This is a genomic window from Rhizobiaceae bacterium (assembly GCA_023953835.1).
In the GTDB taxonomy this organism is placed as follows: domain Bacteria; phylum Pseudomonadota; class Alphaproteobacteria; order Rhizobiales; family Rhizobiaceae; genus Mesorhizobium_G.
Genome location: JAMLJB010000001.1, coordinates 1,670,229 through 1,726,121, shown reverse-complemented (window position 1 = coordinate 1,726,121; position 55,893 = coordinate 1,670,229). Strand labels below are relative to the sequence as shown.

Here is a 55,893-nt window from a genome sequence, read left to right as displayed (position 1 = left end):
AGCGGCCATCGCGCGGCGAGCGCGCATCAGCGACGACGATGTGATAGTAGGGGCGCTTCTTTGCGCCTGCACGGGCGAGACGAATTTTCAATGCCATTTCAATTCTCCTGGAATTTGTATCTCTGTGGTTGGTTGGTCGATCTCACTTGTTGACGAGATCGACGTCTTTTCTTCCTTCATTGACCGCCTCGTGATGCCGGATCACATTGGCAATCAGGAAATTCAGGAACTTCTCGACGAAGTCCGGATTGAAGCGCGCGTCCTGCGCGAGCCGCCGCAGGCGCTCGATCTGCTCTGCCTCGCGCACCTTGTCGGCGGGCGGCAGGCCGTGCTGGGCCTTGAGATAGCTCACCGCCTCCGTGCAACGAAAGCGCTCAGCCAGCATATAGACGATGGCTGCGTCGATATTGTCGATGGATGCGCGCAGGTCCCTGAGCAGGACACGCGCGCGTTGAATGTCATCAAGCTCGGCCGTCATTGCCACTCCCTCACTTCTTCTTGCCAAGACCGGGCAGACCGCCCGGCAATCCGCCGGGACCACCTAGGCCGGGCAGCTTCATGCCACCGGGCAAGCCCGGCAGTCCGCCACCCAAACCGGGCAATCCACCCGGCAGACCCTTACCCAACCCCGCCGCCTGCGCCTGCTTCTGCAAGGCTTCGAGCTGCTTCGGGTCCATATTGGAAAGGTCGGGCATGCCACCACCCATGCCCCCAAGGCCCATCCTGGACGCCAGCCCGCCCATCATCTGGCGCATCATGCCACCGCCCTTGCCCTTGCCGCCCATGGCCTTCATCATGTCGGCCATGCCGCGATGCATCTTGAGCAGGCGGTTGATCTCGGCGGCGTCCGTGCCGGAGCCGGCGGCGATGCGCTTTTTGCGGCTGTGCTTGAGGACGTCCGGATTGGCGCGCTCCGCCCGTGTCATGGACGAGATGATCGCAAGCTGGCGCTTGAACATGGAATCGTCCAGCCCCGCCGCCGCCATCTGGTCCTTCATCTTGCCCACACCCGGCATCATGCCCATGATGCCGCCCATGCCGCCAAGCTTCTGCATCTGGCGAAGCTGGTCGGCCAGATCGTCAAGATCGAACTTGCCGGACTGCATCTTCTTTGCCATCGCCGCGGCCTTTTCCGCGTCGATGTGCTCGGCGGCCTTTTCGACCAGCGACACAATATCGCCCATGCCGAGGATGCGATCAGCGATGCGCTTGGGATGAAACTCCTCAAGCCCGTCCATCTTTTCGCCGGTGCCGATCAGCTTGATAGGCTTGCCGGTGACAGCGCGCATCGAAAGTGCTGCGCCGCCGCGACCGTCGCCGTCCATGCGGGTCAGCACGAGGCCGGTGATGCCGACGCGGGAATCGAAGCTGGTCGCGAGGTTCACGGCGTCCTGGCCGGTCAGCGAATCGGCGACAAGCAGGATTTCATGCGGGTTCGAGGCCGTCTTGATGTCGGCCATCTCGATCATGAGCGGCTCGTCGATATGTGTGCGGCCCGCCGTATCGAGGATCACGACATCATGCCCGCCGAGCTTCGCGGCCTGCACTGCGCGCCGGGCGATTTCCACCGGCCCCTGCCCCGCCACGATGGGCAGTGTCGCGACATGCACCTGCTCGCCCAACTGGCGAAGCTGCTCCTGCGCGGCCGGTCGACGGGTGTCGAGCGACGCCATCAGAACCTTCTTGCCCTGCCTTTCGGTCAGCCGCTTGGCGATCTTCGCCGTGGTGGTCGTCTTGCCGGAGCCTTGCAGGCCGACCATCATGAGGACGACCGGCGCGGGCGCGTTGAGATCGATGGTCTCGCCCTCGGAGCCGAGCATCTCGACCAGCTCGTCATGCACTATCTTGACGACCATCTGGCCGGGCTTGATCGATTTCAGCACTTCAGCGCCGACCGCCTTGGAACGGATCCTGTCCACGAAGGAGCGGATCACGTCGATCTGGACGTCGGCCTCGATCAATGCCCGCCGGACCTCGCGCAGCGCCGCCGACACGTCGGCTTCCGACAGCGCGCCGCGCCCGGTCAGGTTATTCAGGATAGAGCCCAGGCGCTCCTGAAGTGATTCAAACATCCAACTATCCTTGTTCTCCGGCACAGGCCCGAGAGGTAGGGTGCCAGCGCCGCCCCGGCAACCGGACGCCAAAGCCAAAAAGCACCCGGGGGCGCATCGCGCTGCCGGGTGTTGGCCTCCGGGATCTGTTTACACCTCAAGGGGTCCCGGTCGGCGGCTCGGAGTGGAACTCGTCGCTGAATTGCGGTCCTTACAGCCCGAAACGGATTGAAAGTCAAGTTCAGGATGGGGACCCGACTTTCAGCGGCGACTGTGAATGCAGAAGCAGAAGCGCGGTCAGGCCAACGCAAACAATGCCCACCGCGCCGAGCGCCAGCGCGAAATCGCTGCTCATGCCGGGATCGTTGACCGGCACCCCCTTGAAAAGGGCAAGCCCTGCAAATTCCTCCTGATGCGCCACCAGCGCGAAGCCGAACAGGTTGTTCCCCATATGAACCCCGAAGGCAGCGCTCAGGTTTCCGGTCAGCCACACCAGGTACATCATGAGCGCCGTAAGCGTTCCGATGCTGACGACGACAAGCAAAAGTTGTGATGTCCGCATATCGGGCGTCAGGTGCAGGGAGACAAAGGCAAGGCTGGGCAGCAAGGCCCAGACCCACGGGCTGCGAAAACGGTTGGCGAGATTGCGCGGCAGGTAGCCCCTGAACAGAAGCTCTTCCGCCGAGGTCTGCACGAAGCACAGAAGAAGTACCGGCAGCAGGAAAACGAGCCACGTCCCAAGTGCGAGTTCGGTGCGCTCAAAGTCGGGCGCAAGCGCATAGATGAGCACCTCCGACAGAATCGACGTCAGCGCCACAGCCGCAAAGCCCTTCGCAAATCCGGTCCCCTGCAAGCGTCCCGAAACACCCAGAACGTTGCCCAACGGTTCGCCATGGATGAAGCGTGTCGCGAACCACACGCCGATCCAGATGCCGATGAAACTGCCGAGCGTCACGAGCGTGCCGAGCTTTGAACTGAAGAACGCCAGCGGATCGACATCTTCGCCGAGCAGCGCCGGAAGCCCGGCAATAAGGGACGTGCCCATCCAGCAGCTGCCAATGACGATAATCCCGAAGAACAGCCGCAGCAGGCTGACCGGTCGTGGCTGGCTGTAACGATAGGTCTCGAAGGCGGGGCTGGTCATGAATGTCGGTCCGATTCGGCGATCACAACCACAGATAGCGCCGTTCGGTTACCGACAGGTCAATTGCGCGTGACGCGTCGCGCCGGCAACACTCGCGGCCATTTGAACGCCGGTTAAAGCCATTTCGTGCAACAAAACACTTGATTACGCCCGATTTGTTGGCTGTAAGCCCTCGACGGCATTGCATGAATATCCGTTCGGCGGCACGTGAAGGAAGGGCCGCAAACAGTTTGTGGACTCGATCTCAGGAGAGACAGAATGGCGGGACGTGCCAGAAGCATGGTGTTGGCTGCGGCTGCGCTTGCGGCGATCAGCGGCAGCGCTGCTGCGGCTGAATGCGGCAAGACCGGTTCGGGCTTCGACACCTGGAAGCAGAGCTTTGCGCAGGAAGCAGCCGCGCAGGGTGTCGGCAAGCGCGGCTTGTCGGCGCTGGCGGGAGCGAGCTACGCAAACGCAACGATCAATGCCGACCGGAACCAGAAAAGCTTCAAGCTCTCCTTCGATGCCTTCATGAAAAAGCGTGGCGCATCGACGATCATCTCCAAGGGCAAGCAGATGAAGCGCTCGAATGCCGCCCTCTTTGCCAATATCGAGCGGCGCTATGGCGTTCCAGCCGGCCCGCTCATCGCGATCTGGGGCATGGAAACCGGCTTCGGCGGCTATATGGGCAAGCAGAACACCATCTCCGCAATTACGACGCTTGCCTATGACTGCCGCCGCCCCGACTACTTCAAGCCGCACGCAATCGCAGCGCTGGTGCTGGTTGATCGCGGAACGCTGACGTCTTCTTCCGTCGGCGCGATGCACGGCGAAGTCGGCCACACCCAGTTCCTGCCGGGAAATGTCTTGCGCTACGGCGTGGACGGCGACGGAAACGGCAGCGTGGACCTGCGCAACAAGGCCGATGCGCTGGCCTCGACCGCAAACTTCCTGCGCGGCCATGGCTGGCAACCGGGCGCGGGCTACCAGCCGGGACAGCCGAACTTTGGCGCAATCCAGGGCTGGAATGCGGCAAGCGTCTACCAGCGCGCAATTGCTGAAATCGGCGCTGCGATCGACGGCGGCTGATTTTTGGCAAGCCGTTAAAAAAGCCCGCCGATTGGCGGGCTTTTTATTTGGGAATTATCCCCTTGAGATAAGTACAGGCTGCCGTTAACGAATTCCGGTCACCCTGTCAAGAAAGCGATGGATTTCAGGGCGCGGGGTTTCTAGAATCGCAACATGGTTATGCCGGCAAAATGGGAGATTCCGTACAATCCACGCGTCATGAGATGGGCGCGGGAGCGGGTGAATATCGCGGTCGAACACGCTGCGCGCCGGATAAATGTCTCCCCAGAGAGAGTTCTGGCCTGGGAGCAGGGCGAAAGGAAGGATGCGCCGACTGTAAGGCAGGCTCGCGAACTTGCCGGCATGTACGGGAGACCATTCCTTGAATTCTTTTCTAAGGACATCCCCCCCGTCCTGCCGCCGGCGCTGGCCCCCGATTTTCGATTTCACAGGGTGGCTCCGTCTCCCACTGAAGCAGCAGCCCTTACCGAGATACAGACATACGCTGAAGAAATTCGGCTGAACGCTATCGATCTGCTTGACCTCATCGGGGAGCGCCCAACCGCCTTTCGGTCCGATCTGTATTGCAGCATTGAGGAAGACGTCGATAAGGCTGCGGCGCGTATCCGAGAGCGGATCGCGTTCCCCGTCGAAATACAAACGCGGATGCGGTCCGGTAAGGAGCGAGACGGTTTTGCTGGTACCCTTCGGCGGAAGCTGGAGGGGCTGGGAATTCTGGTCCTCAAGCAAAGCGGCCTAAGCCGCGTCAGAACAAGGGGCATATGTCTCTACAGCGAGACTTTCCCTATCATCATTTTTGGCAACGAGTCGCCGGGCGGCACGGCATTTACGCTGGCACATGAGTTTGCTCATATCCTGCTAAGACAGAGCGCACTCAGTAGTTACCCGCGCTTTGGAAACGGCACTTCGCTCAAAAAGATAGAGGGATGGTGCAATCGCTTCGCCGCCGCCTTTCTCATGCCCGCAGAGTCGGTTATTTCTTTCATGGGAAGCTTCCCTAAAGGCTCCCGATCGATAGCGGACGGCCATCTGGCATCTGTCGCAGCGCGATATGCCGTCAGCCCACATGCTGCACTCATACGCCTTGTCAATCTGGGGTACGTGCAGCCCGCATTTTACTGGCGCGTCAAGCAGCCCGAATTTGTGAAGGAAGAGGAGAGCTATCAGAGCTTCGGACGGGCCAAATACTACGGTTCTCGCTATCGCAGTTCTAAAGGCGATCTCTACACTGGCCTTGTCCTCGAAGCTTGGAACGCCGGCCGTATCACGAACCATAACGCTGCCGAATTTATGGGGATTCGGAACCTCGACCATCTCAATGACATCCGGTCAAACTGGATGTCGAATGACTGACTACTGCTTGGACACGTCCGGGATCAGCAACCCTTGGGAGGTCCTGCCCGGCGACATCTACGAAGGACTTTGGAACCGGGTCCAAAGTCTCATTGAAGATTCTGTATTTTGCTGCACGCCAGAAATCTACGCGGAAATGCTTTCCATCATGGGAAGCCTTGGTGCCTGCATCAGGAATCATGGCAATTGCCTAATCAGGGAAATAGGCAACGGAAATTGGCCTTGGGAGGCCTACCTGGAACACGTCGAACGAATGAGGGTCGTTCATGAATCCGTGATTTCAGAGTACAACGGGAATCGAAAAGGAACGGTCGGGCTTAACGACATATCCATTATCGCCCTTGCTAAGACGTTGAACCTTCCCGTGGTTAGTATGGAAAAAGCAAACATATACCAGCCGAGCACAAACAAGCGCCGGATCCCCGACGTATGCGCCCTTGAGAAGGTGAAGCACATGGATTTCAATGATCTGCTTCGCGCGAAAGGAATCAAAATATGATCCTCTCTTTGGCGGCGGCAATCCGCGAGGACCGATTGGAAGACTTCATTCGCCAAGCCGAAGTTGCGGGTATCGGTCCGGTGAAGGAAGCCGCCTTTCTTTCGGCGACCTCCAAAGTCATCAAACACGAGCCACGATCAGATCGAACATCGCGTTCTGGATCTCGCGATGGTTCGACCGAAAAGTAAACTCGTCCAGATAGCGTGCATGTGCTTCGACGACACGTGATGTGCGTCGAGCGAACCGACCCGCTTGAACAGAATCCAAAAGCTTTCGATGCGGTTTGTCGAAAACGTCTCCCCAGCGCATAATTCCCTTCTATTTTTTGTCTCGCCGGTTCAGCTCTTCCGGTCGCGCGCCGCAAGAGTGCGCAGCCTGAGCGCATTCAGGCGAATGAACCCCGCTGCATCCTTCTGGTCATATGCCCCGCGATCATCCTCGAACGTGACCAGCGCGTCGCTGTAGAGCGACTTCGGCGAACGGCGGCCCGTCACGATCACATTGCCCTTGTAGAGCTTGAGCCGAACCTCGCCCTCGACATCGTCCTGGCTCCGGTCGATCAGCGCCTGCAACATCTCGCGCTCCGGCGAATACCAAAAGCCGTTATAGATGAGTTCCGCATAGCGCGGCATGAGCTCGTCCTTGAGGTGCGCCGCGCCACGGTCCAGCGTGATCGATTCCATCGCGCGGTGCGCAACGATCAGGATCGTGCCGCCCGGCGTCTCGTAGACACCGCGCGACTTCATGCCGACGAAGCGGTTCTCGACGAGATCGAGCCGCCCGATGCCGTTGTCGCGCCCCAGATCGTTGAGCGCCGCAAACAGCGTCGCCGGGGACATTTCCTTGCCGTTCAGCGCGACAGGATCGCCCTTTTTGAAGGTCAGGGTGATTTCCGTGACCTTGTCCGGTGCATCCATCGGGGAAACAGTGCGCTGGTAGACATACTCCGGCGGCTCCTGCCACGGATCTTCCAGCACCTTTCCCTCAGAGGAGGAGTGCAGGAGATTGGCGTCCACCGAGAATGGCGCTTCGCCCTGCTTGTCCTTTGCAATCGGAATCTGGTGGTCGCGCGCAAACTCGAGCAGGTCGGTGCGGGACTTGAACGACCAGTCACGCCACGGTGCGATGACCTTGATGTCGGGGTTCAGCGCATAGGCCGACAGCTCGAAGCGAACCTGGTCATTGCCCTTGCCGGTCGCGCCATGCGCGATGGCGTCCGCGCCCGTCTCCCGGGCGATTTCGATGAGATGCTTCGAGATGAGCGGGCGGGCAATGGATGTTCCGAGCAGGTAAACCCCTTCATATTGGGCATTGGCGCGGAACATCGGAAAGACGAAATCCCTGATGAACTCCTCGCGCACATCCCTGATGTAGATTTCCTTGATGCCGAGCATCTCGGCCTTCTTGCGGGCAGGCTCAAGCTCGCCGCCCTGACCGAGATCGGCGGTGAAGGTCACCACTTCCGCCCCAAGCTCAGTCTCTAGCCATTTCAAGATAATGGATGTGTCCAGCCCGCCCGAATAGGCAAGCACTACCTTCTTGATGTCCTTCGCCTTCGCCATTCACGACCCCAATCAGCACGCTTCAATTCTTGCCCGCGCTTTAGCGACTTACGCTGGCATGGGCAAGCTGCACCGCATGCTGGACCTGTATTCCGTTGCGCGTGTCCGGTAGGCAGCATGGATGCGGCTGTGGCATAGGAAGCCGACATCTGCCGTGAGCTTTCGAAATGAACTTTGTTCCCGATCTTTCGACCATTCTGCAATTCGCCGTGGCAACGTTCATAATCTCGATCACGCCCGGCCCCGACATGACCCTTTTCGTGGGGCGCGCACTGTCCGAGGGGCGCAGATCGGGCTTCGCCTGCCTGTTCGGCGCGTTGACCGGCATCGTCATCCACACCGCGCTGGTCGCCCTCGGGCTTTCGGCTTTGATCGTTGCCTCGCCGCAGGCGTTCCTCGCGCTCAAGATCGGCGGCGCCGGCTATCTGGTCTGGCTGGCATGGCAGGCTGTCCGGCACGGGTCGGCCTTTTCGCCGGATGCCACGCCGCGACCGCCGCGCTCCGTCTACCGCAACTGGGCGACGGGTCTGGGCATTAATTTGATGAACCCGAAGATCATCCTGTTCTTCATGACGTTCCTGCCGCAATTCGTGTCGGCGCACGATCCGAATGCCCCCGGCAAGCTGTTCTTCCTCGGCATGATGTTCATCTTGCTGTCGCTGCCGGTCACGATTCCCATCGTGATCGCCGCCGACAGGTTTGCCGCGCTGCTGCGCAGGAGCCCGCGCGTGACGCGTATCGTTGATTACCTGTTCGCTGGGGTGTTTTCGGCCTTCGCGCTGAAAATTCTCACCGCGCAGGCGAAATAGAGCGTTTCGCAGTTAGTTTGAAGCATTCTGCCGGCGACGGTTTGCGACAAGGCCAAGGGGTTTGTCGCAGGTCGGGCTGGTGGCCCGGACAAGACAAAGACCGAAGGATTTGGCGCAAACCGGCCCGGCCCTTCGGGTTTGCGTTTGGCGGGCGCCCACTTCGTCATGCCGCTCGACCGGGCAACCAGCCCGTCCTTCGCGCCCTTCCTTGTGGACCGCCGCGCCAAAACGACAAACAGAATGATTCAAACTAACTGTGAAACGCTCTAGCGGGCGCTACCAGTTCTCGCCGTGACCGGCGATCATCATGGCTTCCAGCGCGAGCCGCTCATGCTTTTTAAGACGCTCCGACTCTGATTTGAGCTGGCCGCAGGCCGCAAGAATATCGCGTCCGCGCGGCGTGCGAATCGGTGAGGCATAGCCGGCATTGTTGATATAGTCGGCGAACGTCTCGATGGTCTCCCAATCCGAGCACTGGTAGTTCGAGCCGGGCCACGGATTGAACGGGATCAGATTGATCTTGGCCGGAATGCCTTTCAGCAGCTTGACCAGTGCGCGGGCGTGTTCGAGCGAATCGTTCACGTCCTTCAGCATGACATATTCGAAGGTGATGCGCTTCGCGTTGGACAGGTCGGGATATTTGCGGCACGCATCCATCAATTGCTCGAGCGGATACTTCTTGTTGATCGGCACCAGCAGGTCGCGCAAATCATCGTCGGGTGCATGCAGCGAGATCGCCAGCATGACGCCGATTTCCTCGCCGGTGCGGAAAATCTCCGGCACCACGCCCGATGTCGAAAGCGTGATGCGACGCTTGGAGAGCGACAGCCCGTCGCCGTCGGAGGCAATCAGCAGCGCCTTCTTGACCGCCTCGAAATTGTAGAGCGGCTCGCCCATGCCCATCATCACGATGTTGGACACCTTGCGTCCCTCCGCCGGCACGATTGCGCCATCCGGCGTATCGCGGTCGGGAAAATCGCCCAACCGATCACGCGCAGTGAGCAATTGGGAAAGGATTTCCTCGGCGGTCAGGTTGCGAACAAGCTTCTGCGTGCCGGTATGGCAGAAGGAACAGGTCAAGGTGCAGCCGACCTGGGACGAGATGCACAGCGTGCCACGCCCTTCCTCAGGGATGTAGACGGTTTCGATCTCGACCGGACGCCCCGCCCCGCGCGGCGGGAACCGGAACAGCCATTTCCGCGTGCCATCGTTGGAAATCTGCTCCTCGACGACTTCGGGACGCGCGACGGTGAAATGCTTCGCCAACGTCGCGCGCAAATCCTTCGAGATGTTGAACATGTCGTCGAAGGATGAAACGCCGCGCACATAAAGCCAGTGCCAAAGCTGCTGGACGCGCATGCGCACCTGCCGCTCCGGCACGCCGATGCCCGCCAAGGCCTCGCCCATTTCCTCGCGGGTCAGCCCGACCAGCGACTCCTTGGACGGCACGGTCGCGCGCGCGGCAAGGGATGCGCGCGTTGCGTCGTCTTTGATGTCGAGCGAGATCGTCATGGCAGCCGTGAATATGGGAAACGAAGTTCGATTTGTCGAACGCGGGCGCAAATATCACGGAAATGAGGGCGCGTCACCCTGCGGGAATGACGCGCCTTATCGTCAGATATGGATCGGCTTGAAGAAAGTCGCAAGCGCCGCCTCGCGTACCGCCTCCGACATCGTCGGATGCGCATGGCAGGTGCGCGCCAGATCCTCCGACGAACCGCCGAATTCCATCAGCACGGCGGCCTCATGGATCATCTCGCCTGCGCCGAAGCCCAGAATGTGCACGCCCAGCACGCGATCGGTCTCCTTGTCGGCAAGGATCTTCACGAAGCCGTCCGTATGCAGCATGGCGCGCGCGCGACCGTTCGCCGTGAACGGAAACTTCCCGATCTTGTAAGCCACGCCGTCCGCCTTGAGCTGTTCCTCGGTCTTGCCGACCGATGCGACTTCCGGGCTGGTGTAGACGACGCTCGGGATCACGTCATAGTTCACATGACCCTTCTGGCCGGCCATCATCTCGGCCACTGCAATACCCTCGTCTTCCGCCTTGTGCGCGAGCATCGGGCCGACGATCACGTCGCCAATGGCATAGATGCCCGGTACATTGGTGCGGCAATGGCCATCGGTCTTGACCCGGCCCCGATCCATCGCGATGTCCTGCTCTTCCAGCCCGAGTCCTTCGGTATAGGGCCGCCTGCCCGTCGAGATCAGCACCACATCAGCGTCGATAGTCTCCGCAGCACCGCCCTTGACCGGCTCAAAGGTCACCTTCGCGCCCTTCTTCGCCTTTTCGACGCCCGTGACCTTCGCACCGAGCTTGAACTCGAAACCCTGCTTCGCCAGCATGCGCTGGAATTGCTTCGACACTTCCGCGTCCATGCCACCGAGGATCGAATCCAGATATTCCACCACCGTGACCTTTGCGCCAAGGCGCGACCAGACCGAGCCAAGCTCCAGCCCGATCACCCCGCCGCCGACCACGACGAGCTTTTCCGGGACCTTGTCCAGCGAAATCGCGCCGGTCGAGGACACGATCACCTTTTCGTCAATGTCGACCTGCACGCCGGGAATGCCCGCAACGTCAGAGCCGGTCGCGATGACGATGTTCGTCGTCTCGATTTCCTGCGTCTTGCCGTCGGTGCCGGTAACGCCGACAAGGCCGGGTCCGAGGATCTTGCCCGTGCCGCGAAAGCTGTCGATCTTGTTCTTCTTGAACAGGAATGCCACGCCGCCGACATTTGCATCCACCGTCGCATCCTTGTGCGCCATCATCTTCTTGAGGTTGACCTTCGGCTTGCCGACCTCGATGCCCAATGAATCGAAGGAGTGCTCAGCTTCGGCCAGCATCTCGGAGGCATGAAGCAGCGCCTTGGAGGGAATGCAGCCGATGTTGAGGCAAGTTCCGCCGAAGGTTTCGCGCTTCTCGACGACAGCCACTTTCAGGCCGAGCTGCGCCGCCTTGATGGCGCACACATAGCCTCCCGGGCCGGAACCGATCACAACAACATCATAAGCCATAGTGTACCTTCTTGTTTTTCGACGCGGACCGAACGAGCGGACCGACAATTATTCCTGACAGCCCTTCAACTCGAAAACATCGAAAGGCACTTTGCTGAACCCGCCTTCCCCGAAGGCATTCGACGCGCGCAGGGCCGGACCGAGATCGGCAAAGACCAGTCGCGGTGGCGCGGGCGATCCTTCCGAAGGCAACAACCCGACTTCGCCCTTTTCATCGACGGCATAGACCACGCCCTGCCAGAGCGTGCATGCCGCATATTCTTCCCCGGTAACGTCGCCGTCCGGACAATTCCGCGACACGATCGCGTTGGGTCGTGGCTCCTCGGCGGTCCACATGACGATACCGTCCAGCAGCACCCCCTCTTCCATCACGATCCGGAAGCTGTTGGTGACGACCGCATTCTCACCCGTGGGGTGAAAATCGATTCCCGCCGTGCCGGTCTCCTCGCCATAGACGGCCAGTTCCATCGGGCAAGCCGCCTGAGCCTGCATTGCATGGACATTCATCAAGGCAAAGGCGATGCCGGCTTTCGCAGCAGATGCTCCCACACCATCACCCCAGCAGCCGGAAGAGCATCATCAACAGGCCGACCAGCGCAACGCCCCAGACCAGCGACCGAAGGTACGGAATGCCGAGCGCATAGGCCGGGACGTAGACGACGCGCGCCCAGAACCACAGCGCGGCTCCAATCGCACCGATCCCGCCCGTCTTGCCCGTGACCTGCAACGCCAGCGCCAATGCGATGAACGCGCCATAGGTTTCGAGGAAATTGCGCAGCGCCCGCGTAAGCCGGTCGGTGACGACCGACAGCGGCGCATCGCCATCCCTTGCGCCCACCGTATGAGCAAGACCGCCATCCTTGGTGAGGAAAAGCGCCTGCACGACGATATGCACCACAAGCAGCACCACACTCCACGCAAGATATGTGAGTTCGGTTGACAGCACGCCAGTTTCCATCTTCCCCTCCTCAGGTGTCGATACCGCGCGCTGGACGAACCCGCCTAGAGGTCGAGCACCAGGCGTTCGGGATCCTCAAGGCTCTCCTTCACGCGCACAAGGAATGTTACAGCTTCCTTGCCGTCCACGATACGGTGATCGTAGCTGAGCGCCAGATACATCATGGGCCGAATGACGATCTGGCCGCCGACAACGACCGGGCGCTCCTGAATTTTGTGCATGCCGAGAATGCCGGACTGCGGCGCGTTGAGGATCGGCGTGGACATGAGCGAGCCGTACACACCGCCATTGGAAATGGTGAAGGTGCCGCCCTGCATGTCGGCGATGGAGAGCTTGCCGTCACGCGCGGCGATTCCGAGACGACCGATCTCCTTCTCGATCTCGGCGATTGACATCCGGTCCGCATCCCGCACCACCGGCACGACAAGTCCTTTGTCCGTACCGACCGCGACGCCGATATGCGCATAATTCTTGTAGATGATGTCCGTGCCGTCGATCTCGGCATTCACCGCCGGAACTTCCTTCAAAGCATGCGTCACCGCCTTGGTGAAGAACCCCATGAAGCCGAGCTTTACGCCGTGCTTCTTCTCGAACACATCCTTGTACTTCGAGCGCAGGTCCATGACGGCCTTCATGTCCACCTCGTTGAAGGTGGTGAGCATGGCGGCGGCATTCTGCGCCTCCTTGAGCCGGCGCGCGATGGTCTGGCGCAGTTTCGGCATGCGCACGCGCTCCTCGCGCGCGGCGTCGCTCTCGGACGACGGCGCGCGCACGGCAGCGGGAGCCTCGCTCGGCTGCGAGGGCGCGCCCTTCGCAATGGCGTCGAGCACGTCGCCCTTCAACACCTGCCCGCGCTTGCCCGATCCCTGGACCTGATCCGTCGCAATATTTGCTTCGGCGGCGATCTTGGCGGCTGAAGGAGCAGGAGGCATCTTCTGTTCGATCGGGCTTTCACCGGCGATCTTCGCGGTCTTTTCTTCGGCTTCCTTGACGGTCGCAGCACCCGAAGCGCCAGCGGCCTGCGCCACGGCGTCGGATTTCTTTGCTTCGGCAGGCTTGGCCGCGCCGCCCTTCGCATCGCCTATCGTACCGAGCAATGCGCCGAGGCCAACCGTTTCACCCTCGTTCGCGGCAATCTCGGAAAGCGTTCCGGCTGCAGGCGCGGGCACCTCCACCGTGACCTTGTCCGTTTCAAGCTCGACCAAGGGTTCGTCGGCTGCAATCGCCTCACCCACCTTTTTGAACCACTTGCCGACGGTCGCCTCGCTGACGGATTCGCCGAGGGTCGGAACGCGGATTTCGGTTGCCATTGGGTTTCCTGTCCGTTTTTCGATTTCGTTCTGTTTATTCGCCGAGCGCGTCGTCAAGAAACGCCTGGAGCTGAGCGAGGTGCTTCGACATCAGCCCGGTCGCGGGCGAAGCAGCCGCCGGGCGGCCCGCATATTGCACGCGCTGGTACTTGGCCTCGATATGCGCCAGCACCCACTCGAGGTAGGGATCTATGAACGACCACGCGCCCATGTTCTTCGGCTCTTCCTGGCACCAGTACATCTGCGCACCGCGGAATCGCGAAAGCTCCGTGATCAGTGCTTTGGCAGGGAAGGGATAGAGCTGCTCGACACGCAACAGGTAGACATCGTTGATGCCGCGCTTCTCGCGCTCTTCATAGAGATCGTAATAGACCTTGCCGGTGCAAAGCACGACGCGGCGGATCTTCGAGTCCTTGACCAGCTTGATCTTCTGGCCTGGCAGCATCTGGGCATCGTCCCACAACAGGCGATGGAACGAGCTTTCGCCCGAAAGCTCGGCCAGCGTCGACACGGCACGCTTGTGGCGCAGCAGCGACTTCGGCGTCATCAGGATCAGCGGCTTGCGGAAATCGCGCTTCAACTGACGGCGCAGGATGTGGAAGTAGTTTGCCGGCGTCGAACAATAAGCCACCTGCATGTTGTCTTCCGCGCAAAGTTGCAGGAAGCGTTCCAGCCTCGCGGAAGAGTGCTCCGGTCCCTGCCCTTCATAGCCGTGCGGCAGAAGGCAGACCAGGCCCGACATGCGCAGCCACTTGCGCTCGCCCGATGAGATGAACTGGTCGAACACGACCTGCGCGCCATTGGCGAAATCGCCGAACTGCGCTTCCCAAAGCGTCAGCGCCTTCGGTTCGGCCAGCGAGTAGCCATATTCAAAGCCGAGGACCGCCTCTTCCGAGAGCATCGAGTTGATGACTTCATAGCCCGCCTGCGCCGGGGAGAGGTTGTTCAACGGAATATAGCGGTTCTCGTCGCGCTGGTCGTACAGCACGGAATGACGCTGGGAGAATGTGCCGCGCTCCGAATCCTGACCCGAAAGGCGGATCGGGTTCCCGTCGAGCAGGATCGAGCCGAACGCCAGCGATTCCGCCGTTGCCCAGTCGATACCCTCGCCGGTCTCGATTGCCTGGCGGCGATTGTCGAGGAAGCGCCCAATGGTCTTGTGGACCTCGAAGCCCTTCGGAACTTCGGTCAGCTTCTTGCCGATCTCCTTGAGCGTCTTGACCGGCACCGCCGTCTTGCCGCGCCGCAACTCGTCCTGCTGGTCGGCTGAGCGCAGGCCCGACCACGCACCGTCCAGCCAGTCGGCCTTGTTCGGCTTGTACGCCTGCCCGGCTTCCCACTCGGCTTCCAGATGCGCGCGCCAGTCGGCCTTCATCTTCTCGAATTCGTCGCGCGTGATCAGCCCTTCGCCGATCAGCTTTTCACCGTAGATCTGCACCGTCGTCTTATGGGTGCGGATGGTGCGGTACATGATCGGCTGCGTGAAGGCCGGCTCGTCACCCTCGTTATGACCGAACCGGCGATAGCAGAACATGTCCACGACCACCGGCTTGTGGAACTTCATGCGGAACTCGGTCGCCACCTTCGCGGCATGGACGACGGCTTCCGGATCGTCGCCATTGACGTGGAAAATCGGCGCCTCGATCATCTTGGCGACGTCGCTCGGATAGGGCGACGAACGCGAGAAGCGCGGGTTGGTCGTAAACCCGATCTGGTTGTTGATGATGAAATGCAGCGTGCCCGCGACGCGATGGCCACGCAGGCCCGACAGCCCGAGTATTTCCGAAATGACGCCCTGGCCGGCAAAAGCGGCATCGCCGTGCAGCAGGAGCGGCATCACCTTCGAACGCTCTTCCATCGGCACGATTTCGCCGCGCTCGCGCCCTGCGAGCTGGTCCTGCTTGGCGCGCGCCTTGCCCATCACCACCGGGTCGACGATTTCAAGATGCGACGGGTTTGCGGTCAGCGACAGATGCACCTTGTTGCCGTCGAACTCGCGGTCCGAGGACGCGCCGAGATGGTATTTCACGTCGCCGGAGCCTTCCACCTCATCAGGCGCATAGGAACCGCCCTTGAATTCGTGAAAGATCGCGCGATGCGGCTTGGCCATCACCTGAGACAGGACGTTGAGGCGGCCACGATGCGCCATGCCGAGCACGACCTCCTTGAGGCCGAGCGCTCCGCCGCGCTTGAGTATCTGTTCCAGTGCCGGGATCAGGGACTCCCCGCCATCCAGGCCGAAGCGCTTGGTTCCCTTGTACTTGACGTCGATGAACTGCTCGAAGCCTTCCGCTTCGATGAGCTTCTGGAGAATGGCCCTCTTGCCTTCCTTCGTGAAGCGGATTTCCTTGTCCGCGCCCTCGATGCGCTCCTGAAGCCAGGCCTTTTCCTCGGGGTCGGAAATGTGCATGAATTCCACACCGAGCGTCGAGCAATAGGTGCGGTTCAGGATTTCGAGCATTTCGGGTATGGTCGCGTATTCCAGCCCCAACACGTTGTCGATGAAGATGCGTCGCTTGTAGTCGGCCTCGGTGAAGCCATAGGCGCTGGGCGAAAGCTCGTTGTAGTCCTCGATGGGTTGTGCGATGCCGAGCGGATCGAGCTTGGCGTGGAGATGCCCGCGCATGCGGAAGGCGCGGATCATCATGATCGCGCGCACCGAATCGCGCGTCGCCTGCATGACATCGGCTTCGGAAACCGCTGCGCCGTTGGCCGCGCTCTTCTCGCGAACCTTCTTTTCAATGTGCTTTTCGACAAGGCCCCAATTGCCGTCGAGCGCCGAAACAAGCTCACCATTGGCCAGGAGTGGCCAGCCGGGCTTTGCCCAGGACGCGCCCTCCGCGCTCTTCTTCACATCGGCCGGATTGTCTTTCAGCGCACCGAAGAATTCCTGCCATTCCGGGTCCACGGATGCCGGATCGTCTTCATATGCAGCCTGCAATGCCTCGATATAGTCGGCATTTCCGCCATACAGGAATGAAGTGACGGAAAGCCGGTCGTTGGCCTGATCGTTGCGTGCCATCTTCCCTAACGAAGCGCTTGCTTCGTCTCCTTGATCCTGCGCCCGCGGCAAAGCTGCGGGCGCTATTTCCAAAGGCCGCTTGCGGCCGAATTCTGTCCGCGAACGGACGGTTCCTCACCCTTTGATTGCCTCGACGAGCGTGGTGCCGAGGCGTGCCGGCGACGGCGAAACACGAATGCCCGCCGCCTCCATCGCTGCGATCTTGTCTTCCGCGCCGCCCTTGCCGCCGGAGATCACCGCGCCAGCGTGACCCATCGTGCGTCCGGGAGGAGCGGTGCGACCCGCGATGAAGCCGGCCATCGGCTTCCTGCGCCCGCGCTTTGCTTCGTCGCGCAGGAACTGCGCGGCATCTTCTTCGGCCGAACCGCCGATTTCACCGATCATGATGATTGACTCTGTTGAATCGTCGGCAAGGAACATCTCCAGCACATCGATGAACTCCGTGCCCTTGACGGGATCACCACCGATGCCGACAGCCGTCGTCTGGCCAAGGCCGGCATTCGTGGTCTGAAACACCGCTTCATAGGTAAGTGTTCCAGAACGCGAAACAACACCCACCGAACCCTTGCGGAAGATGTTGCCGGGCATGATGCCGATCTTGCATTCATTCGGCGTCAGGATGCCGGGGCAGTTCGGCCCGAGCAGCCGCGACTTTGAACGATCGAGCCGCGCTTTTACCTTCACCATGTCGAGCACCGGAATGCCCTCCGTGATGCAGACGATGAACGGCACTTCCGCATCGATTGCCTCTATAATGGCCGCGCCCGCGCCTGCCGGGGGAACATAAATCACCGAGGCGTTCGCGCCGGTGGCGTCCTTGGCTTCAGCCACACTCGCATAGATCGGCAGCGATTCACCCTTGGCGCCGGTCCAGGTTTCCCCGCCTTTGCTCGGATGCACGCCGGCGACCATTTTGGTGCCGTGATAGGCGAGCGCCTGTTCGGTATGGAACGTGCCGGTTTTGCCGGTCAGTCCCTGCACGATAACCTTGGTGTTCTTGTCGACGAGAATTGACATGTCGAACGGGACCCCCGTCAGTTTCTTGATTTTTGTTCGGCGCGCAGTTCAACTTCGCGCCATTTGCTGTCCTTGAAACGCACGCCGCGCTCAGCCCTTGACCGCGGCGACGATCTTCTTAGCCGCATCGTCCAGATCATCCGCAGGGGTGACGTTGAGGCCGGATTCGCGGAGGATCTTCTTTCCGAGATCGACGTTGGTTCCTTCGAGACGCACCACGAGCGGCACCTTGAGGCCCACTTCCTTCACTGCCGCGACCACGCCTTCGGCGATGATGTCGCATTTCATGATGCCGCCGAAAATATTGACAAGTATGCCCTTCACCGCCGGATCGGCCGTGATGATCTTGAACGCAGCGGTGACCTTTTCCTTTGACGCGCCGCCGCCGACATCGAGAAAGTTGGCCGGTTCCGCGCCGTAGAGCTTGATGATGTCCATGGTCGCCATGGCAAGGCCCGCTCCGTTCACCATGCAGCCGATGTTTCCATCGAGCGCCACATAGGCGAGATCGTATTTCGACGCCTCGATTTCCTTCGCGTCTTCCTCGCTCGTATCGCGCAGCGCGACGACATCGGGATGACGGAACAATGCGTTGTTGTCGAACGACACTTTGGCGTCCAGAAGCCGGAGGCGTCCGCTCTTCATGACAATCAGCGGGTTTACCTCGAGCAGGCTCATATCGGTGTCGAAAAACGCCTTGTAAAGCGCCGGGAACACCAAGCCGCCGTCCCTGGCCGCATCGCCGGTCAGCTTGAGCGCCTCGTTGAGCTTCTTCACATCGGCTTCGGTGACACCCTTCTCCGGGTCGATATCCACCGTGACGATCTTCTCCGGCGTGTCGTGCGCGACCGTCTCGATGTCCATGCCGCCTTCGGTCGATACGACGAACGCAACGCGCCCGACCGAACGATCAACCAGCAGCGACAGATAGAGTTCGCGATCGATGTCCGCGCCGTCCTCGATATAGAGGCGGTTGACCTGCTTGCCTGCCGGTCCGGTCTGCTTGGTCACGAGCGTGTTGCCGAACATCTCCTTGACGTTCTCAACCACCTCTTCGATCGTCTTGGCGAGCCGCACGCCGCCTTTGGCATCGGGACCGAGTTCCTTGAACTTGCCCTTGCCGCGACCGCCCGCATGGATCTGGCTCTTGACCACGAAAAGCGGCCCGGGCAACGCTTTCGCCGCGGCCTCACCTTCACTTGCCTTGAGGACCGGAACGCCTTCCGCGACGGGAAGTCCGAAGCCCTTGAGAAGCTGCTTTGCCTGATATTCGTGGATGTTCATTCGCTGGCTCCCGAATTGCTCGCTGGGCTTCGGCTTACTTGAGTTGCGGAGCGATGCCTTCGCAGGCTTCGCAAAGTGACTTCACCGCTCCGACCGATTTCTCGAACATGGACTTTTCGTCCTTGTTGAAATCGAGTTCGATGACGCGCTCGACGCCGCCCGCGCCGATCACCACCGGCACGCCGACATACATGTCCTTCACGCCATACTGGCCGCCGAGATAGGCCGCGCAGGGAAGCACGCGCTTCTTGTCCTTGAGATAGCTTTCCGCCATCGCGACGGCGGAAGCGGCAGGCGCGTAATAGGCGGAGCCCGTCTTGAGCAGGCCGACGATCTCGCCGCCGCCCTTACGGGTGCGCTCGACGATGGCGTCGAGCTTTTCCTGCGACGTCCAGCCCATCTTCACCAGATCCGGCAGCGGAATGCCACCGACGGTCGAGTAGCGGACCATGGGCACCATGTCGTCGCCGTGGCCGCCGAGCGTCATCGCCCCCACGTCCTCGATCGACACATTGAACTCCTGCGACAGGAAATAGCGGAAGCGCGCAGAGTCCAGCACGCCGGCCATGCCGACCACATGGGTTTTCGGCAGGCCGGAGAATTTCTGGAGCGCCCAGACCATCGCGTCGAGCGGATTGGTGATGCAGATCACGAAGGCCTTCGGTGCATATTTCCGGATGCCCGCGCCAACCTGCTCCATGACCTTGAGGTTGATGCCGAGCAGGTCGTCACGGCTCATGCCCGGCTTGCGCGGCACGCCCGCGGTCACGATGCACACATCGGCGCCTTCGATCCCGGCATAGTCGTTGACGCCCTGATAGGCTGCATCGAACCCGTCGACGGCCGAGGATTGCGCAATGTCGAGACCCTTGCCCTGCGGCAGGCCCTCCGCAATATCGAACAGGATCACATCGCCGAGTTCCTTGAGCCCGATGAGATGTGCGAGCGTGCCGCCGATCATGCCCGAGCCGATGAGCGCTATCTTCTTACGTGCCATGTGGGGAGAATTTCCTTTGATCTGTTCCTGGCGTCGCGGCCAGCAGCCGCTGCGGGTTAGCCAACATGCGGTCGATGCCGCGTTCGAAATTCGGCGAATGCCATAGACTCACCGGCAAAAAAATTCAAACGATTATTTTGCCTCCAATATTTTCAATCGTTTAGATTGCTTTGGATTTACGTAAACGTCAAAATTTTGCACTTTATGAAGGCAAAAATTAACTCTGGCTCACAATTGCTCGCGTGAAACCGTCACCGGATCGGATGCCGCATGCCCGGTTTTGCGTTGGTCGAAGGCGTCCAGCCATTCCCTGCTTTGCATTTCAATCAGCCGCGAGAGGGTGCGGTCGAACTCGAATGCCTCCGTTGTGCCGGGTCGCCCTGCATAGAGCTTTTCCGGCGCGGCTTCCGCACTCATCACCGCGCGCACCTTGCGGTCGTAGAGCGTGTCCACGAGCAGGATGAAACGCTTGGTGGCATTGCGGCGCGTCGGATCGAGGATCGGCACGCGATCCACGAAAACCGTATCGTAGCGAGCGATGATCGCCAGATATTCCCGCGCCGCCAGCGGCTTTTCACAAAGGTCCTCGAAATTGAATCGCGCGCATGTACCCGCCGCGCGCGGCACATTGACCGTCCGCCCCTTGATCGTCAGGCTCTCCGCCGATTCCGGTGCGCCTTCCGTCATTGCCGCCCATATGTCGTCCATCTGGCTGTCCGTTTCCGGGCCAAGCGGCGTCAGATAGACCGACATGCGGTTGAGCTTTTCCATCCTGTAGTCGGTCGGCCCGTCCAGCGGCACGATCTCCGCATTGCGTGACAGCGTGTCGATGAACGGCAGGAAAAGGCCCCTGTTAAGGCCGTCGCGATACAGGTTCTCCGGCGCGACATTCGAGGTTGCGACCAGCACCACGCCTTCCGAAAACAGGGCCGAAAACAGCCGCGACAATATCATCGCATCCGCTATGTCAGTGACCGAGAATTCATCGAAGCACAGCACCCATGCCTGTTCCGCCAGCGCCCTGGCGACGGGCGGGATCGGGTCGTCCTCCTTGACCGTGCCCTCCTTGCGCGCCAGCCTGTGCCTGGCGATGCGGTCGTGCACATCCGCCATGAAATCGTTGAAATGCACGCGCCGCTTGCGCCGCACCGGCAACAGCTCAAAGAACATGTCCATCAACATGCTCTTGCCGCGCCCGACGCCGCCAAAGATATACAGGCCCTTGACGCGTTCCTTTGTTTCGCGCTTGCGCGCAAACAACCAGCCGAGCGCGCTCGACTTGGTCGCCAGCCGCCGCGCGATGATTGCATCGATCAGCCTGTCCAGCGCACGTGCGACACGCTCCTGCTCCGGATCGCGCTTGACCGTCCCGTTCTCCACGAGATGGCGATACCGTTGAAGAACGGTCTGGTGAGGCTCCAGCCCATCGCGTAGATGCATGGGCCCCGCGCCCTTTGCCGGCCGCTAACGGCTCAGCGTTACCGATTGCCCCCCGGTCGTCTGACCGTCGAAGCGGTTGGTGCCGCTCGAATAGAGTGTGGCGAGCTGGTTCCCGGTTTCGTCATACATGACGACCTGCTTGCCCTGCACATCCCAGCTCCGCATCCGCTGCATGTCGCCGGAGCAGCCGCGCGAACCGCCGCGCGACGCATTGCCGAACTTGGTAAGCGACAGGAACACCTGGCAGCTCGATCCGCCCACGCTGGTGTTCCATGAACCGAGCATGCTGTTCTTCGTGATGTCGGGAGCATTGGCGGGCGGCGTCGCCGGTCCGGCAGTCGCTGCGGCGACCTGCGGGTTCTGCGGCGCTTCGGGGAAAGCACCGGGGGCAGCGGGAGGCGGCAACTGACCGCTGGTTACGGTTCCGGAAGGAGCCGCAGGCAGAGGCTCGGGCTGGCCGCCCATCGAGCCCATCCGGGAACTCTGGCACCCCGCCAGCGAGGTCGAACACACGATGAACGCTATCACTGTCGATTTAGAGAACGTCATTCCAAAACCTCCAACCGCCGCTCTGTTCCGCACGACGTTCCAAAACGAAGAAAGCTCCATGATTTCAACCGTCCATGGTTAAGAAAGCATTTTCAGGGCAAAACTGTTGCAAATATGCCTCGCCACTCACAGCGCCGGAATCGGGGATCGAAACCATGGGTTGCCCCCGCTTTGCCCGACACTGGTAATTGCGCGCCAATTCCGCCATATAGCCCGCAAACAGATGGGATTCTCGCGCGCGATGGCCAAGGTTGCGCAATTCGCCAAGATGAATGGGCTCGGCAACGAAATCATCGTTGCTGACATGCGCGGCCGCGTGGACCGCGTAGCCCCCGAGGCCGCCGTGGCGCTCAACGCCGATCCGGCGACACGATTCGACCAGATCATGGCGATCCACGACGCGCGCACGCCGGGCACCGCCAACTATATCGAAATCATCAACTCCGATGGATCGATGGCGCAGGCCTGCGGCAACGGCATGCGCTGCGTGGTGCAGGCGCTGTCGGCGGAAACGGGCAGGCGCGAATTCACCTTCGAGACAATCGCCGGAATCCTGACCGCTGAGGAACATGGAAACGGGCTGATTTCGGTCGATATGGGCAAGCCGCGCTTCGGCTGGCAGGACATCCCCCTGTCGGAGGAGTTTCGCGACACACGCATGATCGAGTTGCAGATCGGGCCGATCGACGCCCCCGTGCTGCATTCCCCATCAGTGGTCTCGATGGGAAATCCGCACGCGATTTTCTGGGTGGACAAGGAAGTCTGGTCCTATGAGCTGGATCGCTTCGGCCCGATGCTCGAACATCATCCGATCTTCCCCGAACGCGCCAACATCACCATCGCCGAGGTCACCAGCCCGGAAAGCCTGGCGATGCGGACCTGGGAGCGCGGCGCGGGCCTGACGCGCGCCTGCGGCTCCGCCGCCTGCGCCGCCGCCGTTTCGGCGGCCCGCACCGGGCGCACCGGGCGCAATGTGGACATCACCGTGCCCGGCGGCCTGCTGCACATCGAATGGCGCAGTGACGATCACGTGGTCATGACCGGACCTGCCGAATGGGAGTTTTCCGGTACGTTCGATCCCGCTACCGGGGCATGGACCCGGGACAAGGAAAGCGCGGCCTGATGGCGGTCGAGATCGTCACCTTCGGCTGCCGGCTCAACACCTATGAGTCGGAAGTCATGCGGCGTGAGGCGGAGTCTGCCGGTCTGGGCACGCTGCGTGACGGTGCGATCATATTCAACACCTGCGCCGTCACGGCCGAGGCCGTGCGCCAGGCGCGGCAGTCGATCCGCAAGGCGCGCCGCAACAATCCCAGCGCCCGCATCATCGTCACAGGATGCGCCGCGCAGACCGAGCCGGGTAGCTTTGCCGAGATGGCCGAGGTCGATCTTGTGCTTGGCAACGAGGAAAAGCTCAAGGCAAATTCCTATCGCGCCCTGCCGGATTTCGGCGTCAACGACACCGAGAAGGTTCGTGTCAACGACATCATGTCGGTGACCGAAACGGCCTCGCATATGGTGGACGCCATCGAGGGCCGCGCGCGGGCCTTCGTTCAGGTCCAGAACGGCTGCGACCATCGCTGTACCTTCTGCATCATCCCTTACGGCAGGGGTAATTCACGGTCCGTCCCGATGGGCGCGGTGATCGAGCAGATCAAGCGGCTGACGGACAACGGCTATGCCGAGGTGGTTCTGTCCGGCGTCGATCTCACCAGCTACGGCGCGGATCTGCCCGGCGCGCCGCGCCTTGGAAAGCTGGTCACGACCATCCTGCGGCAGGTGCCGGACCTTGCCCGCCTGCGGCTGTCGTCCATCGATTCCATCGAAGCAGATGACCTGCTGATGGAAGCGCTCGCCAGCGAGGCGCGGCTGATGCCGCATTTGCACCTGTCCCTGCAGGCAGGCGACGACATGATTCTCAAGCGGATGAAGCGACGGCACCTGCGCGACGACTCGATCCGCTTCTGCGAGGATGTGCGAAAGCTGCGGCCAGACATCGTTTTCGGTGCGGACATCATCGCGGGCTTTCCGACCGAGACCGAGGCAATGTTCGAAAATTCGCTGCGAATCGTAGAAGAATGCGGCCTCACGCACCTGCATGTCTTTCCGTTCTCCCCGCGCAAGGGAACGCCCGCCGCACGCATGCCACAGTTGGATCGCGCGACGATCAGGGAACGCGCGGCGCGACTGCGCGCAGCCGGAGACGCAGCCTATCTGCGCCATCTGCGCAGCCTTGTGGGCACCGAGCAATCGATCCTGATCGAACGCGACGGCATCGGGCGGACGGCAGGCTTCGCCCTGACCGCAATCGGTTCCGGCGCGCCGGGCGAGATCGTTCCGGCGAGAATCACCAGCCATGATGCCGAGCGGCTGGTTGCAGAACCGGTCGGCGCGATCAGCAGTGCCAGGGCAGCCTGATGGCCGGATTGCTCAAGCGCATATTCTCCTTCGGCAAGAAGGAGGTCGTCGAAACGCCGGTCGAGGACGAGCCGCTCGCCCCGATCAATTGGGAAGCGCTCAAGGACCTCAAGCAGACCGACGAGGCTCCGGCACCGCCGGAACCGCAGCCGGTAGAAACGCCGCCGATTGAGCCGGAGGAGCCAGCGCCCGAACTCGTGTCGGAGCCTGCGGCGCCCATTGTCGAAGAGCCGGTTGCCCCGCCCCCGGTCGAGCCCGACCTGCCGGACGAAGTGCCGGCCGAACCGCTGCCGCCGACGCGACCCGAACCCGAGATCGAGGCCGCGCCGATCCCTGATGTTGAGGAGAGGCAGAAAGCTCCGCCGAAGGCGACACCCAGGCGCGACCCGAAACCCGCAAAAGCCGAGCCGGAGCCTCCCCTTCCGGTGGAGATCGTAGAGGAGCCGGTTGCTCCTCCACCCGTTCCCGAACCGAATGTGCCACCCGTTGTTGGGCCACCCGTTGTCGGGCCGCCCGTCGCCGTGCCGCCGGTCGAGCCGCCTGCCGCAGGCAAGGTCACGGTTGCGAAGAAGGTCGAGGCGAAAGCGGAACCGGCTGCGCCAGCGCCGGTCGCGCGCATCTCATGGTACCAGAGGCTGAGGCAGGGACTTGCCCGCTCCTCTCGCGAGCTTTCGAGCAATATTGCTGGTGTTTTCACCCGGCGCAAACTCGATGAGGACACGCTTCAGGAACTGGAAGACGTGCTGCTGCGCGCCGATCTCGGTCTTGAGACCGCGATGCGCGTGACCGACACGCTCGCATCCGGGCGATATGGCCGCGAGGTGAGCGACGCCGAGGTGCGCGCCGTCATGGCGAGCGAGGTGGAGAAGGTGTTGACGCCCGTCGCACAGGCGCTCGAACTGGACCTGTCGCACAAGCCGCATGTCGTTCTGGTCGTCGGTGTCAACGGGACCGGAAAGACCACGACAATCGGCAAGCTCGCTGCGAAGCTCAGCGCGGGCGGGCTTTCCGTGATGCTCGCCGCCGGTGACACGTTCCGTGCCGCCGCGATCGAGCAGTTGAAAATCTGGGGCGAGCGGACCGGCTCGCCGGTCGTGTCGTCCCGCCTCGGTGCCGACGCGGCGGGACTAGCCTATGACGCCTTTGCGCAGGCAAAGGAGGCCGGTTCCGATGTGCTCATCATCGACACTGCGGGCCGCCTCCAGAACAAGGCCGAACTGATGGCGGAGTTGGAAAAGATCGTGCGCGTGCTCGGCAAGCTCGACCCCGAGGCTCCACACACAGTGCTCCAGACCGTCGACGCGACCACCGGGCAGAACGCGCTCAACCAGGTGGAAATCTTTCGCAATGTCGCAGGTGTGAACGGGCTGGTGATGACAAAGCTCGACGGAACGGCGCGCGGCGGTATTCTTGTCGCCATTGCGGCGAAGCACAAGCTGCCCGTCTATTTCATAGGGGTGGGCGAACAGGTGGACGATCTGGAACCGTTCTCGGCAGGGGATTTTGCCAAGGCGATTGCAGGCGTCGGCTGACAGATGCAGGACAGGAAGCCATGAGCAACCCAATCCTCGAAACCGGTCCTTCGGACGATCGGCAGAAGAAAATCAGTCCCGGCCTGAAGTTCGCGCTTGAAATGGGGCCGTTGCTGATCTTCTTCCTCGCGACCTTCAAGGGGCATTGGCTCGCATCGATGTTTCCGGCGCTCGGCACATTCGGAAAGCCGCTGTTCATCGCGACCGCGCTTTTCATGGCCGCAACCGCCATCTCGCTCGCCCTGTCCTGGGCGATGACCCGATCCCTTCCCATGATGCCGCTGGTGTCGGGCGTCGTGGTGCTTGTCTTCGGCGGGCTTTCCATCTGGCTGCAGAACGACACTTTCATCAAGATGAAGCCGACCATCGTCTATTCACTGTTTGCCGCCATCCTGCTCGGCGGGCTGGCGTTCGGGCGTCCCCTGCTCGGCTACGTGTTCGACCAGGCGTTCCAGCTCGACGATGAAGGCTGGAAGAAGCTCACATTGCGCTGGGGCCTGTTTTTCGTCGGCTGCGCCGTCCTCAATGAGGTCGTCTGGCGAGGTCTCGCCGCCATCTACCCGCCCGACCTGGCGGATGAATATTGGGCAGGCTTCAAATTGTTCGGCTTCACCGCGCTGACCTTCATCTTCGTGTTCTCACAGATGCCGCTCATCATGCGGCACTCGCTGGAACAGAAGGCGGGAAAGTAGCCACTGGTCAATATTTAGGCAGCAAATGCCCAAGCATTGCACAGGCTGCATATCTCGAATGCCGGAAACACCCTAGCTGAAGCGACGGCCAGATTTTATTTAACCGGCATAACAAGAAAGGGGCCGGCGGTGGCCGGCCAAAGCGAAAATGTTCAATCGTATGATCGCCCATTTTGCCGCGGAGCGTAAGGCTGCGGCCAAGAACAAGGAATTCAACGCGCTCGAAAGCCGGTATGTAGACAGCCTGGCAGAGATTTACGCGCGCGTTTACGGACGCTGACACAAAGGTCAAAGTCTAGGGAAAGAACGGCCAGTCCGATATGGGCTGGCCGTTTTCGTTTCCGGCAGATGCACAAATCCGGTGCAACAGCGGGCACATCAAGCCATGCCGACATCGCAATGCTGCATTGCAATAAGGTATTTTGCATCGCACAATAGAACGCCTATATTCACGGTGTTCCAAAGGGGAGGAAACCAGGTAACCCGAAAGGAACCCGAGCAATGTTCAACGGCATTCGAAAAACCTTCATCAAGCGCGCTCGCTATCAGCGCATGGTCAATGAGATCCGCAGCCTGACCGACCGCGACCTCGCCGACTTCAACGGCAATCGCGACGAGATGCTCCGCGCCGCCTATCAGGAAGTGTACGGGCGCTAAGTCCGGGCCGAAAGCGGGGCACGAAATTCGCAAGCCGGGTCTCTCCGAACGGATCGAGACCCTTCCCAAACCGGCTGGGGCGGTGAACGAACCGCCTGAGCCGGTGCGGGGTTTTCAGCCCGGCTGCCCCGCAAGCGCTTTTTCGATTTCAGGCATGAGCGTTTGACGCACGGAGTCCGCCGTGAGCGGTCCGACATGCTTGAAGAGAATCGCGCCGTCCTTGCCGATGACAAATGTTTCCGGCACGCCGTACACGCCCCAATCTATGGCCGCACGGCCTTTTTCATCGACGCCGATTGCACTGAACGGATTGCCAAGTTCGCCAAGGAAACGCCGCGCATTGTCCGGCTGGTCCTTGTAGTTCAGCCCGGCCAGGTCGAAGCGTTTGTTCCCGGAAAGCTGGAGCAACACGGGATGTTCCTCGCGGCACGGCGCGCACCATGACGCAAAGACGTTGACCAGTGTGACCTTTCCGCCGAATCTGGCGGTGTCCAGGCCGGGCACGCCCACGCCTTCCAGAGCCGGCAGGTTGGTCGGCGGCGCCTTCTGGCCAATTAACGCCGAAGGCACGACCGAGACATCCTCGCCCGACATCAACTGCCGAAAGAAAATCGCCGCCAACGCGAGAAACACGAGCAGCGGCAGGATGACGAGCACCATGCGGGGCTTCGCCGACGCGCCCTGACTGCCGGTCACGCGGACGCCTCCTTGTCGGAGCGCCGTCTGTGACCTTTCCTCTCCAGTTCGGCAAGCTCGCGCTTGCGTGCGCGCTGGTCGGCGAGGATGATTCCTGCCAGTCCCGCCAGCACCGCGACCGTCACCCCATAGGCGGCCGCGACATAGAGGTCATGCGCGCTCATCGGCCACCATCCGCGCGCCGCGCGGCAAGCTGGCGCATGGAACGCACGCGCCGCCGCCAGATTTCGGTCCGCATCGCCATCATGTGAAGAGTAAAAAACAGCACGGTGAAACCGAGCGCCATCACCAGAAGCGGCCAGAGCAGGCTTGGGTGAATGGTCGACCCGCCAAGCCGGATGACGCTTGCCGGCTGGTGAAGCGTGTTCCACCAGTCCACCGAGAACTTGATGATCGGGATGTTGATGAAGCCGACCAGCGTCATGATGGCGGCGGCCCGCGCCGCGCGCGACGGATCGTCCATCGCCCGCGTCAGTGCGATAATCCCGAGATAGATGATGAACAGCACGAACACCGAGGTCAGCCGCGCGTCCCACACCCACCATGTGCCCCACATGGGCTTTCCCCAGATCGAGCCGGTGATCAGCGCCAGCGCCGTGAAGGTCGCGCCGATCGGCGCCGCCGACTTGAGCGCGACATCGGCCAGCGGATGCCGCCACACCAGCGTGCCCAGCGCGGAGACAGACATGAGTGTGTAGCACATCATGGACAGCCACGCGAAAGGCACGTGGATATACATGATGCGCACGGTGGTTCCCTGCTGATAGTCCTCCGGCGCGGCGAAACTGAGATAAAGACCGGCGGCAAGCAGGACACCCGAGAGCACCGCCAGCCACGGCACCAGCCTGTCCGTCAGCGCGATGAAGCGCGTCGGATTGGCGAGATCGGATATTTTACGAGCCGAGGCCACCGTTTCAGACATGTTCGCTCATTAAACGCAGCAATTGCGGCGCGCAATTGACCTTTCTGACGCGCTCAATCGCTTGCCCACCTGAGCGCGACCGCCGCCGCCACCGGCCCGACCACGGCAAGGAAGAGCGTGAGCGCCGCCAGCATCAGGAAGGGCGGTAGAAAAGGGTCGGGTTCGGCAACCGCGCCATAGCTTGCCGATACCCCGAAAATCAGCACAGGAACAACGAGCGGCAGGACGAGCACGGAAATCAGAACGCCGCCGCGCGGCAGCGCGACCGCCACCGCTGCGCCCGCCGCGCCGACAAAAGTGATCGCGGGCGTGCCGACCAGCAGCGTGAGCGCCGTCGCGCCGATGCCGATGGCGGGCATGTTCATCAGCAATCCGAGCAGCGGCGCCGCGATCACCAAAGGCAGCACACCCGTCACCCAATGCGCGAAGCATTTCGTCAGTACCGCAAGCACCAGCGAAATTCGGTCCGTGCCCAGAATGAGGAGGTCGAGCGACCCATCCTCGCGGTCCGCCTGGAAAAGCCTGTCCAGCCCGAGCAGGCTTGCCAGCAGCGCGCCGATCCACAGGATCGCTGGACCGATTCGCGACAACAGGTTGAGGTCCGGGCCGACGGCAAAGGGCATGATCGCGACAACCGCGAGAAAGAACAGCACGCCGGTCAGTGCGCCCCCGCCGGCACGCACCCCAAGCCGAACATCGCGCAGGAAAAGCGCTAGCATGATGGGCGAGCTTCCGCATCGTGCGAAATGGCAGAGATAGCAAACCCCTCATCCGGCTGCCGCCACCTTCTCCCACAAGGGGAGAAGGGAGATTTCACCATCGCCACCTCAAATCGCGAACCGCGCAGGACAAACGAAGCGCCGCGGACATTCGCCTTCTCCCCTTGTGGGAGAAGGTGGCGGCAGCCGGATGAGGGGTGTTTTCCTGTCACCAGCATCATCGCCCCATCCTCAATTCCGTCGCATCCTCAACTCCGAGGGGATGATGCGTTGCCGCCAGCAGCATACCGCCATCATCGAGATGCGCGCGCATCAGTGCGGCGAACTGCATCTCCGACGCCTTGTCCAGACCGGAGGTCGGCTCGTCAAGAATCCAGACCGGCCTGTAGGACACCAGGAGCTTCGCAATCGCCGCGCGCCGGCGCTGCCCCGTGGACAGGTAGCCGAAAGGCAGGTGCCCGATTTCGCCCAGCCCTACCATCTCCAGCGATTCCGTGATCTCAAGATGTGGATTGCCGTTGAATTCGCGCCAGAAGCCGAGATTCTCCGAAACGGTGAGCGCCGGTTTCATCGCGTTCTGATGTCCGAGATAGTGGCACGCCAGCCCCGGCTCGGAAAATTCCGCATCGCCTTCAAACCTGATCGCGCCCGCCGCCAGCGGCAGCAGCCCGGCGACCGCGCGCAGCAATGTCGATTTGCCCACGCCGTTCGCGCCGGTGACCACCACGCTTCCGCCGTCGCGCAGCGCGAAGGAAACGCCGTCGAACACGATTTCCCCACCCCGTTCGACGGCCAGATTCTCGGCCTCAAGCAGCATTCCCTCTCCTTCGCCGAAAGTCTCACCGAAATCACGGTGCGATGCAGCAAAATTAGCAAAACACTGTCTAGAACTATTCCGGGAATTTCTCTATATCCGGGATACCAACCCCAGCGGTCGGGGAAGGCAAACGAAATTGCGCCGAACCAACGCACGCGCCGCCTTTAACGGCTCGGGTTGCTTGGGAGCGGACAGCGGAAATGGCCGTACCCGCACCTTTGCGCGTGATTGCATGCCATCGGAGTCCGTTCCCTTTCAGGCTGAACAGACTAAGGATGTATTGCACGTGGCGAAATCTCTCGACAGTTTCAATTGCAAGCGCACGCTCTCGGCTGGCGGTGCCGAATATGCCTATTTCAACCTCATCGAGGCCGAGAAGAACGGCCTCACAGGGGTTTCGCAGCTTCCCTATTCCATGAAGGTGCTGCTGGAGAACCTGCTGCGCAACGAGGACGGTCGTTCCGTCACGAAGGAGTCCATCAAGGCCGTCGCCGACTGGCTGGTGGACAAGGGCAGCGCGGGCGTGGAGATCGCTTATCGTCCGGCGCGCGTGCTGATGCAGGACTTCACCGGCGTGCCCGCCGTGGTGGACCTCGCCGCGATGCGCGACGGCATCAAGGCGCTGGGAGGCGATCCCGAAAAGATCAATCCGCTGGTGCCGGTCGATCTCGTCATCGACCATTCAGTGATCGTGGACGAGTTCGGCACGCCGATGGCGTTTGCCCGCAATGTCGAGCTTGAATATGCGCGCAACGAAGAGCGCTACAAATTCCTGAAATGGGGCCAGCAGGCGTTCCGCAATTTCCGCGTCGTGCCGCCGGGAACCGGCATCTGTCATCAGGTGAACCTCGAATATCTGGCGCAGACGGTCTGGACCAACACCGAAGACGGCGAGACCGTCGCCTATCCAGACACCTGCGTCGGCACCGATTCGCACACCACCATGGTCAACGGCCTCGGCGTTCTCGGCTGGGGCGTGGGCGGCATCGAGGCAGAGGCGGCGATGCTCGGCCAGCCGGTTTCCATGCTTTTGCCGGAGGTGATCGGCTTCCGCCTCACCGGCAAGCTCAAGGAAGGCGTCACCGCAACCGATCTCGTGCTCACCGTGACACAGATGCTGCGCAAGAAGGGCGTCGTCGGCAAGTTTGTCGAGTTCTTCGGTCCCGGCCTGTCCAACATGACACTGGCCGACCGCGCCACCATCGGCAACATGGCGCCGGAATATGGCGCGACCTGCGGCTTCTTCCCCGTCGACACGGAAACTGTGCGCTATCTCAACATGTCGGGCCGCGCCGAAGACCGCATCGCGCTGGTCGAGGCCTATTGCAAGGCGCAGGGCATGTGGCGTGAAGCCGACAGCGCTGATCCGGTGTTCACCGACACGCTCGAACTCGATCTCGGCGAGGTCGTCCCATCGATGGCGGGTCCCAAGCGTCCCGAAGGCCGCGTGCCGCTGGAAGGCATTGCCGATGGCTTCGCCAAGGCGCTCGAAGCGGAGTACAAGAAGACCGTCGACGTCCATAAGCGCTACGCGGTCGAGGGTGAGGATTTTGAGATCGGCCACGGCGACGTGGCGATCGCCGCGATAACCTCCTGCACCAACACATCCAATCCCTCCGTGCTGATCGGCGCGGGACTGCTCGCGCGCAACGCCAACAGGCGCGGCCTGAAACAGAAGCCGTGGGTGAAAACCTCCCTCGCACCGGGATCGCAGGTGGTTGCCGAATATCTGGAAAAATCCGGCCTCCAGAAGGAGCTGGACCAGATCGGCTTCAACCTTGTCGGCTTCGGCTGCACGACCTGCATCGGCAATTCCGGCCCGCTGCCGGAACCGATCTCAAAGACGATCAATGACAAGGGCATCATCGCGGCGGCCGTCCTGTCTGGCAACCGCAACTTCGAGGGTCGCGTATCGCCCGACGTGCAGGCCAACTATCTCGCCTCGCCGCCGCTGGTCGTCGCCCACGCACTTGCCGGTACGGTGACCAAGGACCTCACCACCGAACCCATCGGCGAGGACAAGGACGGCAAGCCGGTCTACCTGCGCGAAATCTGGCCGACTTCCGCCGAAATCCAGGAATTCATCGAGAAGAACGTCACACGCGACCTGTTCGCGCGCAAATATTCCGATGTGTTCAAGGGCGACGAGCACTGGCGCGCGGTCAATGCGCCGACCGGCCAGACCTACGCCTGGGACGATTCCTCGACCTATGTGCAGAACCCGCCCTATTTCGCGGGCATGAAGCCACGAGCGGGCCATGTCGGAGACATCAAGGGAGCGCGTGTGCTTGGTCTGTTCGGTGACAAGATCACCACCGACCACATCTCGCCCGCCGGTTCGATCAAGGCGGCCTCGCCAGCAGGCAAGTACCTGATCGACCACGGCGTCGGCGTCGCCGATTTCAACCAGTACGGCACGCGGCGCGGAAACCATGAGGTGATGATGCGCGGCACGTTCGCCAACATCCGCATCCGCAACCACATGCTGGGCGAAAACGGACGCGAAGGCGGCTACACCATCCACTATCCGTCGAAGGAAGAAATGTCGATCTACGACGCCGCGATGGAATACAAGAAGGAAGGCGTGCCGCTGGTCATCTTCGCCGGCGTCGAATATGGCAACGGGTCCTCACGAGACTGGGCGGCGAAGGGCACGAACCTGCTCGGTGTCCGCGCGGTGATCGCGCAGTCCTTCGAGCGCATCCATCGCTCCAACCTCGTCGGCATGGGCGTCATACCCTTCGTGTTCGAGGAAGGCACGAGCTGGAAGACACTCAACCTCAAGGGTGACGAGATCGTCGAGATCGACGGCATCGAGAACATCAAGCCGCGCCAGAAAATGACGGCGAAGATTACCTATGCCGACGGCACGGTGAAGAACGTGCCGATCCTGTGCCGCATCGATACGCTGGATGAGCTGGACTACTACAAGAACGGCGGCATCCTGCAATATGTGCTGCGCGACCTCGCAGCCTGATTGGCGAAACCATCTGCAACAGCGCTCTTCTCCCCGTGAAGCACGGGGTGAGGAGCGGGTCGCGAAGCGAACGATAAGCCCTTGAATGGGCTTATCGAGCGATGAACGCCCTGAGCCATAGCGAAGGGCCGGCTTATGGCGGCCAGATGAGGAACAGCGCAGCGGGGCTTGATATTTTCACCCCTTCGTGACTTCGCTTTGAAGCCCGGCTCTGGCACATAGCCAGCGGAGGAAATCCGGCGCAGCGACAGGACATGAAAATCACCCAGACTTCACGTACCGTCAGGACTGCGCTGCTTGCCGTCATTGCATGGACGGCGCTTGCCTTGCCTGCATCCGCGAACGACGAAAAGCCGCTTGGCGTGGTTGAGCTTTTCACCAGCCAGGGGTGCAATTCGTGCCCGCCAGCCGATTCCTTTTTCAACGAAATGGTCCAGAAGGGTGAGGTGATCGCACTCGCCTACCACGTCGACTATTGGGACTATCTCGGCTGGAAGGACACGCTCGCCAAGCCTGAAAACACCGAGCGCCAATACGCCTATATGCGCAGCTTCGGCGACCGGTCCATCTACACGCCGCAGCTCATCGTCAACGGGCGGGGCGATTTCAAAGGCGGCGACCGAAAATCGGTAGAAGACGGCCTTGCGCTTTTCGACAAGCAGGGAGAGGGCATGGTGGTGAACCTCACCGTGTCCGAAACGAAGGACAGCATCATTATCAAAGCGGGTTCAACCACGCAGCCTGCCGCCGAGGCGAATTTGATGCTCGTCTATTTCGAGCCACCTCGCGCCATCGACATCGACAGGGGCGAGAATGTCGGGCGCAAGGCCATATATCTCAATGCCGTGACCGGTGTCCGCGCAGCGGGCGTATGGCACGGCAAGGCGACCGAATTCGAGCTTCCGAAAAGTGAGTTTGACAGCAAAGGCGGCTGTGCCGCGCTTTTGCAGGGAGCCACGGAAGACGGCAAGCTCGGGCCTATCGTCGGCGCCGTGCTCATCCGGCATCCCTAGATCTGCAAACTTAATCAACTCTGCGCTCAGCCGGGCGTCCCGCCAAGCAGGCGCGGCGCCGCTGCGAGAAGCTGCTTACCGATTGCGGATCGAGGAGCGGAGATCACCTCCCGCGCCGGTCCAGTTTCCGCGATCCGGCCCGCATCGAGGATCGCAACGCGATGAGCGATGGCCCGGATCATGCCGAGATCGTGCGCGATAAAGAGATAGCTGATACCCTGGGCGCGCTGAACGTCGAGCAGGAGTTCGAGCAGGTCGAGGCGGATCGACGCGTCCACCGCCGACAATGCCTCATCCAGCACGATCAAGGCCGGACGGCTCGCAAGCGCGCGGGCAAGCGCGACGCGCTGGCGCTGTCCGCCGGAAAGTTCGTGAACCGGGCGCGGGAGCAAATCGCGCGCAAGCCCGACCCGCGCCAGCAAGGTTTCAGCCTCCGCAATCCGTTCCGGTCCCGGAACGATATCGAACGCTCTCAGCGGATCGAGCAAAGCTGAAGCAACCGTCGCGCGCGGGTTGAAGGCGGAATTCGTATCCTGAAACACCATCTGTATATGGCGGCGGCGGGACCGCAACGCCTCACCCTTCAAACGGAGCAAATCCTCGCCCATGAAGCCTATGCGACCGCCATCCGGCTCCAGCAAACGCATGACGAGGCGCGCAACGGTCGATTTGCCGCCGCCGGACGGCCCGGCAAGGGCGAGTGTCTCGCCAATGCCTATATCGAACGACACCCCGTCAACTGCGCGAACGCCGCCGAAGCTCTTGTGCAATGCCTCGACGGCGAGCAGCGGCGCGATCATGCGCGTGACCCGTCTCGGTCTGGCAACAAGGACGGACCATCGAGGGCGAGGTGCGACCGGACGAGACCGGCGACATACGGATCGCGCGGGGTCTCGACAATCTCGCGCGACGCACCGCTCTCGACGACGCGCCCGTCGCGCAGCACATAGAGCCGGTCGGCGAGCGTGCTCGCGAGCGCGAGGTCATGGGTGACGAACAGCAGGCTCAGTCTTTCTTCCCTGTTCAGCCGGTTGAGAAGCCCGACGATCCCCGCCTGCACGATGGTGTCCAGCGCGCTGGTCGCTTCGTCGGCGATGAGCAATCCGGGCCGACCGGCGAGCGCGCAGGCAATCGCGACGCGCTGTTTCTGGCCGCCGGAAAGCTGGTGCGGATAGCGCGCTGCCATCAACGCGGCATCGGGAAGCGCAACCCGCGACAGCAGGCCGAGCGCGACGTTTCGGGATTCGTGCCGCGACAGGCCGCGAAGTACGCGCACCACCTCGGCGAGCTGGTCGCCCACCCGAATGAGCGGATCGAGGCTGCCGGTGGGGTCCTGGAACACGTAGCCGATGTCGATCCCGTTTCGTGGTGGCAAATCGGCCTGCTTCCAGAAAATGGAGCCTGCGGTTTGCGCAGTTCGCGGCAGCAGCCTTGCAATGGCCAGCGCCAGCGTGCTCTTGCCGGAACCACTTTCACCAATCAGCCCGACACGTTCGCCGGGTCTGACGTGCAAGGAGACCGCGTCGAGCGCGCGGATCCCGCCGTCATAGGTGACGCTCAGCCCGTCGATCTCGAGCAGCGCCGTCACGCGAAGCTCCGCTTCGTCAGGCGCGCTTTGGCGACGCCCTCGCCAAGCAGGTAGACGCCCAGCACCGTCAGCACCAGCGCGATACCGGGAATGATCGACAGCCAGGACGCACTGCGAAGCACGGTGCGGCCTTCTGCGATCATGCCGCCCCATGTCACGCGGTTGGGGTCGCCAAGCCCGAGAAAAGACAGCGCGGCCTCGATCAGGATCGCGCTTGCGACAATCACCGAGGCCAGCGCCAGAACCGGCGGCAGCGCATTGGGCAATATTTCACCGAAGGCGATTTCGAGAGGCCGCTTGCCCACCACGCGCGCGGCGGCGACATAGTCCTTTTCGCGGATCGAGAGAACCTCGGCGCGGGCGACACGGGCGGGCGCGGGCCACGCGCCGAGCGCGATGGCAAGAATGATCGACGACAGCGAGGGACCGATGACGCTCACCAACGCGAGCGCCAGGACGAATGCCGGGACGGTCTGGAAGGCTTCAGCGGCGCGCATCAGCGCTTCGTCGGCAAGGCGCCCGACGAAGCCCGCCAGCGTGCCGACAACCGTGCCGATGCACAGCGCTGAGAGTGCAGCGGCAAGCCCCACCGCCAGCGAGGTTCGCGCGCCGTGGACAAGTTGCGCAAGCACATCGCGCCCGAGGCGGTCTGTGCCGAGCGGCAGCGCGCCGTCCTGAAACGGCCTCAGCAATGGCTGGCCGACAATCGCCATCGGATCGCGTGCAAACAGGTAGGGCGCAAGCAGGGCGAGCACACACATCGGAACCAGCAGGCACAGACCGGCCCGGGTTTCGGGAGTGGACAGGACGCGTCGCAGGCCGCTCATAGCGTTTCGCCACTCGACCCGATGCGGGGATCGAGCCATACGTAGAGGAGGTCGACCAGCAGGTTGACCGCGATGACGAAGACGGCGCTGATAAGTATAATGCCGAGAAGGAGCGGCGTGTCGCGCTGGGCGACCGCTTCCTGCGTCAGCCGCCCGAGGCCGGGAACGGCGAACACACTTTCGATGACCACCGAGCCGCCGAGCATCACGGCCGCCTGCACGCCGAGCATGGTGACCAGCGGCAGCAGCGCATTGCGGGCGACATGTCGGACGATCCGGGCATGGCCGAAGCCGCGCGCAATCAGCGCGCGCACGAAATCCTCGCGCCATATCTCGGCCATCGCCGCGCGCATGACGCGCATGTAGAGCGCCATATAGACAAGGCCGAGCGAAACCACCGGCAACGCAAGGTGGCGGACAATGTCGAGACCACGCTCAAGGCCCGTGCTGCCGGATGCGATCGTTTCGAAGCCCGACAATGGAAACCAGCGGAGGTTGACGGCAAACACCACGCTCAGCACCAGCCCCAGCCAGAAGCTGGGCATGGCGTAAAGCGCAAGCGAAACGATGGAAAGCGAACGGTCGCGCAGGCTTTCCGGCCTTGCGCCTGCCACGATGCCGAGCAGCGACCCGAGCGCGAAGGAAAGCGCCGTTGCCGACCCCATCAACAGCAGCGTGCGCGGCAGCCTCTCCATGATGACATCCAGAACCGGACGCGAGAAGCTGATCGACCAACCGAGATCGCCATGCGCCAGCCGGGTGAGATAGAGGCCGAAGCGCGCCGCCGCAGACTGGTCCAGCCCCCAAGCCTCGCGCAGTCCGGAGATCATTGCCGCGTCGCCTCCGGTCGATACGACATATGCGTCGACCGCGTCACCGGGCGCGAGTTCGAGCAACAGGAATGTTCCCGCGACGACAATCGCCAGCACCGGGATCGCGCCAAGCACCCTGCGTCCGATCAGGCGGAAGGCGCGGTCCAACGCCTGCTCCCAACCCGATTCTATGTCTGGACCGAAGTATCGGCCCAGTTGGAGACTGCCCAGCGCGGATTGTTGGAAACGTTCTTGACCGACCACCGGCTGACGGTGATGAAGGTCCATTCGACCACATTGATGAACGGCAGATCGTCCACCACCTTGCGCTGAAATTCCTGATAGAGCGCGATACGCGCCTGCTCGTCCAGCGTGACGGCGGCGCGGTCGATCAGATTGTCCAGTTCGGAATTGACGTAGCCACCCTGGTTGGAGAAGGGCACGCCGTCCGGCGTTCCGCTGCGCACGAGAATCGTCGTCGAGATCGCCGGGTCGCCGCGAAAAACCGGAGGCGCTATCGCCAGGTCGAAATCGTGGTCGGTGTAGACCGCTTTCTGGTGCGCCGCCGCATCGTTGCTGACCAGTTGCGCATCGATGCCGATTTCGGCAAGCGCCTGCCGCAGATAATCGCCAAACTGCTTGGTCTCGTTGAAATAGGGCGCGGGCAGCAGCCTCAGGCTGAAACGGCGGCCATTCGTATCGCGCCGATAACCCGCCTCATCCAATAGCGCGTTCGCCCTTGCGACATCGTATGGATAGGACGGCACATCGGAAGTGTAGAACTGCGTGTCGTTGCGGGGCACGGGTCCGGTCGAGGCGGTCGCGTGGCCGAGGAAGATGGTGCGCACGACATAGTCGCGATCGATGGCATGGGCAATCGCGCGCCGCACCTTGAGATCGGCCAGTTCCTTGCGGCGATGGTTGATTTCAACGATGAGCTGGTAGGTCAGCGCCTCGTAGCCGGTGGTGACGACCGCGATGCCCTCGATCTTGGAAATGCGGTCCAGATCGGCCAGCGGCACGGCGGAAAACGCCGCAAGCTGGATTTCGTCGGCCTCGATGGCGTTCGCCGCCGCCGCCCGGTCGGGAAGCACGCGGTAGAGGATTTCATCGAGCTTCGGCTGATCCTTCTGCCAGTAGTTCTCGTTGCGCACGAGCCGGTAATATTCGCCGGGTTTGTGTTCGCCGAACTTGAACGGCCCGGTGCCAATCGGCGCCGCATTGGCGGGATTTTCCGCAATGTCTCCGTTTTCATAGATGTGCTTCGGCACGACGCTCGTAAGCGCCGGCAATGCGTTGCGCACAAGCTGGAAAGGCGTCGGCTTCGAGAAGCGGAAGATCGCCGTGGTTTCATCCGGCGTCTCGACGCTTTCGAGGTCCTTGAACACGATGCGCCCGAGATTCTGGAGCGGCTTCCAGATCTGCATCGCGGAAAAGGCAACATCGGCGGACGTGAAAGGCTTGCCGTCATGCCATGTCACGCCGCCGCGCAGCTTGAAGGTGGCGCTCAATCCGTCGTCCGAACCGGACCAGCTCAGGGCGAGGCGGGGCGCAAGACCGTTCTGCCCGTCATAGGACGCTTCCGCCAGCGGCTCGACAATCTTGCTCGAAACGAAGAACACGCCATTGGACGCCACCATCGCGGGATTGAGGTTGCGCGGTTCGGAATCGGCGGCCACGATCAGGCGGCGCGGCGCGTCCTGCGCGTGCGCCCGGCGAGTGGCGAAGCCCGCGATTGTCGCCAGCGCGGCCCCTTCCAGCAATTGTCGTCTTGTCGTCGAGATCAGCTTCATCCGTCGTCTTTCCCCTCGGTACGGGGCCTGCCGCCAGCGGTCATGCCGCTGCTGCGCACCAAATAGCATTCACTTCAACAGGTGAGAAGAACAAGGTACCGCCTGCACCAAACGTTCCTTCTCCATGTCGGGATCAAAAGTTTCAATGCGACGACTGGTTGCATAGCACAAAATCCGGATTGCGAATCGCGCGCATCCCACCGAATTGCGCGCCTCCTACGGAAAGGTTTTTCCTGCGGCGTCCGCATGGCAGAAAAGATGTGCGGCCTTGCTCTTGCTGCCTTATCGGTGGCAAACGGCTGCAAAGCGGAAAGATGCCCTGAAAATGAACAGACCGGAAAAAAACGTCCTGATGGCCGTCATCGGCGCGGCGCACGGCATCCGTGGCGAGGTGCGGGTCAAGAGCCATATGGAGGACCCGCAGGCGCTGGGCAGATATGGACCCTTGCATGACGCGGCAGGACGCGCATTCGAAATCGAATCCCTTCGCCCGCAGCAGGAGGTCGTCGTCGTGCGTTTCAAAGGCGTCGATAACCGAACCGCGGCGGAGAGCCTGAATGGCACAAAGCTCTTCATCGAGCGCGCGCGGCTGCCGCCGCCCGCCGAGGAAGAATTTTACCACGACGATCTCGTCGGCCTCGAAGTGCGGGACGAAAGCGGAAAGCGCATCGGCAAGGTCACCGCCGTTCAGAATTTCGGTGGCGGCGACGTGCTGGAGCTTTCGGTCGGTGGCCGCAAGGACACGCTCATTCCTTTCACACGTGCCGCCGTGCCGGAGGTTTTCCTGGGCGACGGCTTTATCCGCATCAATTCCGTCGCAGCCGGATTGGTGGAAGCGGACGACGAGCGTGTCGGAGTGCAGCGCCGCAATCGCGGACCGAAGGACGCGGGAGGAAACCGATGAGCCGCTTTCGCGCGACCGTGCTGACGCTCTACCCGGAAATGTTTCCCGGCGCGCTCGGGCTTTCACTCGCGGGCCGCGCCATGCAGGCCGGAAGCTGGTCGCTTGAGGCCCTGCAGATCCGGGAATTTGCCGCCGACAGGCATCGCACCGTCGATGACACACCTGCAGGCGGCGGGGCGGGAATGGTCATGCGCGCCGACATTCTTGCCAAGGCGATCGACCATGCATCTCCTCCCGGAGATTTGAGGCCCCGCCTCCTGATGAGCCCGCGCGGGAAGCCGCTGACGCAGGCAAAGGTTCGCGACCTTGCGAAAGAGGACGGCGTCGTGATCGTCTGCGGACGTTTCGAGGGCGTCGACCAGCGCGTCATCGATGCGCGGCAATTGGAGGAGGTCTCGATCGGAGACTACATTCTTTCCGGCGGCGAGCCTGCAGCCCTCGTCCTGCTCGATGCGATCGTGCGTCTGCTGCCGGGCGTCATGGGCAATGAGGAATCAGGCGTTCAGGAGAGCTTTGAAAACGGACTCCTCGAACATCCGCACTATACGCGGCCCCCCGAATTCGAGGGAACGGCCATTCCCGACGTGCTCATTTCCGGCAATCATGCGCGCATTGCCGAATGGCGGCTCGAACAGGCGCGGCGGCTTACCGAGGAGCGCCGCCCCGACCTCATTCAGCCCGTCACGAAATAGTAGGCCGCCAGCAACACGCCGACGACGATCACGAAGGCGCGAACCACGCTTTGCGGCGCCCGCTTGGCGGCCCACACGCCGGAATAGCCGCCGAGCGCCACCGCGGGGATCATCACAACGGCCTGCGGCCAGGCGACCACGCCGCCCAGCACGAAGACCACGATGGCGATGGCGGCTATGACGATCGAGAGCATGTTCTTCAGCGCATTGAGGCGGTGGTAGTCGCCGCTCTGCGTGAGGCCGAGCGTGGCGAGCATCATCACGCCCATTCCAGCGCCGAAAAACCCGCCATAGATTGCGGTCAGAAACTGAATCAACGCACCTGCGAACGTGCCGCCTGACGGCTTGTCGCCTGCTTTCGGCTTCGGTTTCAGCCAGGGACCGGCGGCAAACAGCGCAGTCGCGGCAATGAGAAGCCACGGCACCATCGCCCTGAACGACGGGTTGTCCAGCGCAAGCAGGATCAGCGCACCGGCTAGCGCACCGGCAGCCGACACGGCGCTCAACAGCAGGCCCTCCCTCCAGAACGTCCTGATGTCGCTCCAATAGGCCAGGGTAGACGTGATATAGCCGGGAAACTGGGTGATCGAGGATGTCGCGTTCGCGACGATAGGCGGCATTCCCGTTATGCTGAGCGCGCCGAAGGTCAGAAATGTCCCGCCCCCGGCAATTGCGTTCACCACGCCGGCGAGATAGGCCGCGACAAAAAGCAGGACTGCGTCTAACAGGATCAAATCGGACTCCCCACAACCATTTCGGCGTCTATAAGCTGGCGCATGTGAGCGCAAGGGCCGGCATGCGACAGCGCCGGGCAGGGCGAATTCACAAAAGTGCCACGCAAGGCGTGACAAATGCCCAAAACTGGTGTATCGCCCCGCCCGAAATCGGGCAAAATGCCCGGTCCCGTCAACTGTGGCGGTGAATTCGCTCCTGCCGGACCATTTCGTGGAAAGGCATAGCCGAACGGTCTGGAACCGGACGGCGAGTGTCGGGCGCTCTGACTGTCGGAAGAACAAGAAGTGGATTATCGAGATGGACATCATCCGTCAGCTTGAGGCCGAGCAGGCCGCCCGCATCGTCGCAAAGCGCACGCTTCCGGAATTTCAGCCGGGCGACACCGTTCGCGTCCAGGTGCGCGTCACCGAAGGAAACCGCACCCGCGTGCAGGCCTATGAAGGCGTCTGCATTGCCCGTTCCGGCTCCGGCATTCATGAGAGCTTCACCGTGCGCAAGATTTCCTATGGTGAAGGCGTCGAGCGCGTTTTCCCGGTCTATTCGCCGCTGGTGGAAGGCGTCGAGATCGTGCGTCGCGGCAAGGTCCGCCGCGCCAAGCTCTACTATCTGCGTGACCGTCGCGGCAAATCGGCCCGCATTTCGGAGAATACCGGCGTCCGCGCCCGCAAGCTGAACGACGCCGAACGCGCTGCCTTCCAGCAGGAGCAGGCGCGGCTTGAAGCCGAGAAGGTCGCTGCCGCCGAAGCGCTCGCCGCCGAAAAGGCCGCACAGGAAGCCGCGGAGAAGAAGGCCGCGGAGGCTACTGCCGCCGCTGAATAGGCACGCAAGGCATAGACAAATCAGGAAGCGGCCTTCGGGCCGCTTTTTTTATGCCCGAACGGCGCTTGACAGATTATCAATCGTATGCGATTAAATCGCTCACGATCTAACAAGGAGACAGATCATGTCAGCACTCTACACCGCGACGGCTCATGTGACTGGTGGGCGCAACGGGCATGGCAGGACCACGGACGGCCTGCTCGATCTCGATCTGGCAGTACCGAAGGAACTCGGCGGCGCAGGCGGCGCGACAAATCCCGAGCAGCTTTTCGCAATCGGCTACGCGGCTTGTTTCGAAGGTGCCTTGCGGCTTGTTGCGCGGCGGCAGAAAGCCTCACTCCAGGACGCAGCAATCAACTCAAGCGTATCGCTTCTTCCGCAGGGGGAAGGTTTCAAACTGGCAGTGGCTCTCGACGTCGAGACAAAGGGCGTCGACCAGGCAACGGCGGAGCAGCTTGTCGCGACTGCCCATCAGGTTTGCCCCTACTCCAATGCCACACGTGGCAACATCGACGTGACGTTCAGCGTCAAGGCGGCCTAGGAGAAGAGGATTGAGGACAGCTTGCGGCGCGCGGAAAGCGTCGCTTCGTCCGTCGGTCCCCAGGCTTCGAACAGCTTGAGCAATTGTGCGCGCGCGCCGTCGTCGTTCCATGTGCGATCAGATCGCACGATAGCGAGCAGATTGTCTGCGGCGGCTTCGCGCTCGCCGCGCGCGTTTTGAACCATGGCAAGGTCGAAACGCGCCTGATGATCCTTCGGATTTTCGGCAAGCTTTTGCTCAAGCAATGCGGAGTCGCCAAGCGATTCGGATTGCTCCGCAAGCGCGACGCGCGCGCGCAATGCCGCGATCGGGGCGGCGTCGGCCTTGTTTGCGGGAACGCTGTCCAGTACCTGTTGGACACCTTCATTGTCGCCTGTTTCGAAAAGGATTTCTCCCAGGCCCGCCAGCGCTTCCACGGAATCCGGCGTCTGCTGCAGGATCATCTGGTAAATCTGCGAAGCGGTTTGCGCATCACCCTCGGCTCGCGCCTGGGTCGCAGCGGCCAGCGCCTCCTCAAGCTCGGCCTTGGCGCTATCACCACCGATCCGCTTGATGAAATCATTGATCTGGCTCTCGGGCACCGCGCCCATGAAGCCATCAACCGGCTGGCCGTTCTTGAAAGCGATCACCGCCGGAATTGACTGGATGCCCAGTTGCCCCGCAACTGACGGATGATCGTCAATGTTCATCTTGACCAGCTTGACCGCACCGCGCGCCGCTAGCACCGCTTTCTCCAGAACGGGGGTGAGCTGCTTGCACGGGCCGCACCACGGCGCCCAGAAATCCACCAGCACCGGCTGCTTGCGCGACTCCTGTATGACGTCGGCGGTAAAACTCGCGGTCGTCGTATCCTTGATGAGCCCCTCGGGGGCAGACGCACCGTTAGACGGAAGGCTCTGGTCGTTGCCCGTGAGCTGGGGCGCGTTCATGGTGTAGCCGCCGCCTGCCCCGTAAAAATTGTCCTGGCCGCTCATCTGACTATGCCTTTCTGCCTTGGGGTGTCCCTGAATGCCGTTTTTTGCTGGTCGGCATGTGGCGATCGCGCCTAAAGTTTCAAGACCTGCGGTTCGTGGCCGGTCGCCTTCACGAAGCGCAGCAGGTCGTCCGCGCGAATCGACGTGGTCGCCGTGTTGACGAGCGGATGCACGTTGACGACCTCGCTTTCGAGCAGGTTCGCCGCAATGATCGGCTTCACCCGGTGCGCCTTGTCGTTGATGAGGCCCATGATCGATACGGAACCGGGGGCGACGCCCAAAAGTTCGAACAGCGCTTCGGGCTTGCCGAACGAAACCTTGCTCGCGCCGCCGATCGACTGGTGGATCGCCTTGAGATCGACGGATGCGGTTTCTTCCACGGTCATGAGAAAGTAGTTGTCCTTCTTGTCCTTGAGGAAGAGGTTCTTTGTGTGCGCGCCCGCGATCTGGCCGCGAAGCTCCTGCGATTCGGAAACGGTGTGCAGTGCCGGATGTTCGAACGTTTTCACCTTGATGCCAAGATCATCGAGAAAAGCGAAGAGCTGGTCGGGCGTTGCAGGCATGTGGGTATCCTTTGCCTGTGGGGGTCTAAGCAAACAGGCAGCAGGAAACAAGGAAAATCAAACCATCGTGCCTTGCTGCGGCATGCCGAAAATATAGCAACATTCCCTGTTGCAATGTCATGGCTCTTCGGCCATATAGGCGCGGCTTGCGGCACCGCCGCACGAGCGGGTGTAGCTCAGGGGTAGAGCACAACCTTGCCAAGGTTGGGGTCGAGCGTTCGAATCGCTTCACCCGCTCCAAATTTTCCTTAGGGAAATCAAGCAATTAAAGCGGCCACCTTCGGGTGGCCGTTTTGCTTTGGATTTCTGGGGCCACGCGGGGGCCACATTCGAACACCGCGAAGGCAGGGGCAACATTCCGGGGCCGCGCCTTTTCAGTCTGCGGACAAGTTGATCGTGGGCGTCAGACGCGTATGGTGCCTCGTGGGTGCCGTTCGCATCTCTGGAGGGGGAGAACATGGCAATAGATTCAATAAATGAAATTCCGTTCTTCTATCATTTCACGGACAGGCGGAACCTACCGATGATCCGCGAAGCTGGCGGACTGTATCCCATTGCACAATTAGAGAAGATGGGTCTCAAGGTGCCCGCTCCGGGCGGAAACGAGTGGAGCCGAGACGCTGACGCCTTCAAGGGAATGGGCAACTATGTCCATCTCTGCTTCCGCAATAATCACCCGATGGAGCATGTAGCTCGCCAGGCGGGGCACATTGGAGACACGGTTTTTCTTCAGATACATCCCTCAGTGCTGCAATTCGAAGGAGTGCGGTTCACCAATGACGTGTCCAACAAAGCTGGCGTCGAGTCTGTGCCGATCGACAAGGCTGGAGGGATGATCGACTATGAGGTGCTTTACACTTGGACGAATTGGTCGGACGCTGACATCAAGCTTAGACTAAAGCAGGCCGAGAAGTACGAGTTGTTAGTGCCCCAATTCATCCCGCTCGCATTGATACGGAATATGCCAGATGGCTGAGAGACCGATCTTTGTTCCTTCATCCGAGGACCGTGGCTACGTGCGGCGTCTGGATTTCGACATTCCATGGGCTGGCGGATTTGCAGAAGTCCAGAAGAAGAAGAACATCCGGTCGCTTCACGACGCGGCGAAGAAGGCGGGATATAGCCCCTTGCTGGAGGTCTCCAGCAAGTCTGATGAGATCGCTGGCCGTCATCTCAGTGCATTCCATTTGCGTGTCATGACTCACGTCGGTGACATGCCGCTGGAGAACGCGTTCCAAGGTAGCAAGGTATTCGAGCACGGCGGTCCCTACACCGATCTTTATGATGTCGATCCGAGAGAGGCGAAGCGCGATCCCCGGCTTCGTGGTTCCGGCGCTTTGATCGGATTTAGGTTTGAGGGCTTCGATTTTCCATTAAATCCCACGACCGTGTTCTACGATTGGCTCTATCTCAACGCGATCTTTCCGCACCGGCTTTGGCTTAAGAATCGGATCGATGGTGAAGTGAAGTATGACGGCTTCACCGATATCTCGTTCAATCCAAGCAAGTCGATCAATTGTCAGGCTAAATCGTGCGCGTTGTTCGTAGTTCTGATGAGAGAGGACAAGCTTGAGCGGTATTTGGAAACTCCGGAGACTTTCATTGCCGCTATGGCTGCGCATTCAAATCCGCCCGTCGAGCATCAGTCACATTTGAAGCAAGCAAGACTTCGCGTGGGTTGAGGCGGATGCGCAACTTCTTCCGCAGATCGGGCAAGGTGACGGCCGCGACGGCACGTAAGGTCACCGGGTTCAGCACACCGTTAGGCGGTATCCAATGGTCCGACCCCGGTCCCGGTGAGGCGGAAATGGTCCGCCGATTCCTCGTGTTTCTCGAAGATCGCCGCGTCCTCTACAACCCGTTCGACATGGAGACGGAATCCGAAGTGGAACATTCCGTCCATAAGATACGGGAGGAAAGCACCAAGACCTTGCAGGCGTTATCCGCCGACGCTTTCGCCGTTACTCCCCTTCGCGCCATCCGCGAGGCTGGACGCCAGTTCCACGACGACCAGCGCGAGCATTATCGCCACTTCGATTACCAGTGGCGCGGCAACCATCCCAGCCCGGCATTCTTCGTCGCCCTAGGAGCCTTTCGCGCCACGGTTGGGCATCAGGTGGCCGTGCTCGCTGGACGCTACGAGATCGACGTGGAAGGGCCGCTGGCGAGCATCGTGCCTAGCTTGGATGAAGGCATCGGCAAGCTGGGCAATGATTCCGACCGGGATGATTGATTTCAATTGCGCAGGACGAAGACGCCGGACTCCAATGCTTGCCCGGTATCCATGATTGCGGAGCCGAGTAGGCGCTGGCGCTGGCCGACTTCGATGGCAGCTTCCTTGGTGGGAAGGGGTTGAGAGCAGAGATCGTCCAGCACGTCCCGAAGCCGCATTGTCGTGGCCGTCAGGTCTTCAAATTCCTCTGCATTGTCGATTTGCATAGTCGGCCTCCAGTGATGCCTAACGCTAGCGGCGGCGCGGACTATCATCCACTGAAATGTTGTCCAGCGATTCTAAGCATGGTGAACCGTCATCGACGCCATAAAAACGCCATGACGCGGGTCTATACTGCCAAATAGATGCTGGCCTAGCCGCGTCCTTTCCCGACATAGTTCCGGTGGAACAAACCCGCGCCCGGTGGGCGTGCGCACGACCTAGTCGCTGGCGCGGTGCGCCTTCTTAAGCCCATCCCTCCCATTCTCATTATCAGCCGCTCGATGCGGCTGGGAAAGACGCATCATGTCTATGGACGTGACCCCTCTCGCTGCCGAGACGCTTGGCATTTTCAACCCGCATCTGGACCCCTCCGGCAACGCATGCCGCGCGCTGCTTCACGCCGACCCGTCTATTCGATCCGCATGGGTCGAGTCTTTGTTCAAATGGTCCTCCGCCTGTCAGGAAGCCGAGCGCATCGCACGTGATCACGGTCGCGGCGTCGGCATCACCATGACCCTTTTCGACATCTGGCCCGGCGAGAACGAAACACGGATCGAATACGAGATTGCCGTGCGCCGACCGGGCGGGGAGTCGTTCAGCCTCAACATGACCGACGACGGCGAGACGTTCGCCGCCGCTATGTTCCTTGCGGGACAGGCTTGGCGGATTGCAGGCTATGTCATTGACGAGATTGAAATCCGCGAACAGGCGGCTGCAACATGACCGAAACCGATTGGCTGGAGTTCATCTCCTACGCGGCCGGGGCGAAGCATCTTGCGGCCGACTATGCGGCCGTGACGAAAGAGACGCCACCGACGACCTTCGACGCCCTTGGCGCGGATGTCTTGAAGGACTCCGACCCCGACCTTCGATCCTACCTCCAGTGGGCGACTGTCTCGCACTGGAGCTCCGCTGGCGTGCCGGTGAAATTCTGGGAAGAAGCACGCGCGCGTTGGCCTAATATTCGGCTACCTAAGTTCCAGATGGACTAGACGCAATATTGTCGAGTTGGAAACGCCGCGTTTCCAACTTTTTGCCGAAAGCGTTCTTAACTTCCGGTGAGCCACACTCGATTAACAATCGACCGGGACGTTGTTTTATGAGAAGAACGTATCGTGGGTCTCCGGTAAGGCAGAAGTGGCCCGTTGCTTCGGCAGCGGGTCACGCTCCACCCACCAGATGAAGTCTGCGACGGGGTCGGCAGCACAGGCATCAAACCGAACCGCGCTGCCTTCCGCACGAGAACCCACAAATCTCCGAAAAAGCAGCGCTCCCTTTGGCTTCGCAAGCGTGGCTTGCGTCGAGCGCCCACGCGCGCCTCGTTTTTGGAGTATTCTCATGTCCGCGCTTTCGCGTTCAAACGATTTCCAGCCTATCCCTTCCGCCGACATTATTGACTTGCGCACCAAGGAGCCTTGGTCGCCGCAGACGGCGTTCGACTGGCATGGTTCGCAGCTTGCGGCGGAGAACGACGCAGACGTGACGCCGGAGCCCGCGCCGGACGAGCCTACTGAATACGTCAACGACGCCGAAATCTGGGGCGAGTGGACGCCCGAAGTCTCCGAGCTTCCTATTGCGATCAGCACCGCAAAGGACCGGAATGTAAAGAAGTGGCACAGCGCAGATGAAGCGCCGTTCGCGGATGTCTTCATCAAGCTGCTTTCGAAGCACGTCGTCGGCAAAAAGGAGGGAACGTGCTTCGTCACCGGTACGCTTGGCGAGGGTGGACTGCGCACAAAGCACAATGTCCTCCGAAACTATATGATGGGTCTGGACATCGATTCCGGGTATCAGATGGAAGACGCCTTTCGTCTTGTTCGCGAAACGGGTCTTACCTGCATTTTTTACACCACGCATTCGCATCTCACGACGCGGGTCGAAATCGCCTATGACAAGTTTTATGCGTGGGCGACGAAGCTTGGCGTCGATCCGGACGCCCCGTCCGACAGTGACGTTCGCCGCTACATGCTGGGGGAAGGCAAATACGTGTCGGCCGTCTGCAATTCGGCGACGTTTGTCGAGAAAGCTCAGGCCAATGGAATGAAGATCGTGGTCGAAACGACCCCTATCCCAAAATTTCGCATGGTCTTCCCGCTCGCCAAGCCCTTCATCTATAAGGCCCAGTTGGGCGCACATAAGGACGTGATCAGCCTCTGGTCTCGGAAGGTTCTCGGTCTCGGTCGCCAGTTTGGTGTGGAGCCGGACAATGCGGCTCGTGATCCGTCCCGCCTGTTTTATTTGCCGCGCCACCGGAAGGGTTCAACCGGCCATCGGATCATGCTGACCATTGGAAAGCTGATCCGGTTCGAGGACATCCCGGAGGGTACCCCGCACGCGAAGCAGAGCAACGACCCATTCGAGAAGGCTGGCGCTGCCATGGGCGCGACCAAGGGTGGCGACGATCGGTTGAAGTCGCCCGAACTTGGTATTGACCTCATGACGTGGGCTGCGCAGCGCGCGCATGGCTTCGACATTGCGCAGGTGTTCAAAGATCACGCCGATGACCGCATTCGCGAAGAGCATTCGGAGAGCAAATATGCGGTTGAATGCCCCTTTGACGAAGGGCATTCCGATCCCGGCAACCCTGACGATCGCGCTTGCTTTGTGGAGTCGGCCGGGCACGCCGAAACCTTCGCTTTCTCATGCCGCCATGAAGGTTGCGCTGGGTATGACCGCCTTCACTTCATGCGGAAGTGCTTAGCGGATAGCTGGTTTCCGGAATCGGTACTGACCGATCCCGACTATTATGTGTGTGAGATTGAGGACGACGCAGGGTCGGAGTCAGCGGGTGATCCATCGGACAAAGCCGCGCCCGGCGTCGGTAAGCCGTGCGTCGATCTTCGCGGGACCGGTTTCAAGTACAACCCGAAGGACGATCCAAACTGGATCGTGACGACCGGGAAGGACGGCGATCCGGTGTGCCAGCCGTTCGAAGTTGTTGAGCATTATGAAGACGCGTTCGGCGATAACGCCACGCTGGTCCTGCGATTTGAGTCCATGGGCCGCACGAAGACGTGCGAGATGAAGCGGAGCGATCCTTGGACCGGCCGTGCCGCAATCGAGAAACTGGCGAACATGAATTTCCGCCTGTCCGGCGACGGCACGGCTGCGCTGGAGCTTCTGCGCAAGCTCCTTCCGCCTGTCACCGGGCGTTGGATGGATCGTCGCGGCTGGCACGATGGCGCGTTCCTGACGGTTGGTGGCGAGACCATCAAGGCCGAAGGTTCGGCCGTGCTGCCCATGCGGATGCTGGACACAACCCGTAAGCCGCTCGCGCCTGCCGGTACGCTTGAGGGCTGGAAGGAGGCGGTTGCCCCCGTCTGGAACGACAATGCATCCGGCCGTGAACACTTCGCCTTGGCCTTGATGATGGGCATGGCCGGGCCGGTGTCGGGCCTGTGCCATCCGGAGGGCTTCCGTATGCTCGCATTTCACGGGCCGTCCTCGCGAGGAAAGAGCCTCGCGTGCAAGCTCATGGCCAGCATTTCAGGACCGGCGCTGTCGGTCTGCTACAAGATTCTGCGCGCAACCGACAACGGCGTTGAGGCCGTTTTGCCGGATGTGTCGCATCATGCGATTGCCCTTGATGAAGGGCAGCATATGAAAGCCGACCATTTGAACAGCCTTGTTTTCATGCTGGAAGCGGGCACCGGGAAGACCACGGCAACCCGCGACCGGGGTGCCAGAGAGGTCAAGAACTTTGGCGGGTTGGCGATGCTGGCGAATGAGAAGCCGCTGGCGCAGAAGCTCAAGGATGCCGATGTAGACGTGTCGCCCGGCTTCGATGCCCGCGTTCTCGATATCAACGTCGCGAGCGTCAAGGATTACCCCAAGGGAGAAGCTACCCCCTTGACGACCAAGCTGTATGGAATCGAGCGCCACAACGGCCACGCGCTGCGCATCGTCGTCAAGGCACTGCTCGGCATGGACCCGGAGCGCATCAAGAAGCAGGTGGAACGTCTGACCACCGCGCTTGTAGGGGCCGATGCTGGCGGTTTGGAGTCGCGGGCGATGGAAACGTTGGCATGGGTCTGGTTCGGCGGCATCTTGGGCAAGAAGCTTGACCTTATCCCGGCTGATTTCAGCATCGGCAAGGTAATGCGCTGGGCACGTCAGAACCGCGTTGCCGACGCGTCCAAGCCTGTTTCCGAGCGTGTCCTGTCCACGTTGCGCACGTCTATCGCCCGTCGTCGTCGCGTCGACCTATACACGTGGGAAAAGTCGGAGTTTGCCAAGGGCTCGGATGACATCGAAGAGGGCTACAAGGGCGCGGCCGGGTACTTCTACAAGGCCCGTAACGGCGAAGAACTGATCATCCTCGCCGATGCCCTTCGCGGTATGGCTGGGAACATCTGTTCCGAGACTGAGATTGCGCAGTACCTTCGTGATGGCGATTTTCTGCGCATGTCGGGAAAAAACCTCTACCACGACACACTGCCCATGCGCGACGGCACGGCGGAGCGGGTGAAGAACTATCGTGTCGTGTCGGCCTTCTATCTGGACGACGGCAAGAATGAGCCCGAGTCGAGCGCAGACGTAGCCGCCTGACGACGGGACTTCGGCTGATTTCTGGACTTGCCCGGCCGATTTCTGGAAAGGCCTCGAATCTTTCCAGAAATTTCAGGCTATTAATATCAATGACTTAGCACTCATTTCTGGAATTTCTGGAATTTCTGGAAAGCTACCACACAGAGAGTGCGTGAGTGGCTGAAACTCGCGCGGGGTGTGTGCCAGCAGCGCCGCAGGCGGTGAATGATGGTTCTGAAAAAAGGTCTCTTTGTTGTACCTTTCCAGAAATTCCAGAAATTCCAGAAATGGTTCTTAACTAGCTGTAATCATTGATGAAAAATTTCTGGAAAGAATCGAGGCCTTTCCAGAAATGTCCAGAAATAGCCTCTGGGCTCAACCCGCAAAACCCGTCACCGACACAGCGCGTCTTACGTCCGTACCACAGTCCTGAGACCGCGTCTGTTGAGAGCAGTCGGTGACTTCGGGGGATAGCAGTGAGAACAGTTGCGAAGAACAATCACAGAACATACAAGCGTAGTCCCGAGTCGTCGGAGACGCCATTGTCGGACTTCATCGAAATCCCAGAAGCGAATCTTCGGAACATTGCCATCTTTCCCGATGAGCCCGATGAAGGGATCATCGAAGAGATAAAGGCTGTTGATTTCCGCTGAGAACTGACCCGGGATTTTCGCCGAGAAGTGACCCGTCTCATGTATGGTTTGGGTCTCAGGATTTGGTCAAGGTGGGCGCTTTCTCCTTCTTTGCGGCGGGTGTCTTTGCCGAGCTGTTCTTGAAGCGGAAGCTGTCGTTTCCGGTCTCCAGGATGTGACAATGATGGGTGAGGCGATCGAGGAGCGCCGTCGTCATCTTGGCATCGCCGAAGACGGTGGCCCATTCACTGAAGCTCAAGTTGGTGGTGATGACGACGCTGGTGCGCTCGTAGAGCGTGCTCAGCAGATGGAACAGCAGCGCTCCACCTGACGCACTGAAGGGCAGGTATCCGAGTTCGTCCAGGATGACGAGATCGGAATGGGCGAGCCGGTTGGCGATCTGGCCGGCCTTTCCCTGGGCCTTCTCCTGCTCAAGGGCGTTGACGAGTTCGACGGTGGAGAAGAAGCGGACACGCTTGCGATGATGCTCGACCGCCTGCACGCCGAGAGCTGTGGCGATGTGGGTCTTTCCGGTGCCTGGACCTCCGACAAGCACGACGTTGTTGGCCTCGTCCATGAACTCACAGCGATGGAGCTGGCGCACGAGGGCCTCGTTGATCTCGCTGCTGGCGAAGTCAAAGCCGGCCAGGTCGCGATAGACAGGGAAGCGGGCTGCCTTGAGCTGATAGGCGGTGGATCTGACCTCCCGTTCTGCCATCTCCGCCTTCAGCAGTTGCGACAGGATCGGGATGGCGGCCTCGAAGGCTGGAGAGGCCTGCTCGGTGAGCTCGGCGACGGCTTGCGCCATGCCATGCATCTTCAGGCTCCTGAGCATAATGACGATGGCGCCGCTGGCGGGATCATGACGCATGGCGCACCTCCCGAGCTTGGCGCAGCGCATCGTAGCGCTCGACATTGGCCTGCGGCTCCTTGGCCAGGCTCAGCGCCTGCGGCGCATCCACGACCGGCGTCGCGATCGGCTTGCCATCGACCAGCCTGTGCAGGAGATTGAGGATGTGGACCTTGGTCGGAACCCCGGCCTCGAGTGCCATCTCCACTGCCGCCAGCACGGCCTGCTCATCATGCTGCAGGACAAGGGCCAGGATCTCGACCATCTCCCGATCGCCGCCGGACTTCCTGAGCAGATGCTGCTGCAGCCGTTTGAAGGCTTCGGGAAGCTCTGTGAAGGGTGCGCCGTTGCGCAGAGCACCTGGCTTGCGCTGGATGACCGCCAGATAGTGACGCCAGTCGTAGACGGTTCGACCGGGACCGTCATGCGACCGTTCGATGATGCGGCGGTGCTCGCAGAGGAGCTGCCCTTCGGCGGCAACCACAATCCGTTCCGGGTAAACCCTTAGGCTCACAGGCCGGTTGGCAAAGGAAGCCGGCACGCTGTAGCGGTTGCGCTCCAGATGGACCAGGCAGGTAGGCGAGACCCGCTTGGTGTATTCGACGAAGCCGTCGAAGGGGCGAGGCATTGGCATCAGGAACTGGGCCTCTTCGGACCGGGCGTCCTCGATCGTTCCGGGTCTGAGGCCATGGGGAATCTGTTGCCACAGCTCCCGGCACCGCTGCTCCAGCCAGTCGTTCAGCGCCTCCAGAGATGGAAAGCGCGGCATCGGCTGCCACAACCGGTGGCGGGCATCCTGGACGTTCTTCTCGACCTGTCCCTTCTCCCAGCCCGAGGCTGGATTGCAGAACTCGGCCTCGAACAGATAGTGGCTGGCCATCGCCGAGAAGCGGGCATTGACCTGGCGATCCTTGCCCCGGCCGATCCTGTCGACCGCAGTGCGCATGTTATCGTAGATCCCGCGCCGCGGCACGCCACCCAGAACCGGGAAGGCGTGGTTGTGTGCATCGAACAGCATCTCGTGCGTCTGAAGGGGATAAGCTCGCACGACAAAGGCACGGCTGTAGCTGAGCTTGAAGTGCGCCACCTGTAGCTTCGTGCGCTCGCCGCCGATGACGGCCCAGTCTTCCGACCAGTCAAACTGGAACGCCTCACCAGGCTCGAACGCCAACGGCACGAAGGTGCCGCGACCGCTCGTTAGCATCTGCCGCTGACGCTCTTCTTTCCAGTCACGCGCAAAGGCGGCGACACGGCCGTAAGAGCCCTCATAGCCGAAGCTCATCAGGTCGGCGTGCAACTGCTTGACCGTGCGCTTCTGCTTGCGCGGCCTGTTTGCTTCCGTCCTCAGCCAGGCAGATAGCCGCTCGGCATAGGCATCGAGCTTGCTCGGCCGCTCCGGCACCCGAAAGCGGGGCTCGACCTCGTCGGATCGCAGGTATTTGCGGATCGTGTTCCGCGACAGTCCCGTGCGCCGCGCAATCTCCCGGATCGAAAGTCCATCCCGCAGATGCCAGCGCCGGATAACGCTCAGTAACGCCATGTCTATCACTCCAAAGTCCCCTGCGATCGTCAAGCAGGGGTGAGTTCAAACATGGGTCACTTCTCGATGGAAAAATCCCGCAATCCCGGGTCAGTTCTCGGCGGAAATCAACAGTCCGATCTCCGCAACGCTCAGGCGACGATCCTTCTTCTTGCTCGATAGTTTCTTGGCCCCCTTTGTCGGATGGTCGGCCAGAAGTCCCTTGTGCTTGACGTGGCCGATCACGGCCTGAAGCGTGCCAACGCACCGGCCTGCGACCCCAGGACCACCGGAAGCTTTGCCACCACGTCCCCCGACACGGGGCTTTGCGGTTTTTCCGTCTCTGACATCGGTCTGCATTTGTTCGACATCGGCGATCGTCAGATGGCGCACCACGCGCTTGCCGAGGAGCGGCTTGATGTGCGTCCTGATACGGCTTTCGTCCATGTCCAGTGATGACGCCTTGATGGGCCGGTTCTTGCGACCAAGGATGTTTCCGGCACGCGCTTCCGTCAGATACCAGTCGCACATCTCGGCCACCGTCATCCCCCTTCGGGCTTGGCGTACCTCGTCGGCTGGATCCTCACCGGCCGCGACCTTTCCGAACTTGACCTTGGCCAGGTCTCGGGCCTGCTCGACGGTCATGATGCCGAAGCGGCCCAGATTGATGCGGCGCTTGATCCCTTCGGAATTGCGGTACTGGACGATGAAAGTCTTGAGGCCTGACTTCAGGACGCGAACCCCGAACCCGCGAATTTCGCTGTCCCAGTAGACGATCTGCGTTTCGGCGGGCGCTGCGAATGCGTCGACGGCCTTCTTTGTCAGTTTCGTTGTCGGCATGTTATTCCTCCTGGAGACACCATCTTTCCCTCTTGGAGACAACGGCTCAAAATCAGGGTAGTGTCTCCAAAATGTCTCCACAAAAGCGCGTTTCGTGGGATAAGGAAGGATACGCCGGCGCAGAGTGATGTCAATAACTAATTGGAAAATAGACGTTTTTCGTAATGTGGCGAATCGTGGCGTAGGCTGCCGATAAAGTTGCCAAGGTTGGGATCGAGGGTTCGAATCCCTTCGCCCGCTCCAGTTTCCCAACCAGTCCAAAGCCGCGTTTTCACGCGGCTTTTGTGTTTTCCGGGCGGTTGAAATCGCAAGTCGCGGA

General features: G+C 61.2%; 55 protein-coding genes, 1 tRNA gene and 1 pseudogene (1 of these 57 cut by a window edge). 23 read left to right on the top strand and 34 right to left on the bottom strand.

All coding sequences use genetic code 11. The annotated features are described in order from the left end of the window. From rpsP to M9924_08035, 4 genes are all read right to left on the bottom strand, one after another. Positions 1-97, bottom strand: partial view of a 30S ribosomal protein S16 gene (gene rpsP / locus M9924_08050; GenBank protein MCO5064356.1) — the start only. Its footprint begins 296 nt before the window's first position; only the first 97 of its 393 coding nucleotides appear in the window; it begins with the start codon at positions 95-97; its stop codon lies off the left edge, out of view. A 45-nt stretch (positions 98-142) separates the two neighbouring features. Beyond that, on the bottom strand, positions 143-478 hold the full coding sequence (locus M9924_08045; GenBank protein ID MCO5064355.1) for a chorismate mutase: 336 nt from the start codon (positions 476-478) through the stop codon (positions 143-145). A gap of 10 nt (positions 479-488) precedes the next feature. Then, entirely contained in the window at positions 489-2,072 is a 1,584-nt protein-coding gene (gene ffh / locus M9924_08040) for a signal recognition particle protein (protein MCO5064354.1), read from the bottom strand. Between the two features lie 220 nt (positions 2,073-2,292). After that, entirely contained in the window at positions 2,293-3,195 is a 903-nt protein-coding gene (locus tag M9924_08035) for a CPBP family intramembrane metalloprotease (protein ID MCO5064353.1), read from the bottom strand. 258 nt (positions 3,196-3,453) lie between these two features. On the opposite strand from M9924_08035, the gene M9924_08030 reads away from it, so the two are divergent. From M9924_08030 to M9924_08015, 4 genes are all read left to right on the top strand, one after another. Then, complete coding sequence (locus tag M9924_08030) at positions 3,454-4,263, top strand: lytic transglycosylase domain-containing protein (GenBank protein ID MCO5064352.1); 810 nt, start codon at positions 3,454-3,456, stop codon at positions 4,261-4,263. Positions 4,264-4,416: 153 nt separating this feature from the next. Further along, entirely contained in the window at positions 4,417-5,616 is a 1,200-nt protein-coding gene (locus tag M9924_08025; GenBank protein MCO5064351.1) for an XRE family transcriptional regulator, read from the top strand. Next, complete coding sequence (locus tag M9924_08020) at positions 5,609-6,115, top strand: DUF4411 family protein (protein ID MCO5064350.1); 507 nt, start codon at positions 5,609-5,611, stop codon at positions 6,113-6,115. The genes M9924_08025 and M9924_08020 overlap by 8 nt, the downstream gene beginning before the upstream one ends. Next, the gene (locus M9924_08015; GenBank protein ID MCO5064349.1) at positions 6,112-6,303 is read left to right on the top strand and encodes a hypothetical protein; all 192 of its coding nucleotides are present in this window, start codon (positions 6,112-6,114) and stop codon (positions 6,301-6,303) included. Before M9924_08020 ends, M9924_08015 begins: the two co-directional genes overlap by 4 nt. On the opposite strand, the pseudogene M9924_08010 reads toward M9924_08015, so the two are convergent. Next, positions 6,236-6,402: pseudogene (locus M9924_08010) on the bottom strand (transposase). The gene M9924_08015 and the pseudogene M9924_08010 overlap by 68 nt on opposite strands. Positions 6,403-6,453: 51 nt before the next feature. Then, the gene (locus M9924_08005; protein ID MCO5064348.1) at positions 6,454-7,677 is read right to left on the bottom strand and encodes an argininosuccinate synthase; all 1,224 of its coding nucleotides are present in this window, start codon (positions 7,675-7,677) and stop codon (positions 6,454-6,456) included. Between the two features lie 167 nt (positions 7,678-7,844). Between M9924_08005 and M9924_08000 the strand changes: the two genes are divergently transcribed. Continuing rightward, positions 7,845-8,486, top strand: coding sequence for a LysE family translocator (locus tag M9924_08000; protein ID MCO5064347.1), 642 nt, complete (start codon positions 7,845-7,847; stop codon positions 8,484-8,486). Between the two features lie 276 nt (positions 8,487-8,762). Here M9924_08000 and rlmN read toward each other — a convergent pair whose 3' ends face one another. The 11 genes from rlmN to M9924_07945 all read right to left on the bottom strand — a co-directional run bounded on the left by rlmN (position 8,763) and on the right by M9924_07945 (position 22,081). Then, entirely contained in the window at positions 8,763-9,998 is a 1,236-nt protein-coding gene (rlmN, locus tag M9924_07995) for a 23S rRNA (adenine(2503)-C(2))-methyltransferase RlmN (protein MCO5064346.1), read from the bottom strand. 102 nt (positions 9,999-10,100) lie between these two features. Then, positions 10,101-11,504, bottom strand: coding sequence for a dihydrolipoyl dehydrogenase (gene lpdA, locus M9924_07990; protein ID MCO5064345.1), 1,404 nt, complete (start codon positions 11,502-11,504; stop codon positions 10,101-10,103). 48 nt (positions 11,505-11,552) lie between these two features. Then, positions 11,553-12,011 (bottom strand): hypothetical protein, encoded by a 459-nt coding sequence (locus M9924_07985; GenBank protein ID MCO5064344.1) that lies wholly within the window; start codon positions 12,009-12,011, stop codon positions 11,553-11,555. 46 nt (positions 12,012-12,057) lie between these two features. Next, entirely contained in the window at positions 12,058-12,462 is a 405-nt protein-coding gene (locus tag M9924_07980) for an MAPEG family protein (GenBank protein ID MCO5064343.1), read from the bottom strand. Between the two features lie 44 nt (positions 12,463-12,506). Further along, positions 12,507-13,772 carry a 2-oxoglutarate dehydrogenase complex dihydrolipoyllysine-residue succinyltransferase gene (gene odhB / locus M9924_07975; protein ID MCO5064342.1) on the bottom strand — a complete coding sequence of 422 codons (1,266 nt, stop codon included), beginning with the start codon at positions 13,770-13,772 and terminating at the stop codon, positions 12,507-12,509. Positions 13,773-13,806: 34 nt separating this feature from the next. Continuing rightward, complete coding sequence (locus tag M9924_07970) at positions 13,807-16,794, bottom strand: 2-oxoglutarate dehydrogenase E1 component (GenBank protein MCO5064341.1); 2,988 nt, start codon at positions 16,792-16,794, stop codon at positions 13,807-13,809. A 114-nt stretch (positions 16,795-16,908) separates the two neighbouring features. Further along, the gene (sucD, locus tag M9924_07965; GenBank protein MCO5064340.1) at positions 16,909-17,811 is read right to left on the bottom strand and encodes a succinate--CoA ligase subunit alpha; all 903 of its coding nucleotides are present in this window, start codon (positions 17,809-17,811) and stop codon (positions 16,909-16,911) included. Positions 17,812-17,901: 90 nt separating this feature from the next. Then, entirely contained in the window at positions 17,902-19,095 is a 1,194-nt protein-coding gene (gene sucC, locus M9924_07960; protein MCO5064339.1) for an ADP-forming succinate--CoA ligase subunit beta, read from the bottom strand. Positions 19,096-19,129: 34 nt separating this feature from the next. Further along, positions 19,130-20,092, bottom strand: a complete 963-nt coding sequence (mdh, locus tag M9924_07955) for a malate dehydrogenase (GenBank protein ID MCO5064338.1) — start codon at positions 20,090-20,092, stop codon at positions 19,130-19,132. Positions 20,093-20,320: 228 nt separating this feature from the next. Then, on the bottom strand, positions 20,321-21,532 hold the full coding sequence (zapE, locus tag M9924_07950; protein ID MCO5064337.1) for a cell division protein ZapE: 1,212 nt from the start codon (positions 21,530-21,532) through the stop codon (positions 20,321-20,323). Positions 21,533-21,556: 24 nt separating this feature from the next. Further along, a complete protein-coding gene (locus tag M9924_07945) occupies positions 21,557-22,081 on the bottom strand; it encodes a protease inhibitor Inh/omp19 family protein (protein ID MCO5064336.1) in 525 nt (174 codons plus the stop codon). A gap of 241 nt (positions 22,082-22,322) precedes the next feature. Here M9924_07945 and dapF point away from each other — a divergent pair, with 241 nt between their 5' ends. From dapF to M9924_07920, 5 genes are all read left to right on the top strand, one after another. Continuing rightward, entirely contained in the window at positions 22,323-23,204 is an 882-nt protein-coding gene (dapF, locus tag M9924_07940; GenBank protein ID MCO5064335.1) for a diaminopimelate epimerase, read from the top strand. Further along, complete coding sequence (mtaB, locus tag M9924_07935) at positions 23,204-24,499, top strand: tRNA (N(6)-L-threonylcarbamoyladenosine(37)-C(2))-methylthiotransferase MtaB (GenBank protein ID MCO5064334.1); 1,296 nt, start codon at positions 23,204-23,206, stop codon at positions 24,497-24,499. Before dapF ends, mtaB begins: the two co-directional genes overlap by 1 nt. Beyond that, on the top strand, positions 24,499-26,031 hold the full coding sequence (gene ftsY / locus M9924_07930; protein ID MCO5064333.1) for a signal recognition particle-docking protein FtsY: 1,533 nt from the start codon (positions 24,499-24,501) through the stop codon (positions 26,029-26,031). The genes mtaB and ftsY overlap by 1 nt, the downstream gene beginning before the upstream one ends. A gap of 20 nt (positions 26,032-26,051) precedes the next feature. Beyond that, the gene (locus M9924_07925; GenBank protein ID MCO5064332.1) at positions 26,052-26,723 is read left to right on the top strand and encodes a septation protein A; all 672 of its coding nucleotides are present in this window, start codon (positions 26,052-26,054) and stop codon (positions 26,721-26,723) included. 501 nt (positions 26,724-27,224) lie between these two features. Further along, positions 27,225-27,380 (top strand): hypothetical protein, encoded by a 156-nt coding sequence (locus tag M9924_07920; protein MCO5064331.1) that lies wholly within the window; start codon positions 27,225-27,227, stop codon positions 27,378-27,380. 114 nt (positions 27,381-27,494) lie between these two features. On the opposite strand, the gene M9924_07915 is transcribed toward M9924_07920, so the two are convergent. The 5 genes from M9924_07915 to ccmA form a co-directional block, all read right to left on the bottom strand. Then, complete coding sequence (locus tag M9924_07915; protein MCO5064330.1) at positions 27,495-28,040, bottom strand: DsbE family thiol:disulfide interchange protein; 546 nt, start codon at positions 28,038-28,040, stop codon at positions 27,495-27,497. 32 nt (positions 28,041-28,072) lie between these two features. Continuing rightward, on the bottom strand, positions 28,073-28,240 hold the full coding sequence (ccmD, locus tag M9924_07910; GenBank protein ID MCO5064329.1) for a heme exporter protein CcmD: 168 nt from the start codon (positions 28,238-28,240) through the stop codon (positions 28,073-28,075). Further along, positions 28,237-28,998 (bottom strand): heme ABC transporter permease, encoded by a 762-nt coding sequence (locus M9924_07905; protein ID MCO5064328.1) that lies wholly within the window; start codon positions 28,996-28,998, stop codon positions 28,237-28,239. The genes ccmD and M9924_07905 overlap by 4 nt, the downstream gene beginning before the upstream one ends. Before the next feature lie 53 nt (positions 28,999-29,051). Further along, positions 29,052-29,717 (bottom strand): heme exporter protein CcmB, encoded by a 666-nt coding sequence (ccmB, locus tag M9924_07900; protein MCO5064327.1) that lies wholly within the window; start codon positions 29,715-29,717, stop codon positions 29,052-29,054. A gap of 217 nt (positions 29,718-29,934) precedes the next feature. Next, positions 29,935-30,534, bottom strand: a complete 600-nt coding sequence (gene ccmA, locus M9924_07895; protein ID MCO5064326.1) for a heme ABC exporter ATP-binding protein CcmA — start codon at positions 30,532-30,534, stop codon at positions 29,935-29,937. Positions 30,535-30,820: 286 nt separating this feature from the next. Here ccmA and acnA point away from each other — a divergent pair, with 286 nt between their 5' ends. Both acnA and M9924_07885 read left to right on the top strand, forming a co-directional pair. Continuing rightward, entirely contained in the window at positions 30,821-33,511 is a 2,691-nt protein-coding gene (gene acnA, locus M9924_07890; protein ID MCO5064325.1) for an aconitate hydratase AcnA, read from the top strand. A gap of 254 nt (positions 33,512-33,765) precedes the next feature. After that, positions 33,766-34,524, top strand: a complete 759-nt coding sequence (locus tag M9924_07885; protein MCO5064324.1) for a DUF1223 domain-containing protein — start codon at positions 33,766-33,768, stop codon at positions 34,522-34,524. A 26-nt stretch (positions 34,525-34,550) separates the two neighbouring features. Here the strand turns inward: M9924_07885 and M9924_07880 are convergent, their stop codons facing one another. Genes M9924_07880 through M9924_07860 form a run of 5 tightly spaced genes read right to left on the bottom strand, consistent with a single transcriptional unit; the run spans position 34,551 to position 39,544 of the window. Next, a complete protein-coding gene (locus M9924_07880) occupies positions 34,551-35,324 on the bottom strand; it encodes an ATP-binding cassette domain-containing protein (protein MCO5064323.1) in 774 nt (257 codons plus the stop codon). Continuing rightward, on the bottom strand, positions 35,321-36,112 hold the full coding sequence (locus M9924_07875; protein MCO5064322.1) for an ABC transporter ATP-binding protein: 792 nt from the start codon (positions 36,110-36,112) through the stop codon (positions 35,321-35,323). The genes M9924_07880 and M9924_07875 overlap by 4 nt, the downstream gene beginning before the upstream one ends. Then, the gene (locus tag M9924_07870) at positions 36,109-36,939 is read right to left on the bottom strand and encodes an ABC transporter permease (protein ID MCO5064321.1); all 831 of its coding nucleotides are present in this window, start codon (positions 36,937-36,939) and stop codon (positions 36,109-36,111) included. The genes M9924_07875 and M9924_07870 overlap by 4 nt, the downstream gene beginning before the upstream one ends. After that, positions 36,936-37,919, bottom strand: coding sequence for an ABC transporter permease (locus M9924_07865; protein MCO5064320.1), 984 nt, complete (start codon positions 37,917-37,919; stop codon positions 36,936-36,938). The genes M9924_07870 and M9924_07865 overlap by 4 nt, the downstream gene beginning before the upstream one ends. Before the next feature lie 20 nt (positions 37,920-37,939). Continuing rightward, complete coding sequence (locus tag M9924_07860; GenBank protein ID MCO5064319.1) at positions 37,940-39,544, bottom strand: ABC transporter substrate-binding protein; 1,605 nt, start codon at positions 39,542-39,544, stop codon at positions 37,940-37,942. A 325-nt stretch (positions 39,545-39,869) separates the two neighbouring features. Between M9924_07860 and rimM the strand changes: the two genes are divergently transcribed. Both rimM and trmD read left to right on the top strand, forming a co-directional pair. Beyond that, positions 39,870-40,448 (top strand): ribosome maturation factor RimM, encoded by a 579-nt coding sequence (gene rimM / locus M9924_07855; protein ID MCO5064318.1) that lies wholly within the window; start codon positions 39,870-39,872, stop codon positions 40,446-40,448. Further along, the gene (gene trmD / locus M9924_07850) at positions 40,445-41,140 is read left to right on the top strand and encodes a tRNA (guanosine(37)-N1)-methyltransferase TrmD (protein ID MCO5064317.1); all 696 of its coding nucleotides are present in this window, start codon (positions 40,445-40,447) and stop codon (positions 41,138-41,140) included. Before rimM ends, trmD begins: the two co-directional genes overlap by 4 nt. On the opposite strand, the gene M9924_07845 is transcribed toward trmD, so the two are convergent. Beyond that, entirely contained in the window at positions 41,122-41,874 is a 753-nt protein-coding gene (locus tag M9924_07845; GenBank protein MCO5064316.1) for a sulfite exporter TauE/SafE family protein, read from the bottom strand. The genes trmD and M9924_07845 overlap by 19 nt on opposite strands. Positions 41,875-42,172: 298 nt before the next feature. Between M9924_07845 and rplS the strand changes: the two genes are divergently transcribed. Together rplS and M9924_07835 are read left to right on the top strand one after the other, a co-directional pair. After that, positions 42,173-42,694 carry a 50S ribosomal protein L19 gene (gene rplS / locus M9924_07840; protein MCO5064315.1) on the top strand — a complete coding sequence of 174 codons (522 nt, stop codon included), beginning with the start codon at positions 42,173-42,175 and terminating at the stop codon, positions 42,692-42,694. A gap of 124 nt (positions 42,695-42,818) precedes the next feature. After that, positions 42,819-43,235 carry an organic hydroperoxide resistance protein gene (locus M9924_07835; protein ID MCO5064314.1) on the top strand — a complete coding sequence of 139 codons (417 nt, stop codon included), beginning with the start codon at positions 42,819-42,821 and terminating at the stop codon, positions 43,233-43,235. On the opposite strand, the gene trxA is transcribed toward M9924_07835, so the two are convergent. Next, on the bottom strand, positions 43,232-44,209 hold the full coding sequence (gene trxA / locus M9924_07830; GenBank protein MCO5064313.1) for a thioredoxin: 978 nt from the start codon (positions 44,207-44,209) through the stop codon (positions 43,232-43,234). The genes M9924_07835 and trxA overlap by 4 nt on opposite strands. 71 nt (positions 44,210-44,280) lie before the next feature. Beyond that, entirely contained in the window at positions 44,281-44,772 is a 492-nt protein-coding gene (locus M9924_07825; GenBank protein MCO5064312.1) for a prolyl-tRNA synthetase associated domain-containing protein, read from the bottom strand. Positions 44,773-44,937: 165 nt separating this feature from the next. Here M9924_07825 and M9924_07820 point away from each other — a divergent pair. The 4 genes from M9924_07820 to M9924_07805 all read left to right on the top strand — a co-directional run bounded on the left by M9924_07820 (position 44,938) and on the right by M9924_07805 (position 47,005). Beyond that, a tRNA-Gly gene (locus M9924_07820) sits at positions 44,938-45,012 on the top strand. 217 nt (positions 45,013-45,229) lie between these two features. Beyond that, positions 45,230-45,748 (top strand): DUF4433 domain-containing protein, encoded by a 519-nt coding sequence (locus tag M9924_07815; GenBank protein ID MCO5064311.1) that lies wholly within the window; start codon positions 45,230-45,232, stop codon positions 45,746-45,748. Next, on the top strand, positions 45,741-46,454 hold the full coding sequence (locus M9924_07810; GenBank protein ID MCO5064310.1) for a hypothetical protein: 714 nt from the start codon (positions 45,741-45,743) through the stop codon (positions 46,452-46,454). The genes M9924_07815 and M9924_07810 overlap by 8 nt, the downstream gene beginning before the upstream one ends. Before the next feature lie 5 nt (positions 46,455-46,459). Further along, complete coding sequence (locus M9924_07805; GenBank protein ID MCO5064309.1) at positions 46,460-47,005, top strand: hypothetical protein; 546 nt, start codon at positions 46,460-46,462, stop codon at positions 47,003-47,005. Positions 47,006-47,007: 2 nt separating this feature from the next. Here M9924_07805 and M9924_07800 read toward each other — a convergent pair whose 3' ends face one another. After that, complete coding sequence (locus M9924_07800) at positions 47,008-47,211, bottom strand: hypothetical protein (protein ID MCO5064308.1); 204 nt, start codon at positions 47,209-47,211, stop codon at positions 47,008-47,010. Between the two features lie 298 nt (positions 47,212-47,509). Here M9924_07800 and M9924_07795 point away from each other — a divergent pair, with 298 nt between their 5' ends. The 3 genes from M9924_07795 to M9924_07785 all read left to right on the top strand — a co-directional run bounded on the left by M9924_07795 (position 47,510) and on the right by M9924_07785 (position 51,754). Continuing rightward, entirely contained in the window at positions 47,510-47,929 is a 420-nt protein-coding gene (locus M9924_07795; GenBank protein ID MCO5064307.1) for a hypothetical protein, read from the top strand. Beyond that, positions 47,926-48,198 carry a hypothetical protein gene (locus M9924_07790; protein MCO5064306.1) on the top strand — a complete coding sequence of 91 codons (273 nt, stop codon included), beginning with the start codon at positions 47,926-47,928 and terminating at the stop codon, positions 48,196-48,198. Before M9924_07795 ends, M9924_07790 begins: the two co-directional genes overlap by 4 nt. Before the next feature lie 769 nt (positions 48,199-48,967). Continuing rightward, positions 48,968-51,754, top strand: a complete 2,787-nt coding sequence (locus tag M9924_07785) for a DUF927 domain-containing protein (GenBank protein ID MCO5064305.1) — start codon at positions 48,968-48,970, stop codon at positions 51,752-51,754. 687 nt (positions 51,755-52,441) lie between these two features. Here M9924_07785 and istB read toward each other — a convergent pair. The 3 genes from istB to M9924_07770 form a co-directional block, all read right to left on the bottom strand. Next, positions 52,442-53,236, bottom strand: a complete 795-nt coding sequence (gene istB, locus M9924_07780) for an IS21-like element helper ATPase IstB (GenBank protein MCO5064304.1) — start codon at positions 53,234-53,236, stop codon at positions 52,442-52,444. Further along, positions 53,226-54,755: an IS21 family transposase gene (gene istA, locus M9924_07775; GenBank protein MCO5064303.1), complete on the bottom strand. Its 1,530-nt coding sequence runs from the start codon at positions 54,753-54,755 to the stop codon at positions 53,226-53,228. Before istA ends, istB begins: the two co-directional genes overlap by 11 nt. A gap of 90 nt (positions 54,756-54,845) precedes the next feature. Beyond that, positions 54,846-55,574, bottom strand: coding sequence for an Arm DNA-binding domain-containing protein (locus tag M9924_07770; protein MCO5064302.1), 729 nt, complete (start codon positions 55,572-55,574; stop codon positions 54,846-54,848). Between the last annotated feature and the right edge of the window lie 319 nt (positions 55,575-55,893).

Coding starts and splice junctions, on each gene's coding strand:
- M9924_07985 (MCO5064344.1), bottom strand. CDS start 12,011: ATGAATGTCCATGCAATGCAGGCTCAGGCGGCTTGCCCGATGGAACTG.
- dapF (MCO5064335.1), top strand. CDS start 22,323: ATGGCCAAGGTTGCGCAATTCGCCAAGATGAATGGGCTCGGCAACGAA.
- rimM (MCO5064318.1), top strand. CDS start 39,870: ATGAACAGACCGGAAAAAAACGTCCTGATGGCCGTCATCGGCGCGGCG.
- mtaB (MCO5064334.1), top strand. CDS start 23,204: ATGGCGGTCGAGATCGTCACCTTCGGCTGCCGGCTCAACACCTATGAG.
- ffh (MCO5064354.1), bottom strand. CDS start 2,072: ATGTTTGAATCACTTCAGGAGCGCCTGGGCTCTATCCTGAATAACCTG.
- M9924_07885 (MCO5064324.1), top strand. CDS start 33,766: ATGAAAATCACCCAGACTTCACGTACCGTCAGGACTGCGCTGCTTGCC.
- M9924_07785 (MCO5064305.1), top strand. CDS start 48,968: ATGATGGGTCTGGACATCGATTCCGGGTATCAGATGGAAGACGCCTTT.
- ftsY (MCO5064333.1), top strand. CDS start 24,499: ATGGCCGGATTGCTCAAGCGCATATTCTCCTTCGGCAAGAAGGAGGTC.
- M9924_07800 (MCO5064308.1), bottom strand. CDS start 47,211: ATGCAAATCGACAATGCAGAGGAATTTGAAGACCTGACGGCCACGACA.
- M9924_08015 (MCO5064349.1), top strand. CDS start 6,112: ATGATCCTCTCTTTGGCGGCGGCAATCCGCGAGGACCGATTGGAAGAC.
- ccmB (MCO5064327.1), bottom strand. CDS start 29,717: ATGCTAGCGCTTTTCCTGCGCGATGTTCGGCTTGGGGTGCGTGCCGGC.
- rlmN (MCO5064346.1), bottom strand. CDS start 9,998: ATGACGATCTCGCTCGACATCAAAGACGACGCAACGCGCGCATCCCTT.
- M9924_07770 (MCO5064302.1), bottom strand. CDS start 55,574: ATGCCGACAACGAAACTGACAAAGAAGGCCGTCGACGCATTCGCAGCG.
- sucC (MCO5064339.1), bottom strand. CDS start 19,095: ATGAACATCCACGAATATCAGGCAAAGCAGCTTCTCAAGGGCTTCGGA.
- M9924_07980 (MCO5064343.1), bottom strand. CDS start 12,462: ATGGAAACTGGCGTGCTGTCAACCGAACTCACATATCTTGCGTGGAGT.
- M9924_08000 (MCO5064347.1), top strand. CDS start 7,845: ATGAACTTTGTTCCCGATCTTTCGACCATTCTGCAATTCGCCGTGGCA.
- M9924_07945 (MCO5064336.1), bottom strand. CDS start 22,081: ATGACGTTCTCTAAATCGACAGTGATAGCGTTCATCGTGTGTTCGACC.
- M9924_07915 (MCO5064330.1), bottom strand. CDS start 28,040: ATGGTGCTCGTCATCCTGCCGCTGCTCGTGTTTCTCGCGTTGGCGGCG.
- rplS (MCO5064315.1), top strand. CDS start 42,173: ATGGACATCATCCGTCAGCTTGAGGCCGAGCAGGCCGCCCGCATCGTC.
- M9924_07870 (MCO5064321.1), bottom strand. CDS start 36,939: ATGAGCGGCCTGCGACGCGTCCTGTCCACTCCCGAAACCCGGGCCGGT.
- ccmA (MCO5064326.1), bottom strand. CDS start 30,534: ATGCTGCTTGAGGCCGAGAATCTGGCCGTCGAACGGGGTGGGGAAATC.
- M9924_08025 (MCO5064351.1), top strand. CDS start 4,417: ATGGTTATGCCGGCAAAATGGGAGATTCCGTACAATCCACGCGTCATG.
- M9924_08035 (MCO5064353.1), bottom strand. CDS start 3,195: ATGACCAGCCCCGCCTTCGAGACCTATCGTTACAGCCAGCCACGACCG.
- M9924_07810 (MCO5064310.1), top strand. CDS start 45,741: ATGGCTGAGAGACCGATCTTTGTTCCTTCATCCGAGGACCGTGGCTAC.
- M9924_07860 (MCO5064319.1), bottom strand. CDS start 39,544: ATGAAGCTGATCTCGACGACAAGACGACAATTGCTGGAAGGGGCCGCG.
- odhB (MCO5064342.1), bottom strand. CDS start 13,772: ATGGCAACCGAAATCCGCGTTCCGACCCTCGGCGAATCCGTCAGCGAG.
- trxA (MCO5064313.1), bottom strand. CDS start 44,209: ATGAGCGGCCAGGACAATTTTTACGGGGCAGGCGGCGGCTACACCATG.
- M9924_07795 (MCO5064307.1), top strand. CDS start 47,510: ATGTCTATGGACGTGACCCCTCTCGCTGCCGAGACGCTTGGCATTTTC.
- M9924_07920 (MCO5064331.1), top strand. CDS start 27,225: ATGTTCAACGGCATTCGAAAAACCTTCATCAAGCGCGCTCGCTATCAG.
- M9924_08005 (MCO5064348.1), bottom strand. CDS start 7,677: ATGGCGAAGGCGAAGGACATCAAGAAGGTAGTGCTTGCCTATTCGGGC.
- M9924_07805 (MCO5064309.1), top strand. CDS start 46,460: ATGCGCAACTTCTTCCGCAGATCGGGCAAGGTGACGGCCGCGACGGCA.
- ccmD (MCO5064329.1), bottom strand. CDS start 28,240: ATGAGCGCGCATGACCTCTATGTCGCGGCCGCCTATGGGGTGACGGTC.
- istB (MCO5064304.1), bottom strand. CDS start 53,236: ATGCGTCATGATCCCGCCAGCGGCGCCATCGTCATTATGCTCAGGAGC.
- M9924_07925 (MCO5064332.1), top strand. CDS start 26,052: ATGAGCAACCCAATCCTCGAAACCGGTCCTTCGGACGATCGGCAGAAG.
- M9924_08045 (MCO5064355.1), bottom strand. CDS start 478: ATGACGGCCGAGCTTGATGACATTCAACGCGCGCGTGTCCTGCTCAGG.
- lpdA (MCO5064345.1), bottom strand. CDS start 11,504: ATGGCTTATGATGTTGTTGTGATCGGTTCCGGCCCGGGAGGCTATGTG.
- trmD (MCO5064317.1), top strand. CDS start 40,445: ATGAGCCGCTTTCGCGCGACCGTGCTGACGCTCTACCCGGAAATGTTT.
- M9924_08030 (MCO5064352.1), top strand. CDS start 3,454: ATGGCGGGACGTGCCAGAAGCATGGTGTTGGCTGCGGCTGCGCTTGCG.
- sucD (MCO5064340.1), bottom strand. CDS start 17,811: ATGTCAATTCTCGTCGACAAGAACACCAAGGTTATCGTGCAGGGACTG.
- M9924_07825 (MCO5064312.1), bottom strand. CDS start 44,772: ATGCCTGCAACGCCCGACCAGCTCTTCGCTTTTCTCGATGATCTTGGC.
- M9924_08020 (MCO5064350.1), top strand. CDS start 5,609: ATGACTGACTACTGCTTGGACACGTCCGGGATCAGCAACCCTTGGGAG.
- M9924_07905 (MCO5064328.1), bottom strand. CDS start 28,998: ATGTCTGAAACGGTGGCCTCGGCTCGTAAAATATCCGATCTCGCCAAT.
- istA (MCO5064303.1), bottom strand. CDS start 54,755: ATGGCGTTACTGAGCGTTATCCGGCGCTGGCATCTGCGGGATGGACTT.
- M9924_07835 (MCO5064314.1), top strand. CDS start 42,819: ATGTCAGCACTCTACACCGCGACGGCTCATGTGACTGGTGGGCGCAAC.
- zapE (MCO5064337.1), bottom strand. CDS start 21,532: ATGCATCTACGCGATGGGCTGGAGCCTCACCAGACCGTTCTTCAACGG.
- M9924_07880 (MCO5064323.1), bottom strand. CDS start 35,324: ATGATCGCGCCGCTGCTCGCCGTCGAGGCATTGCACAAGAGCTTCGGC.
- M9924_07815 (MCO5064311.1), top strand. CDS start 45,230: ATGGCAATAGATTCAATAAATGAAATTCCGTTCTTCTATCATTTCACG.
- M9924_07970 (MCO5064341.1), bottom strand. CDS start 16,794: ATGGCACGCAACGATCAGGCCAACGACCGGCTTTCCGTCACTTCATTC.
- mdh (MCO5064338.1), bottom strand. CDS start 20,092: ATGGCACGTAAGAAGATAGCGCTCATCGGCTCGGGCATGATCGGCGGC.
- M9924_07790 (MCO5064306.1), top strand. CDS start 47,926: ATGACCGAAACCGATTGGCTGGAGTTCATCTCCTACGCGGCCGGGGCG.